46 protein-coding genes, 1 tRNA gene and 1 other RNA gene are annotated in these 41,446 nt (G+C 65.3%); 20 read left to right on the top strand and 28 right to left on the bottom strand.

Annotation, left to right across the window (positions count from 1 at the left end):
- Positions 1 to 507 (bottom strand): L,D-transpeptidase scaffold domain-containing protein (locus V3H18_RS11050; RefSeq protein ID WP_456299376.1); only part of this gene is annotated, 507 nt, incomplete at its 3' end.
- 59 nt (positions 508 to 566) lie between these two features.
- On the opposite strand from V3H18_RS11050, the gene V3H18_RS11045 reads away from it, so the two are divergent.
- Positions 567 to 1,082, top strand: coding sequence for a type II toxin-antitoxin system HicB family antitoxin (locus tag V3H18_RS11045; RefSeq protein WP_332082100.1), 516 nt, complete (start codon positions 567 to 569; stop codon positions 1,080 to 1,082).
- A gap of 1 nt (position 1,083) precedes the next feature.
- On the opposite strand, the gene V3H18_RS11040 is transcribed toward V3H18_RS11045, so the two are convergent.
- The 11 genes from V3H18_RS11040 to V3H18_RS10990 all read right to left on the bottom strand — a co-directional run bounded on the left by V3H18_RS11040 (position 1,084) and on the right by V3H18_RS10990 (position 8,133).
- Entirely contained in the window at positions 1,084 to 1,278 is a 195-nt protein-coding gene (locus tag V3H18_RS11040; protein WP_332082099.1) for a type II toxin-antitoxin system HicA family toxin, read from the bottom strand.
- 332 nt (positions 1,279 to 1,610) lie between these two features.
- On the bottom strand, positions 1,611 to 1,934 hold the full coding sequence (locus tag V3H18_RS11035) for a HigA family addiction module antitoxin (RefSeq protein WP_332082098.1): 324 nt from the start codon (positions 1,932 to 1,934) through the stop codon (positions 1,611 to 1,613).
- Positions 1,906 to 2,184: a type II toxin-antitoxin system RelE/ParE family toxin gene (locus V3H18_RS11030; RefSeq protein ID WP_332082097.1), complete on the bottom strand. Its 279-nt coding sequence runs from the start codon at positions 2,182 to 2,184 to the stop codon at positions 1,906 to 1,908. Before V3H18_RS11030 ends, V3H18_RS11035 begins: the two co-directional genes overlap by 29 nt.
- A gap of 44 nt (positions 2,185 to 2,228) precedes the next feature.
- A complete protein-coding gene (locus tag V3H18_RS11025; RefSeq protein WP_332082096.1) occupies positions 2,229 to 4,580 on the bottom strand; it encodes an ATP-dependent helicase in 2,352 nt (783 codons plus the stop codon).
- Between the two features lie 171 nt (positions 4,581 to 4,751).
- Positions 4,752 to 5,030 (bottom strand): ribbon-helix-helix domain-containing protein, encoded by a 279-nt coding sequence (locus V3H18_RS11020; protein WP_332082095.1) that lies wholly within the window; start codon positions 5,028 to 5,030, stop codon positions 4,752 to 4,754.
- The gene (locus tag V3H18_RS11015; protein ID WP_332082094.1) at positions 5,027 to 5,221 is read right to left on the bottom strand and encodes a DUF4169 family protein; all 195 of its coding nucleotides are present in this window, start codon (positions 5,219 to 5,221) and stop codon (positions 5,027 to 5,029) included. The genes V3H18_RS11020 and V3H18_RS11015 overlap by 4 nt, the downstream gene beginning before the upstream one ends.
- Entirely contained in the window at positions 5,221 to 5,766 is a 546-nt protein-coding gene (locus V3H18_RS11010; RefSeq protein WP_332082093.1) for an SspB family protein, read from the bottom strand. Before V3H18_RS11010 ends, V3H18_RS11015 begins: the two co-directional genes overlap by 1 nt.
- Before the next feature lie 106 nt (positions 5,767 to 5,872).
- Positions 5,873 to 6,232, bottom strand: a transfer-messenger RNA (tmRNA) gene (gene ssrA, locus V3H18_RS11005).
- A 63-nt stretch (positions 6,233 to 6,295) separates the two neighbouring features.
- Positions 6,296 to 6,607: a ComEA family DNA-binding protein gene (locus tag V3H18_RS11000; protein WP_332082092.1), complete on the bottom strand. Its 312-nt coding sequence runs from the start codon at positions 6,605 to 6,607 to the stop codon at positions 6,296 to 6,298.
- Positions 6,608 to 6,736: 129 nt separating this feature from the next.
- Positions 6,737 to 7,342: an aminoacyl-tRNA hydrolase gene (gene pth, locus V3H18_RS10995; RefSeq protein ID WP_332082091.1), complete on the bottom strand. Its 606-nt coding sequence runs from the start codon at positions 7,340 to 7,342 to the stop codon at positions 6,737 to 6,739.
- A 131-nt stretch (positions 7,343 to 7,473) separates the two neighbouring features.
- Positions 7,474 to 8,133, bottom strand: coding sequence for a 50S ribosomal protein L25/general stress protein Ctc (locus V3H18_RS10990; protein ID WP_332082090.1), 660 nt, complete (start codon positions 8,131 to 8,133; stop codon positions 7,474 to 7,476).
- Positions 8,134 to 8,361: 228 nt separating this feature from the next.
- Between V3H18_RS10990 and V3H18_RS10985 the strand changes: the two genes are divergently transcribed.
- Positions 8,362 to 9,825, top strand: coding sequence for a pyruvate kinase (locus V3H18_RS10985; RefSeq protein ID WP_332082089.1), 1,464 nt, complete (start codon positions 8,362 to 8,364; stop codon positions 9,823 to 9,825).
- A 27-nt stretch (positions 9,826 to 9,852) separates the two neighbouring features.
- On the opposite strand, the gene aspS is transcribed toward V3H18_RS10985, so the two are convergent.
- Positions 9,853 to 11,643 (bottom strand): aspartate--tRNA ligase, encoded by a 1,791-nt coding sequence (aspS, locus tag V3H18_RS10980; protein WP_332082088.1) that lies wholly within the window; start codon positions 11,641 to 11,643, stop codon positions 9,853 to 9,855.
- Positions 11,644 to 11,739: 96 nt separating this feature from the next.
- Positions 11,740 to 11,931 (bottom strand): DUF1192 domain-containing protein, encoded by a 192-nt coding sequence (locus V3H18_RS10975; RefSeq protein WP_332082087.1) that lies wholly within the window; start codon positions 11,929 to 11,931, stop codon positions 11,740 to 11,742.
- Positions 11,932 to 12,319: 388 nt separating this feature from the next.
- Between V3H18_RS10975 and ppdK the strand changes: the two genes are divergently transcribed.
- A complete protein-coding gene (gene ppdK, locus V3H18_RS10970; RefSeq protein WP_332082086.1) occupies positions 12,320 to 14,998 on the top strand; it encodes a pyruvate, phosphate dikinase in 2,679 nt (892 codons plus the stop codon).
- Positions 14,999 to 15,003: 5 nt separating this feature from the next.
- Here the strand turns inward: ppdK and V3H18_RS10965 are convergent, their stop codons facing one another.
- Together V3H18_RS10965 and V3H18_RS10960 are read right to left on the bottom strand one after the other, a co-directional pair.
- Positions 15,004 to 15,159 carry a hypothetical protein gene (locus tag V3H18_RS10965; RefSeq protein ID WP_332082085.1) on the bottom strand — a complete coding sequence of 52 codons (156 nt, stop codon included), beginning with the start codon at positions 15,157 to 15,159 and terminating at the stop codon, positions 15,004 to 15,006.
- A gap of 32 nt (positions 15,160 to 15,191) precedes the next feature.
- Positions 15,192 to 15,866 (bottom strand): Crp/Fnr family transcriptional regulator, encoded by a 675-nt coding sequence (locus V3H18_RS10960; protein ID WP_332082084.1) that lies wholly within the window; start codon positions 15,864 to 15,866, stop codon positions 15,192 to 15,194.
- 101 nt (positions 15,867 to 15,967) lie between these two features.
- Here V3H18_RS10960 and V3H18_RS10955 point away from each other — a divergent pair, with 101 nt between their 5' ends.
- Both V3H18_RS10955 and V3H18_RS10950 read left to right on the top strand, forming a co-directional pair.
- On the top strand, positions 15,968 to 16,384 hold the full coding sequence (locus V3H18_RS10955; protein WP_332082083.1) for a secondary thiamine-phosphate synthase enzyme YjbQ: 417 nt from the start codon (positions 15,968 to 15,970) through the stop codon (positions 16,382 to 16,384).
- A 191-nt stretch (positions 16,385 to 16,575) separates the two neighbouring features.
- Positions 16,576 to 17,802, top strand: coding sequence for a cell wall hydrolase (locus V3H18_RS10950; protein ID WP_332082082.1), 1,227 nt, complete (start codon positions 16,576 to 16,578; stop codon positions 17,800 to 17,802).
- Positions 17,803 to 17,850: 48 nt separating this feature from the next.
- On the opposite strand, the gene V3H18_RS10945 is transcribed toward V3H18_RS10950, so the two are convergent.
- The gene (locus tag V3H18_RS10945; RefSeq protein ID WP_332082081.1) at positions 17,851 to 18,531 is read right to left on the bottom strand and encodes an aminotransferase class IV; all 681 of its coding nucleotides are present in this window, start codon (positions 18,529 to 18,531) and stop codon (positions 17,851 to 17,853) included.
- Positions 18,480 to 19,664 (bottom strand): aminodeoxychorismate synthase component I, encoded by a 1,185-nt coding sequence (locus V3H18_RS10940; protein WP_332082080.1) that lies wholly within the window; start codon positions 19,662 to 19,664, stop codon positions 18,480 to 18,482. The genes V3H18_RS10945 and V3H18_RS10940 overlap by 52 nt, the downstream gene beginning before the upstream one ends.
- A 155-nt stretch (positions 19,665 to 19,819) precedes the next feature.
- Here V3H18_RS10940 and V3H18_RS10935 point away from each other — a divergent pair, with 155 nt between their 5' ends.
- Complete coding sequence (locus V3H18_RS10935; RefSeq protein ID WP_408631779.1) at positions 19,820 to 20,644, top strand: TIGR00282 family metallophosphoesterase; 825 nt, start codon at positions 19,820 to 19,822, stop codon at positions 20,642 to 20,644.
- An 89-nt stretch (positions 20,645 to 20,733) separates the two neighbouring features.
- Positions 20,734 to 21,636 carry a KPN_02809 family neutral zinc metallopeptidase gene (ypfJ, locus tag V3H18_RS10930; protein ID WP_332082078.1) on the top strand — a complete coding sequence of 301 codons (903 nt, stop codon included), beginning with the start codon at positions 20,734 to 20,736 and terminating at the stop codon, positions 21,634 to 21,636.
- A 3-nt stretch (positions 21,637 to 21,639) separates the two neighbouring features.
- Here the strand turns inward: ypfJ and V3H18_RS10925 are convergent, their stop codons facing one another.
- Positions 21,640 to 22,170, bottom strand: coding sequence for a transposase (locus V3H18_RS10925; protein ID WP_332082077.1), 531 nt, complete (start codon positions 22,168 to 22,170; stop codon positions 21,640 to 21,642).
- A gap of 109 nt (positions 22,171 to 22,279) precedes the next feature.
- On the opposite strand from V3H18_RS10925, the gene V3H18_RS10920 reads away from it, so the two are divergent.
- From V3H18_RS10920 to V3H18_RS10910, 3 genes are all read left to right on the top strand, one after another.
- Positions 22,280 to 23,821 carry an NAD(P)H-hydrate dehydratase gene (locus tag V3H18_RS10920; protein ID WP_332082076.1) on the top strand — a complete coding sequence of 514 codons (1,542 nt, stop codon included), beginning with the start codon at positions 22,280 to 22,282 and terminating at the stop codon, positions 23,819 to 23,821.
- Positions 23,822 to 24,075: 254 nt separating this feature from the next.
- Complete coding sequence (locus V3H18_RS10915; RefSeq protein WP_332082075.1) at positions 24,076 to 24,720, top strand: carbonic anhydrase; 645 nt, start codon at positions 24,076 to 24,078, stop codon at positions 24,718 to 24,720.
- Between the two features lie 37 nt (positions 24,721 to 24,757).
- The gene (locus V3H18_RS10910) at positions 24,758 to 26,329 is read left to right on the top strand and encodes a SulP family inorganic anion transporter (protein ID WP_332082074.1); all 1,572 of its coding nucleotides are present in this window, start codon (positions 24,758 to 24,760) and stop codon (positions 26,327 to 26,329) included.
- A gap of 15 nt (positions 26,330 to 26,344) precedes the next feature.
- On the opposite strand, the gene V3H18_RS10905 is transcribed toward V3H18_RS10910, so the two are convergent.
- The gene (locus V3H18_RS10905; RefSeq protein WP_332082073.1) at positions 26,345 to 27,052 is read right to left on the bottom strand and encodes a tetratricopeptide repeat protein; all 708 of its coding nucleotides are present in this window, start codon (positions 27,050 to 27,052) and stop codon (positions 26,345 to 26,347) included.
- Positions 27,053 to 27,325: 273 nt separating this feature from the next.
- On the opposite strand from V3H18_RS10905, the gene V3H18_RS10900 reads away from it, so the two are divergent.
- Positions 27,326 to 27,775, top strand: coding sequence for a hypothetical protein (locus tag V3H18_RS10900; RefSeq protein WP_332082072.1), 450 nt, complete (start codon positions 27,326 to 27,328; stop codon positions 27,773 to 27,775).
- A 7-nt stretch (positions 27,776 to 27,782) separates the two neighbouring features.
- On the opposite strand, the gene V3H18_RS10895 is transcribed toward V3H18_RS10900, so the two are convergent.
- Positions 27,783 to 28,538: a glycerophosphodiester phosphodiesterase family protein gene (locus tag V3H18_RS10895; RefSeq protein WP_332082071.1), complete on the bottom strand. Its 756-nt coding sequence runs from the start codon at positions 28,536 to 28,538 to the stop codon at positions 27,783 to 27,785.
- Positions 28,535 to 29,014 (bottom strand): RidA family protein, encoded by a 480-nt coding sequence (locus V3H18_RS10890; RefSeq protein ID WP_332082070.1) that lies wholly within the window; start codon positions 29,012 to 29,014, stop codon positions 28,535 to 28,537. Before V3H18_RS10890 ends, V3H18_RS10895 begins: the two co-directional genes overlap by 4 nt.
- A gap of 121 nt (positions 29,015 to 29,135) precedes the next feature.
- Here V3H18_RS10890 and V3H18_RS10885 point away from each other — a divergent pair, with 121 nt between their 5' ends.
- Complete coding sequence (locus V3H18_RS10885) at positions 29,136 to 29,966, top strand: cell envelope integrity EipB family protein (RefSeq protein ID WP_332082069.1); 831 nt, start codon at positions 29,136 to 29,138, stop codon at positions 29,964 to 29,966.
- 13 nt (positions 29,967 to 29,979) lie between these two features.
- Here V3H18_RS10885 and V3H18_RS10880 read toward each other — a convergent pair whose 3' ends face one another.
- On the bottom strand, positions 29,980 to 31,035 hold the full coding sequence (locus V3H18_RS10880; protein WP_332082068.1) for a hypothetical protein: 1,056 nt from the start codon (positions 31,033 to 31,035) through the stop codon (positions 29,980 to 29,982).
- 206 nt (positions 31,036 to 31,241) lie between these two features.
- Between V3H18_RS10880 and speB the strand changes: the two genes are divergently transcribed.
- From speB to V3H18_RS10865, 3 genes are read left to right on the top strand one after another with little or no spacing between them, the layout of a single operon-like run.
- Positions 31,242 to 32,141, top strand: a complete 900-nt coding sequence (gene speB / locus V3H18_RS10875; protein ID WP_332082067.1) for an agmatinase — start codon at positions 31,242 to 31,244, stop codon at positions 32,139 to 32,141.
- Between the two features lie 38 nt (positions 32,142 to 32,179).
- A complete protein-coding gene (gene ligD / locus V3H18_RS10870; RefSeq protein WP_332082066.1) occupies positions 32,180 to 33,109 on the top strand; it encodes a non-homologous end-joining DNA ligase in 930 nt (309 codons plus the stop codon).
- Positions 33,110 to 33,158: 49 nt separating this feature from the next.
- Positions 33,159 to 33,353 carry a hypothetical protein gene (locus V3H18_RS10865; protein WP_332082065.1) on the top strand — a complete coding sequence of 65 codons (195 nt, stop codon included), beginning with the start codon at positions 33,159 to 33,161 and terminating at the stop codon, positions 33,351 to 33,353.
- A gap of 67 nt (positions 33,354 to 33,420) precedes the next feature.
- Here the strand turns inward: V3H18_RS10865 and V3H18_RS10860 are convergent, their stop codons facing one another.
- From V3H18_RS10860 to V3H18_RS10850, 3 genes are all read right to left on the bottom strand, one after another.
- The gene (locus V3H18_RS10860) at positions 33,421 to 35,403 is read right to left on the bottom strand and encodes a PhoX family protein (protein ID WP_332082064.1); all 1,983 of its coding nucleotides are present in this window, start codon (positions 35,401 to 35,403) and stop codon (positions 33,421 to 33,423) included.
- A gap of 221 nt (positions 35,404 to 35,624) precedes the next feature.
- Positions 35,625 to 36,023 carry a carboxymuconolactone decarboxylase family protein gene (locus V3H18_RS10855; protein WP_332082063.1) on the bottom strand — a complete coding sequence of 133 codons (399 nt, stop codon included), beginning with the start codon at positions 36,021 to 36,023 and terminating at the stop codon, positions 35,625 to 35,627.
- 154 nt (positions 36,024 to 36,177) lie between these two features.
- Positions 36,178 to 36,267 (bottom strand) — tRNA-Ser (locus tag V3H18_RS10850).
- A gap of 49 nt (positions 36,268 to 36,316) precedes the next feature.
- Between V3H18_RS10850 and V3H18_RS10845 the strand changes: the two genes are divergently transcribed.
- The 4 genes from V3H18_RS10845 to V3H18_RS10830 all read left to right on the top strand — a co-directional run bounded on the left by V3H18_RS10845 (position 36,317) and on the right by V3H18_RS10830 (position 38,828).
- Positions 36,317 to 36,763, top strand: a complete 447-nt coding sequence (locus V3H18_RS10845; RefSeq protein WP_332082062.1) for a gamma-glutamylcyclotransferase family protein — start codon at positions 36,317 to 36,319, stop codon at positions 36,761 to 36,763.
- Positions 36,760 to 37,611: a pantoate--beta-alanine ligase gene (panC, locus tag V3H18_RS10840; protein WP_332082061.1), complete on the top strand. Its 852-nt coding sequence runs from the start codon at positions 36,760 to 36,762 to the stop codon at positions 37,609 to 37,611. Before V3H18_RS10845 ends, panC begins: the two co-directional genes overlap by 4 nt.
- On the top strand, positions 37,612 to 37,911 hold the full coding sequence (locus V3H18_RS10835; protein ID WP_332082060.1) for an acylphosphatase: 300 nt from the start codon (positions 37,612 to 37,614) through the stop codon (positions 37,909 to 37,911).
- A gap of 74 nt (positions 37,912 to 37,985) precedes the next feature.
- Entirely contained in the window at positions 37,986 to 38,828 is an 843-nt protein-coding gene (locus tag V3H18_RS10830) for a shikimate dehydrogenase (RefSeq protein ID WP_332082059.1), read from the top strand.
- A gap of 30 nt (positions 38,829 to 38,858) precedes the next feature.
- Here the strand turns inward: V3H18_RS10830 and V3H18_RS10825 are convergent, their stop codons facing one another.
- A complete protein-coding gene (locus tag V3H18_RS10825; RefSeq protein WP_332082058.1) occupies positions 38,859 to 39,329 on the bottom strand; it encodes a phasin family protein in 471 nt (156 codons plus the stop codon).
- A gap of 14 nt (positions 39,330 to 39,343) precedes the next feature.
- Positions 39,344 to 39,700: a phasin gene (locus V3H18_RS10820; protein ID WP_332082057.1), complete on the bottom strand. Its 357-nt coding sequence runs from the start codon at positions 39,698 to 39,700 to the stop codon at positions 39,344 to 39,346.
- A gap of 335 nt (positions 39,701 to 40,035) precedes the next feature.
- On the opposite strand from V3H18_RS10820, the gene V3H18_RS10815 reads away from it, so the two are divergent.
- Positions 40,036 to 41,446: PAS domain-containing protein (locus tag V3H18_RS10815; RefSeq protein WP_332082056.1), on the top strand; the 1,411-nt coding region annotated here is incomplete at its 3' end.

The raw sequence follows: 41,446 nt of genomic DNA, 5'->3' as shown, positions 1-41,446 counted from the left end.
GTCGAGCCCATCGTCGCCCGCGGCGGCGAGACGCGCCAAGGCCGGCGCTGCGGAGGCGCGCCATTCGCCGTTCTCGATCCAGAAAGGCGCGAAGCTCCGGGCGGCGTAGGCGCGCGCCAGCGCGGCGCGCAGGCGGCGGCGCTCCAGCGTGACGCCTCTTTCGCCGGCCCATGAGCCGACAGCGAGCGCAAGCGCCCGATTTTCCTCGGCAAGGAGGCTCCAGGCGAGGTCGAGCGGGTCGGTCTCGCCGGGCGTTGGGCGCACTTCCGCATCCAGAAGGACGGCGGCCGGAACGGCCTCGGCGAAGGTAAAATCCGGATCGCCCTGCGGCGCGCGCAGGGGCGCCAGCTCCAGCCCCGTCAACGCCACGACGGCGGGAGGCGAGAAGATTTCAGCCCGGCGCGGCGCATATTGTTCCGCGAGCGCGGGCGCGGCGAAGAGCCAGACCGCCGTCGTCGTCGCAAGGGCAAGCCCAAGGCTTCGCTTCGTTCCGCGGACAGCAGTCATAGCCGTTCCTCGCGCACACCCCCAGCGGGAGGTTGGCGGCGCATTCCGATGGAAAACATATGGGCGCAAGGCCGTCCCGCGGCAATTCGCCATCGCTCCTCTTCCTATGTAGAGCGCCACTCGCGCCTTGTGAATCGAGGAGAGAAGAGCTTGGCGAAGAATGGTTACGAAAACCGACGACTGTGGCATCGCGGCAACAGCCGCTATGTGGCGCGACGCGCCGATTAGCCGAGGCGGCCGGATTTCGGTATGATGGTGCGACGCAAGCCCGAGACTGCCGGATGAAGCCCTATATCGTCATCGTCCATAAGGATGAGAACAGCGCCTATGGCATGAGCTTTCCCGACGCGCCGGGCTGCTTTTCGGCCGCCGATGAGATTGACGACATTTTCGCGATGGCCAGCGAGGCGTTGACCCTTTGGGCGGAGGGGATGCGCGAGGACGGCCTGCCGATTCCCGAGCCGCGAGATTTTGAGGTCCTGCGGGCCGATCCGAAATGGGCGGAGAGTTTCGCCAACGCGGAAATTGTTATCGCGGTCGAAGCGCCGTGGGCGCAAAAGCAGGCGGCTGAGTAAATTAGTCTCTTGGCCAACCTGCGCTTTCATAAATGCTGAGCACAGTTTTTGGCGGCATGTCTTTCTTCGGGTGCGCCACGGTCAGGCGGCCGGCTTTCGTCGGATGCTTGAACTGGCGATGCGAGCCTTTGGAGCGCACAAGTCGCCAGCCCTCGCGTTCAAGGCGGCGGATGATATCGCGGCTATTGGTGAGCATTTATGTCCTCGCCTCTTCGAGATGCGAGGATTTTACGGCTGTCATGAGCGCGTCAATTGCACAACCAGCTTTGTGGCATGGAAAACTTTGCAAATAGGCCTCATTTTAACAACCTTTAAAAATGCTTTAATTTATTGGGCTTTGACCAAGGCTCTCATTTATTAAATCAATTTTTTGATTTGGAGCAATGCACTTGCTGTTGACAGTGCAATATTGCACTTGAATGTTTCCTGCTTAATTGAGCCAAAGCGTTTTATTGACACATTGACAACAAGCCGGCTTACTTTTCATTTGACCGGGCAGCAGTCGCGAGGGTTTTTGAGCATTACCCTTCACGCGAGGTCGGGTTGCACCTCGGCGACGACTTTTGCGCCGATCTCCGCTTCCGCGATCGCAAGCTCATATGCGGTCTGCAGATTGAGCCAGAAGCGCGGGCCATTGCCGAAATAGCGGCCGAGCCGCAGCGCCGTCTCAGGCGAGATGCCGCGCTTGCCGTTCAATATTTCGACGATCCGGCCGGAGTTGAGGCGTAGCGCGAGCGCGAGGCGGTTGGCCGACATCTCGCGCGCCGTGAGTTCACGTTTGAGAATTCGGCCGGGGTGGACGGCGCGCATGGCGCCGCGCGGCTCAGTGGTAGTCGACGATTTCGACGTCATGTGCGTGTCCGTCCTCGAATTTGAAACATATTCGCCATGGGCCATTGGCTTTGATCGCCCATTGTCCCGAGCGGTCCCCGCTCAGCTTATGCAAGCCTACCGATTTCAACGGACTGAGGTCGCTTAGCCGCTCGGCTGCATCGAGCGCCGCCAACAAGTCCATGGCCAGCTCTTCGTCCAGACCGGAGAATTTGCTCTTCCCGTCCTCGGCGAATCGCCGCGTAGCGCTATTCGCCCAAGACTTGATCATGGCTGAGACTACTATGTTTTACGTTCTACGACAAGCGTAGTATGCTAGCCCGCCTGCACAAAACTCTCCAGCACCATCTTGCGGCCGGCCTTGTCGAAATCGACGGTGAGCTTATTGCCGTCCACCGCCGCCACCGTTCCGGGGCCAAATTTGAGATGAAACACTCTGGCGCCGGCCTTGTGGCGCGCGGCGGCGGATGAGCGCGCGAGGACTTCGCCTTCGATCGTTGTCGGCTGCTTTCCGCGCGAAGGACGCGACTCGCGCATGGGCTCGCCGCGCGCGAAATCGGCGCCCGCCTTGGCCCGCTTCCAGCCCGGCGTCGCATAATCGGAATCGTAAGCGTCGAGATTGGCGAAGCGCGAGACGCCATAGCTTCCATATTGCGAGGCGCTCGGCGCCTCGACCACCTCGACATTGCCGGATGGCAGATTGTCGATGAAGCGCGAGGGCACGGTCGGCTGCCACAGCCCGTGAATGCGGCGATTGCTCGCGAAAAAAATCTTCGCCCGCCGCTTGGCGCGAGTGAGCCCCACATAGGCGAGGCGGCGTTCTTCCTCGAGTCCCGCGCGCCCCTGCTCGTCGAGCGTGCGCTGGCTCGGAAACAGCCCTTCCTCCCAGCCGGGGAGATAGACGGTCTCGAATTCGAGGCCCTTCGCGCCATGCAGCGTCATGATCGACACGCGTTGCTGCTGATCCGTGGCGCTATCCGCCTCCATCACCAGCGACACATGTTCGAGAAAGGCGGCGAGATCGGGAAAGGCCTCCATCGCGCGCACGAGCTCTTTTAAGTTGTCGAGCCGGCCGGCGCTCTCGGGCGTCTTGTCCTGGCGCCACATTTCCGTATAGCCGGATTCGTCGAGCACGAGCTCCGCGAGCTCATGCTGCGGCTTTGCGTCGATCAGCGTGCGCCAGCGGTCGAAATCACCGATCAGGCTTCTCAGCGCGCCGCGCGGCTTGGGTTTTAGCTCTTCGCTCTCGGTCAGAAACCGCGCCGCCTGCATCAGCGGAACGCGTTCGCGCCGCGCATATTCATGCAGCAATTGCAGCGTCGCGTCGCCGAGGCCACGCTTCGGCGTATTGACGATGCGTTCGAAGGCGAGATCGTCGGCGGGCTGCGCGACGCAGCGCAGATAAGCGAGGGCGTCGCGGATTTCGAGTCGCTCATAGAAGCGCGGGCCGCCGATGACGCGATAGGGCAGGCCGATCTCGACGAAGCGCTCCTCGAATTCGCGCATCTGGAACGAGGCGCGCACGAGAATGGCGATCTCTTCGAGCGAATGGCCCTTGCGGCCCAATTGCTCGATGTCCTCGCCGATGGCGCGCGCTTCTTCCTGGCTGTCCCAGACGCCGGTGAGCGTCGGCTTGTCGCCGTCGTCGCCGTCGGTGAAGAGCGTTTTGCCGAGCCGGCCTTCATTATGGGAAATGAGATGCGAGGCGGCGGCGAGAATATGTCCCGTCGAGCGATAATTGCGTTCGAGGCGGATGATTTTCGCGCCGGGAAAATCCTGCTCGAAGCGCAGGATGTTCTCGACCTCGGCGCCGCGCCAGCCATAGACGCTCTGATCGTCGTCGCCGACGCAGCAGACATTGCGCCTTCCCTGCGAGATCAGCCGCAGCCACAGATATTGCGCGACATTGGTGTCCTGATATTCGTCGACGAGAATATATTTGAAGCGCCGCTGATAGTCGGCGAGCACGTCGGGGTTTTCGCGAAAGAGCCGCAGGCTCTCCATCAGCAGATCGCCGAAATCGACGGCGTTCAGAACCTTGAGCCGCTCCTGATAAAGCGCGTAAAGCGCCGCGCCCTTGCCATTGGCGAAGCTCTCCGCTTCCGCGGCTGGAACCTGCGCCGGCGCGAGGCCGCGATTCTTCCAGCCGTCGATGCGCATGGCGAGCGCGCGCGCCGGCCAGCGCTTGTCGTCGATATTCTCCGCCTGCAGCACCTGCTTCAAAAGGCGGATCTGATCGTCGGTGTCGAGGATCGAGAAATTGGGCTTGAGTCCCACGAGTTCGGCGTGGCGGCGCAGAATTTTGGCGCTGATGGCGTGAAAGGTGCCGAGCCATTGCATGGCCTGCGCGCCTTCGCCGACGAGCGCCTCGACGCGCTCGCGCATTTCGCGCGACGCCTTATTGGTGAAGGTGACGGCGAGGATTTCATAGGCGCGCGCTTTGCCGAGCGCGAGAATATGGGCGATGCGAGTGGTGAGCGCCCGCGTCTTGCCGGTGCCGGCGCCAGCGAGCACCAGCACGGGGCCGTCGAGCGTCTCGACCGCGGCGCGCTGCTCGGGATTGAGCGCATCGAGATAGCGGGGGCGCCCGGCGCTCGCCGCCGCGCGCGCGGCGAGGCTGCCGCTTTCCGGCGCGTAATCTTCTATTTCGGGCGGGAGGCTCTTCATGATTCTTCAATCATATAGGAGAACGGAAGGCGAATCACTGTTTCGGGTGTTTATCGCGCGCAATCCCCTGGCCCCTCATCTCACTTCTCCCCGCAAGCGGGGAGAAGGGGCGGCGCCGTCACGCTCTCCGTCGTCCATGGTTGGCGCGGCGCTGATGACCCCTCTCCCCGTTTACGGGGAGAGGTAAGGTGAGGGGCTTGGGGGCGTTTCACGCGCCTCCAGCGCCCGCTCCAGCGCGAACACCCGCAGCGCCGAGGAGAGATTGGCGTCGCCGCGTGCCGCGTCGACGCGCGCGACCAGCGCCGCGAGCGAAACGCCTTCCCTGGCGGCGATGTCCTTCAGCGCCCGCCAGAAGGCATCCTCCAGCGAGACGCTGGTGCGATGGCCGGCGATCACGATCGAATGTTTGACGACGCGCACGGAGGGCGCCGCCGCGGGCGCTTCGCTCACGCTCTATCGTCCGTTTCGCTTTCCACCTTATGCGTGTCGAGCTTCGCCGTCTCTAAACGCGCCTGCGCGGCGGTCAGTTCGCGTTCGGATTTCGGGCGTCCATGCGCGACGCGGTTTTGCTGCGCCTCGTCATCCTTCGCGCGTTTCTCGCGCGCCTTGCGGGCGCGGCGCAGATTGATGATCTCGCCCATCAGGTCTTTTTGCGGAAGGCGTCGATCGAGACGACCTTGGCGTCGCCGGCCTCGGCTTCGACGGGGGCCGTTTTCTTGGCTTTTTCCCCGGCTTCGGCCTTTGCCGGCGCCGGCTTCGCCGCGGGCTTGTCGCTCACCGGGGCGAGGCGCGCGACCTCTTCCGTCTCCTCTTCCTCGCCCGCTTCTTCGCCGCTTTCGAAACGCAGGCCGAATTCGACCGCGGGGTCGAAGAAGCCGGTGACGGCGGAAAAGGGAATGTAGAGATGTTCGGGGATCGAGCGGAAGGACAGGGTGACGCCGAAGCCCACGTCGTCGACTTCGAGATTTGAATATTGATGCTGCAAAATGATCGTCAGCTCTTTGGGCCATTGCTCGGCGAGGCGCCGCGAGATCGCGACGTCCGGCGCGTCGGTGCGAAAGCTGATGGTGAAGTGATGTTCGCCCGGCAGATGGCCGTTCTCGGCGACATCGGCGAGCACTTTGCGCATCACGCCGCGCATCGCGTCCTGCACAAGGAGATCGTAACGGATCAGATCTTTCGCCATCGCCTCACGCCAGAGCGCCTTTGGGAAAGCGCGATCCGACCAGGCGACCGGCTTTCTTAAAATTGTCTCCCGCCGCGCTTTGCGGAGCGCCGGCGCGAATGAATGAAGTGGAGGCTTCTGTTGCCAGGCGCCTCCTGACCCCGCCTAAAGGCGCTAACCCTTAGGACTTGATTCCCAGTTTGGGCGCCGCATTACGCGGCGACGGCCACCGGAGCATAGTTGTCGTTGGCAACTATAAGGTTTGACCCGATAACGGCGGTATCATGCCGAGCGAAAAATCACCCTTTACGCCCTCGTCGATCCTATTTCGCCCCCGCCGAAACCCGCCGTCTCCGACGGGCTTGGGTGGAGGCGCCGGGTACCGCCCCCGGGTCCGAATGGTTTATTGCGGTGTCCGTTTATCGCCATAGCCGTCGCAAGCGGCGGCGTTTCGAATATAGGCGCTTGCGCCGCTTTGGGAAAGGGGCGCGCGCCGCAAACGAAAACGCCCGCCGAGGCGGCGGGCGTTAACTCAAGACGGCGTGGCCGATTATTTCGTGACCGTCAGTCGATCCTTAACCATGGCGAAGACGTCGGCGGGCAGGATATTGGCCGCCGTGAGTTCCTCGACGTTTTTGAACGGACGGCCCTGGACGATCGATTCGGCCTGGGTCTTGCTCAGCCCCTTGACGGACATGAGCTGCTCGACGGTCGCCGTATTGATATCGACGCGCGCCTCGGCTTTTGCGTGATGAATATGCGTCGCCGTCGACGGCGCGTGATGTTTGCCGACCGGCGCGGCCTGCGCCAAGGCGGGCGCGACGGCGAGAAGGGCGGCGGCGAAAATGGCTGTGCGGATCATGGATGGACTCCTGGGCTAGGCCCCCTATCGGGACCGGCTTTCTGGCCAGTCCCGATCAACGCGCCGACTTTCGCATAGCCGCCCTGAATCAGCGCTGAAACCTTTGTTCATCCATGGTTTAGGAGAAATTCACGCCTCGCCGACGCGCTTTACGGCGTCGAAGCCCTTGGCCTGAAGCGCGAGATGCAGTCTGTTTTGCAAGCCGGCGTCGTCGCCCCTGACGAGGAGCGCGGCGTTGTCCGCGAGCGCCTCGCACAGCGCTGAAACCCAGGGCTCCTCGCTCTTGGCGAAATCGCTCAGCACATAGGAATGCACCAGCGCCTTGTCGCCGGGATGGCCGATGCCGAGCCGCACACGCTTATAGTCATTGCCGATATGGGCGGTGATGGAGCGCAGGCCATTATGGCCGGCGACGCCGCCGCCGGTCTTGATGCGGCATTTGGCCGGCGCGAGGTCGAGTTCGTCATGCATGACAACGATCTCGTCGAGGCCGATCTTGTGAAAGCGCGCGGCCTCGCCAACCGAACGGCCGCTCTCGTTCATATAGGTCTGCGGCGCGAGCAGCAGGACGCGCGCGCCGGCGATCGTCCCTTCGCTGAGAAGGCCCTGAAAGCGCGCCCGCGCCTGCGGAAAGCCGTGGCGCTTGGCGATGGCTTCGAGCGCCATGAAGCCGATATTGTGACGGTTCCTGGCGTAGGCGCGTCCGGGATTGCCGAGGCCGACAAGGAGCAGCATGAAAGACCTCAACCCTCTCCCGCCGCCCAGGAGAGGGAGTAGAACCGGCGCTGCGTCGGCGCGTCGCGAGAGCGCCGACCGTTAGCCTTCCCTCTCCCGCGAGCGAAGCGCTGCGGGAGAGGGACAGGGGGCTATTTCTTCTTCTCTTCCTTCGCCGGAGCGGCCTTGGCCGGGGCGGCCTTCGCTGGCGCGGCGGCTGCGGCAGGCGCCTCTTCGGCGCCGGCCCCGGCCGGCGGCGTCAGGCTCGCGACGGTGAAATTCTTCTCGGGGTTCGTCGGCCTGCAGCCTTCCGGCAGCGGGATCGCCGAAATCTGCAGCGAATCGTTGAAGTCGAGGCCCGTCAGATCGGCGGTGACGGCCTCGGGAATATTATCCGCCGGGACCAGCATCTCGATCGTATGAAAGACGATGTTGAGCGAGCCGCCGCGCTTCAGGCCGGGCGAGGCGTCGTGATTAACGAAATGCACTGGCACGTTGACGCGCAGGCGCGAGCCCGGCTTCAGCCGCAGGAAATCGACATGGAGCGGCGTGTCCTTAACGACGTCGAGCTGATAGTCGCGCGGGATGGCGCGCTCCTTCTTGCCCTCGATGTCGAGTTCGAAGATCGTCGTGAGGAAATGGCCAGCGAAGATGAGCTGGGTGACGTTCTTTTTGTCCAGCGAGAGCGGCTGCGGCGCTTCGCCGCCGCCATATAATACTGCTGGAATGCGGCCCTCACGGCGAACGCTGCGGGCGGCCCCCTTGCCTGTCCCGCTGCGCACCGTGGCCGCGAGCTTTTTGGTCTCGGCCATGTCGGTGTCCTTTAGTCAAAAGAAAAAGCGCCGCTTCGCCTCCAGGGGTGTCGGAAACGCAGGCGCCGGCGGGTTTATAGGGAAGGGCGCGGGGCGTGGCAAGGCGGGGGCCTAGCGCGTCCCTAAAAACCTGGCCGCCGGTCCGTTACGCCACGCGCGGGGCGCCTCGTAATAAATCCGTCATCTTGCTCGGCGCAGGTGGCGCTCATGGCAAGATATGCGACAGATATGGACGAGGGCCTGAAAGCCGCCGACGCGACGCTTGAGCTGCGCCAAATTCGAGACGAGGTCGCCGCGCTGCGCGACGCCGTGGCGCGCGAAGGCGAGACGCGCCTTCTGGATTGGGAGGCGACGAGCGCGGGGGCGCGCAATCTCGCCCATTATCTCGCGCTCCGCAGCCATGATTTGACCCTGCTGCAACTGCGCCTTTCCGCTTACGGCCTCTCCTCGCTCGGCCGCAGCGAAGCGGATGTCATGACGGCGCTCGACGCGTTGCTCGCGACCCTGCGCAGACTTTGCGGCGAAGAAGCGGACTATCCGCCGCGCGAAGCGATGCGCGCGGGGGAGGATGCGTTGATCCGCGCCTGCGACCAAATCTTCGGCGACTGCGAGGGCGCGCGCCAGGCGCGCATCATGGCGACGCTGCCGAGCGAAGCCGCGGCCGACGCGAGCCTCGTCGCGGCGCTGATCGACGCCGGCATGGATTGCGCCCGCATCAATTGCGCCCATGACGACGCCGCGGCATGGACGCATATGATCGACAATGTCCGCGCCGCCTCGCGGCGTCTCGGCCGGCCCTGCCGGGTTCTGATGGACATTGCGGGGCCGAAGCTGCGGATAGAGGCCGTGCGGGCGCCGGAGAAATACCGCCTGCATCCGGGAGAGCGCCCGCATCTTGTCGCCCGCCTCGACCGGCGCAGCGGCCCCATCGCCTTTTCACTGAATTTTCCGCAGGTCATTTCGCAGCTGCGCCCGGGCGCGGAGATCTCTTTCGACGACGGCAAGGCCGTGGGCCGGATCGTCGCCGTGAATGACGAGGGCGCGGAGATCGAAATCGTTGCGGCGCGGGCGAAAGGCATGCGGTTCAAGCCGGACAAAGGCGTCAACCTCCCCTCCATCGACCTCGAACTTCCGCCGCTTACGCCCAAGGATCTCGCCGATCTCGACCTGGTCGCGCGCGCGGCGGACATCGTCGGCTTTTCCTTCGTTCAGCGGGTCGACGACATCGTTCTGCTGCAGGCCGAACTCGCCGCGCGGCGCAGCGAAAAGCCTCCGCAAGCGCTTGTCCTGAAGATCGAAACGCCGCTCGCCATCCGCAATCTCCCCCGCCTGATCGTTCAGTCGGCGGCGCGCCATCCGACGGCGGTGATGATCGCGCGCGGCGATCTTGCGGTCGAGGTCGGCTTCGCGCGCCTGTCCGAGATGCAGGAAGAAATCCTGTGGCTCTGCGAGGCCGCGCATGTCCCTGTCATCTGGGCGACGCAGGTTCTCGACCAGCTCGTCCATGAAGGCGTGGCCAGCCGGCCCGAGACCACCGACGCCGCGATGGCGCAACGCGCCGACTGCGTCATGCTCAACAAGGGCGATTATCTGCCGCAAGGCGTGCGTTTCTTGCGCGACGTCATCACGCGGATGGAACGCCACCAGTCGAAGAAATTCGCCCGGCTCGCAAAGCTGCAGGCCTGGAGATAGGCGTCAAATTATCCGGTCGGGATCGTTTTATCCCTTCTCCGGCAGATTCAGCCTGATGTGCAGTTCGCGCAATTGCTTCATCGTCGCTTCCGACGGCGCGCCCATGAGCAAATCCTCGGCGCGCTGATTCATCGGGAAGAGCGTCACTTCGCGCAAATTCTCCTCGCCCGCGAGCAGCATGACGATGCGGTCGACGCCAGGGGCGATGCCGCCATGCGGCGGCGCGCCATATTGGAAGGCGCGATACATGCCGCCGAATTTCTCGATAAGCGTCTCCTCGCCATAGCCGGCGATCTCGAACGCCTTCTTCATAATGTCGGGACGATGGTTGCGGATCGCGCCAGACGACAGCTCCACGCCATTGCAGACGATGTCATATTGATAGGCGAGGATCGTGAGCGGGTCTTGGTTCTCCAGCGCCTCCATGCCCCCTTGCGGCATAGAGAAGGGATTATGCGAGAAGTCGATCTTCTTATCTTCCTCGTTCCACTCATACATCGGGAAATCGACGATCCAGCAAAATTCGAAAACGTCGGTTTTGGAGAGGCCGAGCTCATTGCCGATGCGGATGCGCGCCGCGCCCGCGAGTTTCGCCGCCGCCGTTTCTTCGCCGGCCGAGAAGAAGACCGCGTCGCCCGCTTTCACGCCGGCCTTGGCCCCGATCGCCGCCTGCGCTTCCGCCGGGATGAATTTCGCGATCGGACCTTTGCCGATCAGCGCGCCGCTTTCCTCCTCGAAGATGACATAGCCGAGGCCCGGCGCGCCTTCGCTTCGCGCCCAATCGTTCAATTTGTCGAAAAAGCTGCGCGGCTGCGCGGCGGCGCCCGGCGCCGGGATCGCGCGCACGGTCTTGCCCTTGAACGCCTTGAAGCTGACGTCCTCGCGCGCGAATTCTTCGGTGATGTCGGCGATGATCAGCGGATTGCGCAAATCCGGCTTGTCGGAGCCATATTTCAGCATCGCCTCGCGGAAGGGAATGCGCGAAAATTTTTGCGTCACGGCGCGCCCGCCCGAGAATTCCTCGAAGACGCCGCGCAGCACCGGCTCCATCGCCTCGAACACGTCTTCCTGCGTGACGAAGCTCATCTCGACGTCGAGCTGATAGAATTCGCCGGGCGAGCGGTCGGCGCGCGCGTCCTCGTCGCGAAAGCAGGGCGCGATCTGGAAATAGCGGTCGAAGCCCGCGACCATGAGGAGCTGCTTGAATTGCTGGGGCGCCTGCGGCAGCGCGTAGAATTTGCCCGGATGCAGGCGCGAGGGCACGAGAAAGTCGCGCGCGCCCTCGGGCGAGGAGGCGGTCAGGATCGGCGTCTGGAATTCGAAAAAGCCCGCCTGCTTCATACGCGTGCGGATGCTGTCGATGATGCGCCCGCGCAGCATGATGTTCTGGTGCAGCTTCTCGCGCCTCAGATCGAGGAAGCGATATTTGAGCCGCGTATCCTCGGGATAGAGCTGGTCGCCGAAGACCGGCAGCGGCAGTTCGGCCGCGGCGCCCAAAACCTCGATCTCGGCGACATAGACCTCGACTAGGCCCGTCGGCATGTCGGGGTTCTCCGTGCCGGCCGGGCGCTTCCTCACCTCGCCGTCCAGGCGCACAACCCATTCGGAGCGCAGCTTCTCCGCCTGGGCGAAGGCGGGCGAATCGGGATCGACCACGCATTGCGTGAGGCCGTAATGATCGCGCAGATCGATAAAGAGTACGCCGCCATGGTCGCGGATGCGGTGGCACCAGCCGGAGAGGCGAATTTTTTCGCCCGCGAGCGCCTCGTTCGGTTCTCCGCAATTATGCGAACGGTAGCGGTGGAAGGGCCTGTTCATGGGCGCTTTCAGTCTTCAAAAAAGGAGGATCGGCCCGTGCGGGTCCGTTGTGGCGCGCAGAAAGGGCATGGGGGCTCGCCCCCTGTCAAGACGAGGCTATCTCTTGAAGAAGGCCTCCGCGGCGGCCCCGGCGGCGTCCTTGGCGGCGCGCGCCGCTTCGAGCCGCGCGATCTCGGCACGCAACGCCTCGATCCGCGCCTCTAACTCCGCGACTGACAGCAGGTCGAGGGATTGTCCGATTTCATGCGCGGCCGGTCGGCGGGGGGCGTCGTCGTCTTCCTGCGCCATGTCAGATCTTCTCCGCTTTTGGCCGATATGTGACCTGAGCGCCCGCCGCCGCAATCCCCGCCCGCCGCTCGGGCGGCGCCCCAAAATTAAGCGTCTTGGCGGCGCGCGCTCTTATTCCCGGCCTCGATCTGCTATTCTAGGACGGAAAAGGACGGTTTTCGGCTCGATTTTGCGGAAATGGCGAGGCTGCGACGGTCGGCGCGGCGCAAGATTCATATTCCTGACGGAAGTTTCCGTTTCGAATGTGCGTCTCGCATGAGTTTTGAAAGGATGGGGCGGCATTGACAATTGCGACGGATCGCTCATGCGATTTTCCGTCACGAACGATCCCGCTTCGGCCTTTCCGCCGTCCCGCTCTCGATCCCCGTCCATCCCGGAAAACGACGCAATGACCAAATGGGTATATAGTTTCAGCGCCGGTCGGTCGGAAGGCTCGGCGTCCATGCGGGAGCTTTTGGGCGGCAAGGGCGCCAATCTCGCGGAAATGGCCGCGATTGGCCTGCCGGTCCCGCCGGGCTTCACCATCACGACCGACGTCTGCGCCTATTTTTACGCCAATGGGAAGACCTTTCCTCCCGATCTCGCGGAGCAGGTCGACGCGGCGCTCGCCGAGGTCGGCCGCATCGCCGGACACGCCTATAGCGACGCGCAATGGCCGCTGCTCGTCTCGGTGCGCTCCGGCGCGCGCGCCTCCATGCCGGGCATGATGGACACGGTGCTCAATCTCGGCCTCAACGACGAGACGGTCGAGGCGCTGGCGCGCAATTCCGGCGACGACCGCTTCGCCTGGGACTGCTATCGCCGCTTCATTGAAATGTATTCCTCCGTCGTGCTCGGCGTCGCGCATCATGAGTTCGAGGAGGCGCTCGAACGCCATAAAGAGAGCAGGGGCTTCGCGCTCGACACCCAGCTCACCGCCGACGATTGGCGCAAGGTCGCCGCGGAATATAAGTCGATCGTCGAACAGGCGGCGCTGAGCGGATTTCCGCAGGATCCGCGCGAGCAGCTCTGGGGCGCGATCAAGGCGGTGTTCTCCTCCTGGATGAACCATCGCGCCATCGTCTATCGCGGCCTGCACAATATTCCGGAGAGCTGGGGCACCGCCGTCAATATTCAGGCGATGGTGTTCGGCAATATGGGCGCCGATTCCGCCACTGGCGTCGCCTTCACCCGCAATCCCTCGACCGGCGTGCGCGAACTCTATGGCGAATATCTCGTCAACGCCCAGGGCGAGGACGTCGTCGCCGGCATCCGCACGCCTCAGCCCATAGCCCAGGCCGCGAGCCACGCGGCGGGCGGCGACAAGATTTCGCTCGAAGCGGCGATGCCGAAGATTTTCGCGCAATTCAAGGAATACGCCGAAAAGCTCGAGCGCCATTTCCGCGATATGCAGGACATGGAGTTCACCGTCGAGCGGGGCCGCCTGTGGATGCTGCAGACGCGCGCGGGAAAACGCACCGCCCGCGCCGCGCTCAAACTCGCCGTCGACATGGCGCGCGAGGGCCTCATCGACAAGAAAGAGGCGATCGCCCGCGTCGAGCCGCAGTCGCTCGAACAATTGCTGCATCCGACGATCGACCCGGCGGCGAAGCGCGACATTCTGGCGACGGGCCTGCCGGCCTCGCCCGGCGCGGCCTTCGGCGAAATCGTCTTCGACGCCGAGGAGGCGCAGGCGCTCGCCGCCAATGGCCGCAAGATCATTCTCGTGCGCATCGAGACGAGTCCCGAGGACATCGGCGGCATGCATGCGGCGGAAGGCATTCTCACCGCGCGCGGCGGCATGACCTCGCACGCCGCCGTCGTCGCGCGCGGCATGGGCAAGCCCTGCGTCACCGGCGCGGGCGCGATGCGCGTCGACTACGAGGATCAAAGCTTCACGGTCGCCGGCAGGCGTTTCGGCAAGGGCGAGCGCATCACCATCGACGGCTCGGCCGGCCAGGTCATCGCCGGCGAGGTGAAAATGCAGCGGCCGGAGCTCACTGGCGAATTCGCCGTGCTGATGAATTGGGCCGACGAGACGCGTCGCCTCAAGGTCCGCGCCAACGCCGAGACGCCCGCCGACGCGCGCGCCGCCCGCCGTTTCGGCGCGGAGGGGATCGGCCTCGCGCGCACGGAGCATATGTTCTTCGAGGGCGAGCGCATCGTCGCCGTGCGCGAGATGATCCTCGCCGACGACGCGCAGGGGCGGCGCGCCGCGCTCGCCAAGCTTCTGCCGATGCAGCGCGAGGATTTCAAGCAGCTTTTCGAGATCATGTCGGGGCTCCCCGTCACCATCCGCCTGCTCGATCCGCCGCTGCACGAGTTCCTGCCGCATTCGGAATCGGAGCTGCAGGCGGTTGCGCGCGCCATGGGCGCCGATCCCGCGAAGCTGCGCCGCCGCGCCGCGCAGCTTTCCGAATTCAATCCCATGCTCGGCTTTCGCGGCGTGCGCCTCGCCGTGATCTTTCCCGAGATTGTCGACATGCAGGCGCGCGCGATTTTCGAGGCGGCGATCGAGGCGAGTCTCTCGACCGGCGCGCCGGTCGACATCGAGATCATGGCGCCGCTCGTCTTCGCGCGCGCCGAACTCGATCTCGTCAAGGCGCGGGTCGAGGAGATGGCGAAACTCGTCGAGCGGGAGACCGGAATTGCGCCGCGCTACCATCTCGGCACGATGATCGAACTGCCGCGCGCCGCGCTGCGCGCCGACGAGATCGCGCGTTCGGCGGATTTCTTCTCCTTCGGCACGAACGATCTGACGCAGACGACGCTCGGCATTTCGCGCGACGACGCCGCCTCCTTCCTCAACGCTTATGTCGAGAAGGGCCTGCTGCCGGCCGATCCCTTCGTCACCATCGACCAGGAGGGCGTCGGCGAACTCGTCGCGCTCGGCGTCAAGCGCGCCCGCGCCGGCAATCCCGCGATCACGCTCGGCGTTTGCGGCGAGCATGGCGGCGATCCGGCCTCCGTCGCCTTTTTCGAGAAGATCGGGCTCGACTATGTGTCCTGCTCGCCCTTTCGCGTGCCGATCGCGCGCCTCGCCGCGGCGCAGGCGACGCTAAGCGAAAAAGCCGTCAGCACGGACTGATCGCGCTAAGACGGGGCCGCCATTGCGTCGTCATGGCCGGGCTTGTCCCGGCCATCCACGCCATCGTGCGCGGCGGCCATTTCGTGGATGCCCGGCGCAAGGCCGGGCATGACGGCGGAGAGGTTGCAATCATTGGCGCCGCTGCGCGCAATCTCGCCCATATCGTCGGCTCGCTGCCACGCAGCCCTTTCGCTTACGCGCTCTCGAGCTCCTCGTCCTTATGGTTCATCTCGAAGCGGCGCACGATGAGCCGAACGAGATAAAGGCCGAATTCGGGATTTTGAAAATAGAGCTGCTCGAACTGCTCATAGGTGATGACGAGCAGTCGCGTGTCGCCCGTGCAGCGCGCCGTCGCCGTGCGTTTGCCGGTCTTGGTGAAAAGCGCCATCTCGCCGAAAATATCGCCGGGCGCGAGGACGACGCCGCGTTCGACGATCTCGACGCCCCCTTCGACGACGACAAAGGCCTCGTCCGCCTCCTCATTCTTGCGAAAAACCGTCTCGCCGGCCTTGAGCGCGCGCGGATGCATGAAGGGCTTGAGCCACTCCACGTTAAGGTCGGTTCCGCTCGCTTCGCGCACGCTGGCGATCAGGCGATTCATTTCGCGCATGCGCGCCGCGTTCAGCGGAAAATTCACGCCATGTTTCATGATCGTGGGCGGGCTCATCGACGCGAGCCCGGCGGCGACGCCGAGCATATTGTCCAACATCGCCATGAAGCGCAGCGGAATCATGCGCTTGGCGTAGGTAGCGCCGATCGCCATAAAGGCCTCGGCCCAGGCGAGCGCGAAGGCCGCCTCGCCGACGTAATGTCGGAACGTCTCACTCGATGTTAACGCGGTCGCCGACGCCACCAGATTCTCGAGCATGTTCTTCCTTCCGCTTGTCTGCGCCGCGCTTATCGCCTGCGCGAGCGGCTGACAAGCGGGAATGATCTGGACTTTCTTTGCTAAGGGATCAGATTGCGCCTATGCGTCAGACGAGCCTTGCGTTGCAGGTCGAAACCAAGGGCCGCGGCTTTTACGAGATCACGCGCGGTCTTGCCCAATTCGTGAGCAACGCCGGCATGGCGGAGGGGCTCCTTACCGTCTTCTGCCGCCATACCTCGGCGTCGCTCCTCATTCAGGAGAACGCCGATCCGACCGTGTTGCGCGATCTCGAGGCGGTCTTCTCAAAGCTTGCGCCGGAAGGCGCGCCTTACCTGCATGATACGGAAGGCGCGGACGATATGCCGGCGCACATACGCGCCGCGCTGACTCAGACGCAGCTTTCCATTCCGCTCATCGACGGCGCGCTGGCGCTCGGGACCTGGCAGGGCGTCTTTCTCTTCGAGCACCGCTTTCGCCCGCACGTCCGCCAGATCGCCCTGCATCTCATCGGCGCCTAGAGCAGGATCATTTGAATCTGCCCCATTCTGGCACGCCCGCGCCGGCGCCCCTGCAACGGTTCGGCAAGCCTAATCGTCCATAAACTTTCGGAAAGTTCTTCGCATCCGGCCTACGGCCCGATGCGAGACACGCGCCGTCGTCCTTGGGACTTGTCATGCGTCGTCAGTCGAAACCGCGCCGAGCCAAAAAAATGGTCGCGCCTTGGGTCTTCAGCGTCATGGCCCCCTGGGCGCTCGGCGTCGGCGTTCTTGTCTCCTTCACCGCCGTCGCGGGCCAGGACCCCGTCGGCGACTGGCGCAGGTCGCCGCTCGCGGCGCGCGTCAGCCCCGACGCCGACGCGGGGCTCGGCGAGGCGGCGAGCGGCGGTTTCGGAGGGAAGGCGCTCGTGCATCAGGCGCGGCTGATGGTGGGCGCGCGCGAGGACATCAGCCCCATTCCCGACGAGCGCGAGCCGCATGTCGAACTCAAGCCCGACGTGTCGCATTTTCCCGAAGTCGATCGCACGCATAAGGGCGATCCGGTCGTCGCCATGCGCCCGACTTTCGAGACGCGCCGCCAGACCCCCTCGACGCTCGGGCTCGCCGAACAAACGCGGCTTTCCGTCGACGATCCGGGCAAGGAGATCCCGCTCGCGCCGCGCGCCGCGACGGCGGGCGACGAGGCGCTTGACGCGCCGGAGGCCGCAGCCGTCGTAGCGGAGACGCCGACGACGCAGAAATCCATCGCCGCCGCTTCGCCCGCGCAAGGCGGCTCGGCCGCGACGACGCCGGCGAATGACGCCGCGCGCGATGCGGCGAAGGAAGCTTTGGCGGAACGCGCGCTCCATGGCGCGACGCCGCAAACGCCGCGCGCCGTCGCGCTCGGCTCTTCGACCCCGGCGCAGCCCGACGCCACGCCGATCGAAGTCGCTTCCTTCCCGCGCGCGACGCTGGCGCTTTCGGCGCCCGGCCAGCCCGATCCGGGCGGCGCGGCGCGGCCCGATTACGCCGCGCTGATCGACCAGGAGAAGCTCAGCCGCGAGGCGCGCTGCCTTGCGGAGGCGGTCTATTTCGAGGCCCGCAGCGAGCCCGAGGCCGGGCAGGCGGCGGTCGCGCAAGTTGTGCTCAACCGCGTCGAGAGCGGTCTTTACCCGTTATCCGTCTGCGGCGTCGTCTATCAGAACCGGCATCATTATCATCGCTGCCAGTTCTCCTTCGCCTGCGAAGGCAGATCGCTGCGCATCACCGAGCGCGAGGCCTGGGAACAGGCCGTGCGCGTCGCCAATGAGGTGATGGACGGGCGCACCTATATTTCCGACGTCGGCCGCTCGACGCATTATCACGCCAATTACGTCAAGCCGCGCTGGTCTCGGGCGCTGACCAAAATGGATATGATCGGCCGGCATATCTTCTATCGGCTGAAGCCCGGCCAGACGTGATCTCTCGTTGATTCCCGATCGCGCGCAAAATGCGCGTCGGGAATGACGTCATGCGCGTAGCTCGGAGGCGATGAGATGCGCGCGCACGAGGCCGCGCACCGAATTGCCGAGCATAAATTCGCTGGTCGCGAGATCGTCGAGGCGCAAAATCGTTTCGCGCGCGTCGCCCCTCGCGAGAAGGCGGGCGCGCAGCGTCCCCGGCAGCAGGCCGCAGGAGAGCGCCGGCGTCAGCAGGACGCCGTCTTGAGGGAGAAAGACATTGCAGCGCGAGCTTTCGCAAATCTCGTCGCGCTCATTGAGAAACAGAACGTCGTCGGCGGCGTTGCGCCTGTTGGCTTCCGCGAGCTCGTGGTCATAGAGCGCGCGGCGCGTCGTCTTATGGCGCAGCAGCGGATCGGCGGCGGAAAAGCGCCGCTCTGCGAGCGCGACGCGCCAGACGGTTTCTGGCGAAATCGGCTCGATCGGCGTCACGCTCGTTTCGATCGCGCCGTCGCGCGAAAGCGCGAGCCGCACGCGCAGCCGCGGCGCCTCGGCGGTTGCGACGGCTTCGCCGAGCGCCGCGCCGATGAGCCTTTCGTCATAGGCGAAGCCGAGCGCCGCGCTCGAAGCGGCGAGGCGCGCGAAATGTTCCGGCAGGAGATGAAAGCCGTCTTCGCGCGTCCAGAGCAGCGTTTCGATCAGGCCGAAATCGTCTTCGCGCCCGCCAGGAAGCGCGCCTTGATCAGACATTCCTCATACTCTTCGCGCGCGCGGGAATCGGCGACGATGGCGGAGCCGACGTTGCAGATCAGTTCCCCTTGGGGAAAAAGCGACAGCGTGCGGATCGCGACATTGAAGCGGATGTCGCCGTCGGGGGCGATCAGCCCCAGCGATCCGCAATAGACGCCGCGCGGCGCGCATTCGAGATCGCGGATGATCTCCATGGCGCGAATCTTCGGCGCGCCCGTCACCGAGCCGCAGGGAAAAAGCCCGGCGAAGAGGTCCTTCAGCGTGACGTCCTCGCGCAGCCGCGCTTCGATCCCCGAGGTCATCTGATGCAGCGTCGGATAGGTCTCGACGGTGAAAAGATCGGTGACCTTCACCGTGCCGACCTCGGCGAGGCGCGAGAGATCGTTGCGCAGGAGGTCGACGATCATCAGATTTTCGGCGCGGGATTTTTCGTCCTCCACGAGATATTGCGCGCGCGCCATGTCTTCGGTCGGCATCGCGCCGCGCTGCGCCGTGCCCTTCATCGGCCGGGCGCGGATGGCGCGGCCCTGCGCCTCGAAAAACACTTCCGGCGACAGCGAGACGATCGTTTCGGCGCCGAGCGCCACGACGCCGCCATAGGCGACGGGCTGGCGCCGGCGCAAGCCGCGATAGAGCGCGAGCGCGTCGCCCTCATAGCGCCCGTAGAGCGGGAAGGTGAGATTGATCTGATAGACGTCGCCGGCGAAAATATAGTCCCGGCATTTATTGAAGCGCTCGGTGTATTCCTCCTGCGTCCAGGCTGGCGTCAGCGCGATGAAGGGCGCGGGGCTCTCGCTTCGCGGCGGCGAGAAGGGCCGCGGCGCGCGAAAGGCGCCAAAGAGGAGCAAAGGCGTGCGCGCCTGTGGCGTCCTTTGCGTCGAAAATTTCGGCTCCAGCGCATAGCCGAGCTCATAGCCGGCGTAGCCCGCGAGATAGAGGCCGCGCCGCGCGCAGGCCTCCATGCGCGCGAAAGCCGCCGGAACTTCATGCGGTTCGCGCGCGAGAATGATCTCTTCCGGCTCGTCGAAAAGCAGCGCGCGGCCATTGTCCCGCCCGTCCTCGAAAAGGACGTAAGGGCGCTCCGGCGCGACGTTGCGCGTCAGGATGGCGGGAAGTTCGGCGGCGTCTTGCATGTTTGGCGGGGCTCGCGATGACCGGCGATGTTACAACAGAGCCCTCCAGTTATGAAAGGCCGCCCCTGCGCGCAATGTTTCGCGCGCCCGTAATTCAAGGATTTTGCTCTCGCGCCCGGCGCGGGCTATGACGGCCTATGTCGAATTCCGCCCTGCTGCGCATCCTTTTCATCGGCGACGTCATGGGCCGCTCCGGGCGGGCGGCGCTCACGCGTTTCGTGCCGCGTCTGCGCGAAAAATGGGCGCTCGACTTCATTGTCGTGAACGGCGAGAACGCCGCCGGCGGCTTCGGCGTCACCGAAGCGATCTGCGACGAAATGCTTGGCCTTGGCGTCGATTGCGTCACGCTCGGCAATCACGCCTTCGACCAGCGCGAGGCGCTCGTCTTCATCGAGCGCCAGCCGCGTCTCCTGCGCCCGATCAATTATCCGCCCGGCACGCCGGGACGCGGGGCCAATCTCTTCAAGGCGGCGCGCGGCCAGCAGGTGCTCGTCGTCAATCCGATGGGCCGCGTCTTCATGGATGCGCTCGACGATCCCTTCGCCGCCATCGAGCGCGAGCTCGGCGCCTGTCCGCTCGGCGTCGGCTGCGACGCGATCCTGATCGACATGCACGCCGAAACCTCCTCCGAGAAGATGGCGATGGGCCATTTCGTCGACGGCCGCGCCTCGCTCGTCGTCGGCACGCATACCCATACGCCGACCGCCGACGCGCAAATTTTTCCGGGCGGCACCGCCTATCAGACCGACGCCGGCATGACCGGCGATTATGATTCCATCATCGGCATGGAGAAGGAGGAGCCGCTGCGCCGCTTCCTGCGCAAGACGCCGGGCGCGCGCTATGAGCCCGCGAGCGGCGAGGCGACGCTCTGCGGCGTCGCGGCCGAGATCGGCGCCGACGGGCTCGCGGCCATGATCGCGCCAGTGCGCCTCGGCGGCCGTCTGCGCCAGGAATGGCCGGCGGAATGGGGAGAGCCCTGAGCGCGAAGGCGTCCGCACTACCCGGGATGACAAACCTCCACTAAATAGCGGGTGAGAAAGGGCGTCCCCGGGCGCAGGAGCGAGGCATTATGAAGTGGGAAGACCTGCAGTCGTCGGAAAATATCGAGGATCGTCGGGGCGATGAGGGTCCGATGATCGCGCGGGGCCCGCGGATCGGCGGGGGCGGCATCGGCCTTGGCACAATGCTGATCCTGGGCCTCGTCGGCTGGGCGCTGGGGATCAATCCCGCCATCCTCATCGGCGGCGCGCAGATGATCAACAGCATGCGCGGCGACCGCGAGGTCGTCCTGCCGCAGCAGGAGTCGCCGCAACCACATCAGGGCGCGGTCACGGACCGGATGGGCCGTTTCGTCTCCAAAGTGCTCGGCTCCAATGAAGAAGTCTGGTCGAAGACGCTTCCCGAACAAAAAGGCGTGCGCTTCGAGCCGCCGCGCCTGGTGCTTTTTGACGGCTATACCCAGTCGCGCTGCGGCCCGGCGCAGTCGGCCATGGGACCGTTCTATTGCCCGCTTGACCGGCGCATCTACCTCGACGTCTCCTTCTTCCGCGACATGCAGCGGCGGCTCGGCGGCGGCGGCGATTTCGCCTACGCCTATGTGATTTCCCACGAAATGGGCCATCACATCCAAAATCTGCTCGGCATTCTCCCCAAAGTGCAGCGCGCGCAGCAGATGGCGGGCAGCCGGTCGGAAGCGAACGCGCTTTCCGTGCGCGCTGAACTCATGGCCGACTGTCTCGCGGGCGTGTGGGCGCATAACGGCAATCAGCGCCAGAAATTCCTCGAAGAGGGCGACATCGAACAGGCGGTGGCGTCGGCGCAGGCGATCGGCGACGATCGGGTGCAACGCGCTCAGCGCGGCTATGTCGTGCCCGACAGCTTCACCCACGGATCGTCGGCGCAACGCACGCAGTGGCTGCTCAAGGGCTTGAAGACCGGCAGCATCGACGCCTGCAACACGTTTAATTTATAGGCGTCAAAAAACCCGGCGGGCGCGGCTCGCCAGATCCTCGCTTCGCAGCGCGCGGGCGAGGCGCGAAATATCTTCGTCGCCCGCCTCGGCGAGCGCGGCCTTTTCGGCGATCAGCCCGACGGGCCGCGCAAAGCCCGGCGCAAGCCGCGTGAGAAGCGAATCGGGCGCGAGGCGAAGGGTCCGCGCGCGGGCGTAATCGCCATAGGCGAAGAGGTCATGGACCTCCTCGACGAAGCCGCGCTCGACGGCGAAGCCGGCGACAAGCAGGAGAATATGGTCGCGGCGCGCCATTTGGAGCGCCTGCGCGAGTCCCTCCTTGGCGCGCGCCGTCTCGATGAGCGCGCAGCCGGCCTCGTCGGCGATTTTGTCGAGCCCGCGCGCGGGCGCCCCCACCAGCGCCGCATCCGCGACGAGTCCCTGCACGCAGGCCTCGACGAGCGAGCCGAGACTGCGCGCGATCGTGTCCCTGCGCAGCGGCGGCGCTTCTGGCGCGTCATAGGCGAGGAGCACGGCGGTCAGCATGGCTTGAGACATAGCCGAAACGACGCTGCGGCGGAATGCGGCGCCGGATAAAGAACCGTCCGCGCTGCGCAAAGCAGCGGCGCCCATTGCGCGGGCCGCTGCCTTCGGTCACCATCGCTACATGCCTGCCGTCCTGACCGTCGATCTCCCCCTTGAAGTGCTCACGACCGACCAGATGGCGCGGGCCGATCGGCTGACGATCGAGGGCGGCGTTCCGGCCATGACCCTGATGGAAAACGCCGCCCTGGCGCTCGCCAAGGCGACGAGCCAGATTTTGCAGCGCACGAGCGGTCGGCGGGTCCTCGTGCTTTGCGGGCCGGGCAATAATGGCGGCGACGGTTTCGTCGCGGCGAGCCTGTTGCGTTCGCAACGGTACAAGGTGCGCGTCGCCTCCCTCGCGCGGCTCGAAGAGCTGCGCGGCCCCGCCGCGCGCGCCGCGGCGGCCTGGCCCGGCGCGGTGACATCAGCGCTGGAATGCGAATTCGAGGGCGCCGATCTTGTCGTCGACGCGCTGTTTGGCACCGGTCTCGCGCGCGATCTCGACGCGGACGCCTGCGATCTCGTGCGCCGCCTCAATCGCTGGCGACGCGCAAGCGGCCAGAACGTCGTCAGCGTCGATATTCCCAGCGGCGTCGACGGCACCACCGGCGCCGTGCGCGGCGCGGCGGTCGAGGCCGACGCGACGGTCACCTTCTTTCGGGTGAAGACCGGCCATCTGCTGCTTCCCGGCCGCCTGCATTGCGGCGCGCTCGCCTGCGCCCATATCGGCATCCGCCCTTCGGCGCTGGAGACGCTCCACGTTTCGACCTTCATCAACGCCCCCGCGCTTTGGCGGTCGGACCTGCCGCTGCCGCAGATCGAAGGCCACAAATATTCGCGCGGCCATGCGCTCGTCGTCTCCGGCGGCGCGTCCTTCACCGGCGCCGCGCGGCTGTCGGCGGCGGCGGCGCTGCGCGCCGGCGCGGGCCTCGTCACTCTGGCGAGTCCGTCAGACGCGCTCACCGTCAACGCCAGCGCGCTCACCTCGGTGATGGTGCGGCCGGCGGACGGCGCGCGGGGCCTCGCCGCCGTTTTGACCGATGAGCGCAAGAACGCCGTCGCGCTCGGTCCGGGGCTCGGCGTGAGCGAGGAAAGCTGCGCCAAGGTCGAAACCGCGCTCGCGCCGCAGGCCTATCGCCGCGCCGCGGTTCTCGACGCCGACGCGCTGTCGAGCTTCGCCCATGATCCCGAACGGCTGTGGCGGGCGACGCGCGCCGCGCCGGGGCCCGTGGTGATGACGCCGCATGCGGGAGAATTCGCGCGGCTCTTCGCCTGCTGCGAAAACGACGGCGCCTGCCGCTCGAAGCTCGACAAGGCCCGCGCGGCGGCGCGCGCCAGCGGCGCCGTGGTCGTCTATAAGGGACCCGATACGGTGGTCGCGGCGCCGGACGGGCGGGCCTCGATCCTGCCCTCCGCGACGCCCTGGCTGGCGACCGCGGGCTCCGGCGACGCGCTGACGGGTATCATCGCTGGGCTGCTGGCGCAGCGCATGGAGGGATTTCTCGCCGCCTCCTGCGCGGTCTGGATGCATGCGCGCGCCGCCGAGATTTACGGGCCCGGCCTCATCGCCGACGACATTATCGCTTCGCTGCCGCATGTCTGGCGCGAGTTGTGCGGTCGCTGAAGCGACGAAAAAACAGGCAGCCGATATTTCATCCGGTCGACATTACAAATCATTAAGTCTGGAGCCATGGATTTGCCTCGCCGCGGACTTGTGGCGTCGCTTTAATGTTTCTAGACTGTGTCTGACTTGAGCGAAGGCAAGAAGGGACAAGTTCCTGGCTTGCGGCCGCTTTCAGCGGCCGCTGTCGCTTCTCCGTCACATTGCCGTCGCAGGCAGGGCCTTCTTCAACGGTCGAAAAACGAAACGGGCGCGAGATGCAATCCTTCGAGAAACTATTGCTCGAGAATAAGGCCTGGGCTGGGGAAAAGAAGCTCCACGACCCGGGCTACTTCGAGCGTTTGGCGACCAATCAGAAGCCCGAATTCCTGTGGATCGGATGTTCCGACAGCCGCGTGCCCGCCGATATCATCGTCAACGCCGCGCCCGGCGAGATTTTCGCCCATCGCAATATCGCCAATCAGGTGATCGCCACCGATTTCAACAGTCTCAGCGTCATTCAATATGCGGTTCAGGTGCTCAAGGTGCAGCACATCATCGTCTGCGGCCATTATAATTGCGGCGGCGTGAACGCCGCGCTGGGGCCGCAGCGTCCCGAGCTCGAACTCCTCAACAAATGGCTGCTGCACATCAAGGACGTCTATCGCATGCATCGCGACGAGATCGACGCGCTCAATTCGCAGGCGGAGCGCGCCCATCGTCTCGTCGAGATCAATGTGATCGAGCAAGTGCGACGCCTGTCGCAATTCTCCATTGTCCAGAGCGCCTGGAAAAAGGATCGCCAGCCGGTGCTGCACGGCTGGGTCTTCGCGCTCGACGACGGCGTGCTGCAGCAGCTCATCACGCTCCCGCCGGGCAGCGACGTAGACAGCATCTACCAGGAGTTTGGCGACGACGCCTAGCTAGCTGGCCCGTCGGCCGCGATAAGGAGATTCGCGCGTGTTGAGGAAGCATTTCGACTACTATTTCCGCTATCTCGACCACGATATTCCGGCGGGGATCGTCGTCTTTCTCGTGGCGCTCCCGCTTTGCCTCGGCATCGCCATCGCGTCAGGCGCGCCGCCCTTCTCGGGCGTCATCGCCGGCGTCGTGGGCGGCCTCGTGGTCGCGGTCCTGAGCGGCTCGCAGCTCAGCGTGTCGGGTCCCGCCGCGGGCCTGACCGTGATCGTCGCCGCGGCGACCGAAAAGCTCGGCTTCGACGGCCTCCTGCTCGCCGTCGCCCTGTCGGGCCTCATGCAGCTCGCCATGGGCTATCTGCGCGCCGGCATCATCGGCGCCTTCTTCCCGTCCGCCGTCATCAAAGGCATGCTCGCGGCGATCGGGCTCATTCTCATTATGAAGCAATTGCCGCACGCCATCGGCTATGACGCCGACGCGGACAGCGATCTCTCCTTCCTCGAAGACGACAGCCACACGGCGCTGTCCTTCGTCTGGGAAGCGTTCGGCTCGGTCACCTGGGGCGTCGTCTTCGTCAGCCTCGCCTCCATGGCCATTCTGCTGATATGGGAGACGCCTGCGGTCAAGAAGCGCCGTTTCCTTTCGCTTCTGCCGGGTCCGCTGGTCGCCGCCCTCTTCGGCATCGCCTATAATTTGCTCGCCCAGGCGCTCTTTCCGTCGTTTGCGATCGGTTCGCAGCATCTCGTCAATCTGCCCACGATTTTCGGGCCGGCGGATTTCGCGCGCCAATTCAGCTTTCCCGATCTTGGTCGGCTCACAGACGCCCAAATCTATGTGACCGCCGCGACCTTGGCGCTCATCGGGAGCCTCGAGACTTTGCTCAGCCTCGAGGCGGTCGATAAGCTCGATCCGTTCAAGCGCGTCGCGCCGACCAACCGCGAGCTTAAGGCGCAAGGCGTCGGCAACTTCATCAGCGGCATGCTCGGCGGCCTGCCGATCACCGCGGTGATCGTGCGCAGCTCCGCCAATATCGACGCCGGCGCGCACACCAAGGTCGCCGCCGTGTTGCATGGCGCCTTGTTGCTGCTGAGCGCAATGTTTCTTGCGAGCGTCCTCAATCTCATTCCGCTCGGCTGCCTCGCCGCCGTGCTGCTGCTCACCGGTTACAAGCTCGCGAAGCCAAAACTCTTCATCTCGCAATATGAAAAGGGCTTCAACCAGTTCGCGCCCTTCGCGGTGACGATCGGCGCGATCCTCGCCACCGACCTTCTCAAGGGCATGGCGATCGGCATGGCCGTCGGCCTGTTCTTTGTGCTGCGGGCCAATTATCACTCGGCCTTCTCGCTGACGCGCGACGGCAAGAATTATCTGCTGCGCCTGCAGAAGGACGTGTCCTTCCTCAACAAGGCGCAGCTTCGCAGCTATCTCGAGGATATCGAGGCGCACAGTTATCTGGTGATCGACGGCACGCGCGCCGGCTTTATCGATTACGACATCATGGAGACGCTCCAGGACTTCATCAAGGCGGCGAGCGACGACAATATCGAGGTGGAGCTCAAAGAGGTGCGCGGACTGGATCGACCCAATGGATTGGTCGCGCAGGCGGCGGCGTAAGCGTCGCTTCTTAGGTCAGCGGCGCGCTTCGAGCCTTTGCTTGCGCGCGCGGCGCGCGAAGGCGCAGGCGTCGAAATCAGCGTCGAGCCGGCAGGATTTAAGATAATAGCGTCGCGCGCGCTTGACGTTTTTGCGGACGCCTTCGCCCTCGCTATAAGCCTGTCCGAGCATGGCGCAGCCCCAATTGTCGTTCTTCGCGCAGGCGATCTTGAAGCTTCTGAACTGGCAGCGATCCTTCTCCGGCTGCGACAGCGCCTTAAGCGGATCCCCTTCGTCGGCGCCGTTGCGCATATGGGCGGCGCGATTGGTGCAGCCGGCCGCTTCTCCGAGCGCGCAAGCCATGGAGAACATGCGTTGCGCATAGCGCGGCGCGACGACGTCCTCATTCTCTTGAAAGGCGAGCGCCAGCCGAAAGCAATGTTCGGGGCCGCCCGCGACGCAGGCCCGGTAACATTTTTCAGGGTGTGTGGCGCAATCGGCGCTGCCGGCAGATTCGCCGCTCGGCGGGCGCGCGCGGCGCGCAACGCTCTTGCCGAAGGCGTCGGCCGGACAAAGGCGCGAAGCGGCGAGCAGCGCCTCGTCGCGATCCATCGCCGCGGTCGCGGTGCGGGCGTTTGCCGCATTGAAGGATTCGCGCTTTTCCTCGGCGAGAGCGGAGCCGGCGCTCAGGAGCAGCGCCGCCGTCGCGAGCATCAGCGCATGATGGACGCATCGTTTCAGCATGGACCGGCGATCCTCTATTTTGACCTTCGCGCAAGCCGCGCCTGATGAAAGCGCTAGCCCACTTCGTCGGCGAAACGGTTGCGCGGGCGCACATGTCGGCGCATGCTAGATCACGCTGCATTTGGGCGAATCGCCCAAATGCGGATGACGTGATCGATTCCTAACGTTTAGAGCGCGCTTTACGCGAAAAACCGGGTTCCATTTTTTCGCAGCGCGCCCTATGGGCGCCGCTCGACGGCGTGGATTTTTCATCGACGAATTTTGGAGGAAGGAATGTCTATCAGCGCATCAAAATTCTTGCGCCGGGCGGCGCTTGCGGCGCCGCTCTTGTTCGCCGGCGGCGTTCCCGCTTCAGCGCTTTGCGTGACGAGTCCGATGACGGGCAATTGGATGTCGACCAATCCCGCGACGCGCGGGTTGACCCGCGCCGAGGTCGAGGTCGGCTGTTGCGATCAGGTGCTGAACGGCCAGCTCGTCTGCTCGCCGCCCGACAGCGTGCGTCTCTTCGGGCGCTGCCATCCCACCGATTGCGATTGGGGCGTGCGCGCCGGCGCGTTTCAGACGGGAGGCGGCTTGCGGCTGACTTATAATCAGGGCTTCGCCAGACGCACTGTGCGCATCGATCCGCTCGCCGGCGGCAATTTGCGCGTGCGCGTCTTCACCGATTTCGCCGACCCGCGCCGCAGGGATTACAATATGACGGAGATCATGCGGCCCGAGTAACCCATCTTCATGGCGTAAAGCCCTCGAAGACGATCTGATCCGTCCATTGACGCGCATGCGCGGCCATGTCGGGCGTGCGCACCGTCCAGCTCGTGACAGGCAGGCCGAGCGCGTCGCGCATCAGCAGCGGAATGGCGTGCGGCAGATCGTCGACGCGCCAGGAGAGGAAATCCGGCAGCGTGCGCTGGTAATGCAGAAAATGCGTCAGTTCTTCGCGTCGCGCCGAAGCGAGTTGCAGCCAATCCGCTTCGTCATATCGCGCCTCCGCCACCATCCCGAGCGGAACATGAGCGAGGCCCCGGGCGCGCAGGAAAGCGATCTGGTCGGGATCGAAACTCTCGAGGGCGACGGGGCCGTCATAACGGGCGAGCGCCGCCGCGACGCGCTCGGCCGCCGTCGTATCGCCGTCGAAGGCGCTCTTGATTTCGACGACGAGCGGCGCGCGGCCGTCGATGGCCGCGAGAAATTGCGAAAAGCGCGGAATGGAGTCGTTCGCGCCGCGCAGCGTCAGACGCGACAGCGCCAGCGCCGATTGCGCGGAGACTTTTCCCGCGCCCTCGGTCAGCCGTTCGAGCGTCTCGTCGTGAAAGACGACGACTTCGCCATCAGCCGCAAGCTGTACGTCGCACTCTATGGCATAGCCCGCGGCGATCGCCGCGCGAGCGGCGGAAATAGAATTCTCGACCACGCCTTTCGCCGCGTCATGCAGGCCGCGATGCGCGATCGGCCGCGCCGTCAACCAGGACAAATCGCGCCCGCTCATGCGAGAATCTCGAAAATTCCCTCGACCTCCACGGCCGCGTCGAGCGGCAGTTGCGCGACGCCAACGGCAAAGCGCGCATGTTTGCCGTTCTCGCCCAGAACGGCGGCGACAAGATCGGAGGCGCCGTTCACGACCTGCGGCAGCGAGGCGAAATCCGGCGCGCTGTTGACATAGCCGCCGAGCCGCACGGCGCGCAGTTTCGCAAGGTCGCCGACGGCGGCCTTCGCCTGCGCCAGCACATTGAGCGCCGCCTGCCGCGCCGCTGCTTGTCCGGCTTCGAGCGAGACGCCGGCGCCAAGCTTGCCCTTATGCGCGGGGTCGACGCCATTCGCGCCGACGGGCAGTTGTCCCGAAACAAAAAGCACCGCGCCTGTCTGCATATAGGGGACGTAATTGGCGACGGGCGCGGCGGCGGTCGGCAGGGCGAGCCCGAGCGCGGCGAGCCGCGCCTCCGGCGTCTCTAACGAAGCGGTCATGGGGATTGGCCTCTTTGCTCCAGAAAGTCGTTGCTTGCAACGATGGGCGACCCTAATTTCCTCAATGCCGCGTGGCAAATGTCCAGCCGCAGTCGTCGCGGCGAGGAGAGAGTAAGCCTTGATGAAGCTGTTTCGCGCGGCGGTCGCCGCTTGTGCGCTCGCGCCTTTGCCATTGTCCGCGGCCGCCGAGACCGCCGCCGCGCCGCTCGCGCTCGCTTCGCATCGCGCCGTCTATGATCTCTCATTGCTCAAGGCGACGGGCGCCAAGGCGCCGGCGCAAGCGCGCGGCCGCATCGCTTTCGATTTTTCCGGCTCGGCCTGCGAAGGCTATGTGCAGAATTTCCGGCAGCTCACCGAATTGCAGCCTTCGGAAGGAACGGCGAAGCTCTCCGATATGCGCTCGGCGACGTTCGAGGCCGGCGACGGCGCCGATTTCCGCTTCAGGATCGAGACCAAAATCGACAACGCCAGCGCCGAGGAGATCGACGGCAAGGCGCAGAAGGCCGGCGGCGCCGGCGTATCGGTCGATCTCGCCAAGCCCAAGCGCGCGCGCGTCGAACTCTCCGGCCCGGCGCTGTTCCCGACCGAACATTTGCGCAAAATCGTCGCCGCCGCGGTCGCGGGCGAGCCGCTGCTTGAAGCGCGCGTCTTCGACGGCACCGGTGACGGCGAAAAGGTCTTCGACGCTCTGGCGATCATCGGCAAGGCGACGACCGAGGCGCCGCAGGAGAAGGCGGCGCAAGTCGACGCTTTGAAAGACATGCGACGCTGGCCGGTCGCCATTTCCTATTTCGATCTCGGCAAGAAGGACGGGCAGCCGATTTACGTGCTCTCCTTCGATCTCTATGAGAACGGCGTCTCGCGCGCGCTGAAGCTCGATTACGGCGACTTCGTCCTGCGCGGCGACATGACCGATCTCGTCGTCACGCCGACGCCCGCCTGCAAGAAATAGCGGCGCGCAACATTCAGCGCCAAGAGTAGCGACGCAGGTAAGCGGCGAGTCGCGCCAGGAGCGAGCGCTTCCTCCAGAACATCAGGCCATGAATGTCGAGGGTCTGCGCCGCGAAGGCCGCAGTCGGCGCAACGGCGAGAGGCGTCGCGTCCTCCGCGATCGCCATGAGCGCCGCTTCATCCGCCGGCATGGCGATTTCGACTCCCTCGTCCGTCCAGGGTCTGCGCGTCGCGTAATGCAGCAGCATGAGATGTCTGACGATGTCCTGCATGCGCGAGCGGGCGTTCTTGCGAAAGCTTCGGCTCCCCGCGCGGATGAGATAATGTCCGCTCGCCTCGTCGGAGCGCAGCATCAGCCCGACGAGGCGTCCGCATCCGGGCCAGAAGCTCGCGCTCGGGCGCTTGAGATGAATGAAAAGGCCTTCAAAGACCTTGGAGTCGAGGCGGCGCAATTCGCAGGCGCCCTCGAGGCGCGCCTGCGTCGCCGCGATATAGTCGAAGGGCGGCTCCTCTCCTTCCGCGCGCGGAATGCGCGCGCCCTCAATCGCCTCCAAAGCGACGGCCGCGACGCGCGCTGAGGCTTCGGGCGTGAGATGGTTTTCGTCCTGGAACTGCGCCGCCGTCGGCCCGCCGGGAAAGGCGTCCTCCAGCCAGAGGCAGGGCGTCGCATGCCGCGTCGCGGCTTCCGCATAAAGGCGCCGTATGCGCCGCGCCCTCCTGCGCGCGGCGCGGGCCTGCGACGGTCGCGGCGCGAGGCAGAGGAACATGAGGCGTATGCGCCGCCGCGCGCAGATATTTGCGATCGCCCGCAAGGCGTCGACGACGAGCGGCGGCTTGAGCGCGCCGGCGGCGAAAAGGAGAATGTCGTTGAGGCAATATTCGAAGACGATGGCGTCGGGGACGTCGTCGCCCTCGCGCTCCATCCTGAGCAGGGCCATCAGCCCATAAAGCGAACCGACGGCGCCGAGAAAGCGATTCTCGACCTCGTGACCCACGGCCTGTCGTTGAAACTGAAAGGCCCAGCCTTCACGCGTTCCGGCGTTGGAGCCGCCGAGCAGCAAGATTTTCATGCGTTGCGAATAATTGCGTAAAGTCCCGGGAATGCTCGCCGCTTGTGCGATTCTAACCCGAAGCGCGCCCCGAGGCCATAGGCGGGCGCGCAATGAAAACGCTTGTGGCGCACGGCGCTTCGCGGCCAAATTGAGGCGGGCGCGTCACAAAGGGGAGCGGGCGTCGATGTTTTCATTCCAGCGGGCCGCGAAGTGAGCGCGACAGTATGAGTTCGACGCCGACCTTCGCCGCCGCGCCCGGCTTTCTTGGTCTGGCGCGGCGCGCTGGCGACGCGGCGATCGCGATTGCGGGCGTTCCCTTCGACATTGGGACGACCAATCGCAGCGGCGCGCGCTTCGGGCCTTTCGCGATTCGGCATGCGAGCCGCATGCTGATCGACGGCGATCATCCGGCGCATTGGACCTCGCCTTCCATTCTCCCGCTGGCGGATGTCGGCGATTTCGCCATTGCGCTCGGCGACATCGCCGCAAGTCTGAAGCTCATCGAGGAGCAGGCTTCGGCGTATGCGCATCTTGTTACGCTCGGCGGCGACCACGGAATTACCCTGCCGCTGTTGCGCGCCTGCGCGAAAAGGCATGGGCCTCTGGCGCTGATCCATTTCGACGCGCATGTCGACACATGGCCGGATAATTTCGGCCAGCCCTATGCCCATGGCTCGATGTTCTATCACGCGATCAATGAAGGGATCGTCGATCCCCGCCGCATGATCCAGATCGGCATTCGCTCGCCCGTCGGGCGCGATGTTTACGACTGGACCCTGGGGCAGGGCGTGACCATCGTGCCAGCGCAGGAGGCCCATGAGATTGGACCCGCCGCCGTGGCCGCGAAAATTCGCGAGGTCGCGGGCGAGGGCCCCGTCTATCTTTCTTTCGACGTCGACGCGCTCGATCCGGCCTTCGCGCCCGGCACGGGGACGCCGGAGATCGGCGGCCTCGCCTCCTGGCAGGCGCAGGCGATCCTCAGACGGCTTGAAGGCCTGAACTTTGTCGGCATGGACGTCGTCGAAGTGGCGCCCGCCTATGACATTTCCGAAATCACCGCGCTCGCCGCCGCGACGATGGCGTGGGAATATCTTTCTTTGCTCGCCGCGCGCGAGACGGCGTAGGCTTCGCCGCGCGCGTGCGCGGAGCGCGGGAGGACGCCTTGGCTTCGCCAAATAAGCCCGGATCGAAACAAGAAACGGCGCCTCACAGCGATCCGCCATCCGCGATCACCCATGCCGAGCGCGTCGTCTATCCCGATTGTGGCGTCACCAAGGGCGACGTCGCCCGCTATTACGAAGCGGCGGCGGCGCGCATGGCGCCGCATCTCGAGACGCGCCTCGTCAGTCTCGTGCGCGCGCCGGAGAATATCGAAGCGGAGCTTTTCTACCAGCGCCATCCGATCAAAGGCGCGACAGATGGCGTCATCCCGGTCGAAACGAACGGCGAAACCTATATCGCGCTGCGCGGCGCGGAGGGCCTGCGCACGGCCGCGCAATTCGGCGCGTTAGAAATCCATGGCTGGATGGCGCGCTACGATCGGATCGAAACTCCGGACCGTATGGTCTTCGATCTCGATCCCGCGGAGGATGTCGGCTTTTCTGAAGTGAGGAGCGCCGCCCTTGCGGTCCGCGATCGTCTTCAAGCGATGGGCCTCCGCAGCTTCCCCATGATCACCGGCGGCAAGGGCGTCCATGTGACTCTGCCGCTCGATCGCGCGCTGACATGGAGCGACACGGAAATTTTCGCCGCCGGCTTCGCGCAGAGTCTCGCGCATGAAGAGCCGCAACGCTTCGTCGCGACGATGAGCAAGAAATTGCGCCAGGGGCGCATCTTCGTCGACTGGCTGCGCAACGCCAGGGCGGCGACGGCCATTCTGCCCTGGTCGCTGCGCGCGCGGCGGGGCGCGCCCGTCGCCACGCCGCTGACATGGGAAAGTCTCGCGGCGATGGAAAGCGCCAACGCTTTCACTCTGAAGACCGCGCTCGACGCCCCCGACGCCTGGCCGGATTTCTTTTCGACGCCGCAGACGATCGCCGCCGAGGCGCTCGCCGCCATGCGGCGCGTGAAGCCGGATCGGGCTTTTTCGTGAAGGCGCGCGGCGAAATGAGGCGATGTTTTTTCGCTTTGCCGCCGTCGTCATGACCGATCTCGAGCAGATAGTCCGCGCGCTGGCTTTGGCCGCTTTCATATTTTATCTCGCGGCCGGCGCGACGGCGTTCGGGCTTTCGCCGCGTCTGGCCCGAGGCGCTCGGCTTATCGCCTTCGTCCTGCTGGCGCTCGCGATGGGGATCGCGATCTTGGCGACGTTTGACTGGTTCGTCTTGAGGCGCTGACGCGTGTTGATACGGCAGAATTGAACGAGCGCAAGGCGGCCGGAAAGACCGCCCTGCGCGTCGAGTCTCAACAAGCGATCTTGCCGCGATTCGTCCGCGTGATGACGACGACCGACGGGCGCGGCGGGACGCCCTGTTGGAAATCCGGCCAGCGCGTCGAGGGGGCGTTGAAAGCGCTGCCCTCGCCCGGGTGCTGAACCGCAAGGAACAGCGTCTCGAGATTTGGCGTAAAGCGCGGTCCGCAGAGTTCCGCGTTGATCGGAACATGGAAGAAATGCTTCGCCGTTCCCCGCGCGGGGCCGTCGGTTTCGATCGCCCAGAGGCCGTCGGCGCGGCCCGTGGAGTCCGGCCCCTGACCGTCCGTCGCCACCCACAGCCGACCCTTCGCGTCGATCGCGACATTGTCCGGCATGCCGAACCAGCCGTCCGCCGTCGTCTTGGGATTGAAGCTCGCGCCGACCGACGGGTCGAGGTGATTGCCGCATTTGACGAGGATATTCCACTTGAACGTCGTCGCGGCGTGATCGCCGGAGTCCGGGATCATTTCAATAATGTGGCCGTAGGCGTTTTTCGCGCGCGGATTGGCCGGGTCGATTTGCGCCGCCGTGCGATTGGTGTTGTTCGTCAGGACGACATAGACCTTGCCGGTGGCGGGGTTCGCCTCGACGTCCTCGGGACGATCCATCTTGGTCGCGCCGAGAAGATCCGCCGCGAGACGCGTATTGATCAGCACCTCGGCTTGATTGGCGAAACCTTTCGCGGCGGTCAGCGGCCCCTGCCCATAAACGAGCGGCAGCCATGTTCCCGAGCCGTCGGCGTTGAATCGCGCGACATAGAGCACGCCCTTATCGAGCAAGTCTTTATTCTTCGCGCGATTGGAGGTGTCCACCTTGTCTTGGGTGACGAATTTATAGACATAGTCGAAGCGCTGATCGTCGCCCGAATAGATGACGAGGCGGCCGTCGCGACTGACGATCGATTCGGCGCCCTCATGCTTGAAGCGGCCGAGCGCGGTGCGCTTGACCGGCGTCGAGGAAGGATCGAAAGGGTCGATCTCGACGATCCAGCCGAAACGATTGGCTTCGTTGGCCTCCTTGGCGATATCGAAACGCGGATAGAAATTGCCCCAATCATTGACGGCGCCCGGCACGCCGTAGCGCCGAAAGCCGGCTTCGTTCGGATGGCCCGTCAATGACGACGAAGGATCGATGAAGTAGTTGTTGAAATTCTCCTCGCAAGTAAGCCACGTGCCCCAGGGCGTCACGCCGCCCGCGCAATTGTTGATCGTGCCGAGCACCATGGTTCCGGTCGGGTCCGCGCTGGTTTTCAGCTTGGCGGCGCCTGCGGCGGGGCCCGAAAAGCGCATCGGCGTCGTCGCGGTGATGCGCCGCGCGTAGAAGCTCGGGTCCATCACATTCCATTTGTCGCCGGACTTCCGGATCTCGATGACCGAGCCGCCATGCGCCGCCATCTCGATGTCGACGAGCGCCGTCGTCCTGGGAGAAGAGGTCGGAAACATCAGCAGGGCGTCGGTATATTCGTGGTTCACGACGAGCAGGCCATGGACGCTCTCGTCGGCGCCGCCGCTCCATCCCCCATTCAAGTCGCGCCGAGGCTGGTCGAGCGGGATATAGCCGATGAAATCGTTGTTGTAGCCGAATTGCTTCGCCTGGGCGGCGGCTGATTGATGCTGGACGTCGAACTGCGGCGCGCCGCTGACGACCTTATCGCCCCAGCGGATAAGAATGTCGGCGCGATAGCCGTCGGCGACGTGATGCGTCTGGTCGAAGCCGGCCTTGAGTTCGAGAAAGTCGAAGGACGGCGTCGTGTTCCCGCGGAGTCCGAACCATGGCAGGTTGAGGTTGGGCAGCGCGCGCGCGGGCGTAACCGCCGCGATTGCGGAAACCGCCAGGATCCCCCTCGCCAGATCGCGACGAGAGAGGCGTTCGGCGATCATGTCGCCCATCGTTGGATTGTCGCTGTGATTCGAACTGACGTCGTCTGGGTCTTTGGGCTTATCGATGTGAGAAAAATGTGAATCGCGCGTCATGATCGTTCCCTCTTCCATTTCGGCGCTTGGTCTTATGGACCGAGGGGCGCTTACATGGCGTCGGTGAACGCGACATGACGTTGCGAATTGGTTCAATTAAGATGTGGGAGGCCGCGCGCGCGTCACGCGCGCGTCGTCAAAGCGGCATATTGCTGTAAGGTTTTTCGCGCAAGCGAAACGCTCCGACCGCGGATGTAACGGCGAGCCTTTTTTATTTGGCGTCAGCGAATGTCATAAGCCTCGTCGATGGGCGCGCCGAGCGCCGTCACGAGTCGATTGGTTTCCGCCGCCATCCCGACGATCGCGAGCAATTCTCGATGCTCCGCCTCGGTCATGCCTTTCGCCCTTGCGGCGGCGGTGTGCGAATGGACGCAATAAGAGCAGCCATGCGCGATCGACACGGCGATATAGATCATCTCCTTCACCTTGGGCTCCAATACGCCCTCGCCCATGACCGCCTTGACGCCTTCCCAAGTGCGCTTCAGCGTCGCCGGATCATGCGCCAGCGCGCGCCAGAAATTATTCACGAAGTCGCTCTGGCGCGTTGCGCGGATGTCGGCGAAGACAGCCTGCGCTTCGGGGGAAAGTTCTTCTTCGCTCAGCAGTCGAACGGTGGCCATGTCGATAACCTTTAGGCGATGTGGTTTCTTCGGCGCCGATATAGAGTGGGATCGTTCTCAAGGGAAACGCCGTCCGTTCCATCGAGAATGATGTTGCCGAACGGCCTAAGGCCCCGCCAATCAATCCTGCGAAGGGCGTCAGCGCGAATCAGGATGGCGGAAGGGGTGGGATTCGAACCCACGGTGGAGTCGCCCCCACGCCGGTTTTCAAGACCGGTGCCTTAAACCGCTCGGCCACCCTTCCATTTCGCCGTGATATAGCATGCGGCGTCCGTTTCGCGACCGGGATTTGCATGCCGCTCTACTTCGCCTATGGCTCCAATATGGACGCCGCCGCCATGGAAAAGCGCTGTCCGCGTTCGCGGCTTCTCGGACGGGCGCGGCTCGCGGGCCATCGGCTCGTCGTCATGGCCTCGGGCTTCGTCAGCGTCGCGGCGGACCGGCGCGCAAATGTCCATGGCGTCTTGTGGAGCGTGCCGACGGGCGACGTGATCGCGCTCGACCGCTATGAAGATATCGCGCATGGGCTTTACGCCAAGAAAATCTTTCCCGTGCTGCGCGAGCCCGTCGGCGCCGTCATGGCGCTGACCTATGTCGGCGCCAATCCCAATCTCGGGGCGGCGGGGCGCCTTTATCTCGAAGGCGTCGTCGCGGCGGCGCGCGCGCAGGCGCTGCCCGAGGATTATATCGACTATCTTTCGAGCCTCGTCGCGGCTCGGCAAGGAGGCCGCCGCTCATGAGCAAGGACGTTCCCGTCGTCGCCACGGTCGAGGAGCTGCGCGCCTATGTGCGCGCGCGCCGTTCGCTCGGCGAGCGCATCGGCCTCGTGCCGACGATGGGCGCGCTGCACGCCGGCCATCTTTCGCTCGTCGAGGCCGCGCGCCGCGAGGCGGAGCGGGTCGTCGTCACGATTTTCGTCAATCCCAAGCAGTTTGGCCCGAGCGAGGATTTCGCCCGCTATCCGCGCACGCTCGCCGCCGATCTGGGCAGCCTTGCCGGCGTCGCCGCCGATCTCGCCTTCGCGCCTTCGGTCGAAGAAATCTATCCGCCGGGCTTCGCCACCACGGTGACGCAGCAAGGCCCCGCCACGGCCGGTCTCGACGACCGCTTTCGACCGTCGCATTTTGACGGCGTCGCGACGGTGGTGACGAAACTCCTCAATCAGGCGCAGGCGGATGTCGCTGTCTTCGGCGAGAAGGACTACCAGCAACTTTTGGTCATCAGGCGTCTCGCGCGCGATCTCGACATCGGGACAAAAATCGTCGGCGCGCCGACCTTGCGGGAAGCGGACGGCCTCGCCATGTCGTCGCGCAATGTCTATCTTTCGCAGGACGAGCGCGCCCGCGCCCCGCAGCTCCATGTCGCGCTGAGCGAAGCGGCGCGGCGCATTCTCGCGGGGGATGATATCGGCAAGGTGATGGACGAGGGGCGCGCGGCGCTCGCCGCCGCGGGCTTCGACGTCGACTATTTCGAGGCGCGCCACGCCGAGACGCTCGCGCCCATCGCGCGCCGCGAGGAGGGGCCCATGCGCCTGCTCGCCGCCGCGCGGCTCGGCGCGACGCGGCTCATCGACAATATGGCGGCGTGAATGAGCGAGCGACAGATCGTCCGCCTCATTATCGAAGGCCGCGTGCAGGGCGTGGGCTATCGCGCCTTCTTGATTCGCGAAGCCCTGGCGCTTGAACTCGCCGGCTGGACACGCAACCGGCGCGACGGCTCCGTCGAGGCGGTCGCCGTCGGATCGCGCGCGGCGCTCGACGCGCTTATCGATGCGGCGCGCCGGGGGCCGCGCCTTGCCCGCGTCGAGATTGTGCGCGAGGAGCCGGCGGACGAAGCGGCGCTCGTCCAATTTCGCGGCGCCGGATTCGTCCTGGCGCCGGATGCCTAAATCTTCCGCGTCTTGTGCGGGCGCAGATGGGCGCGTAGCCTCGCCGCGCCCTCGCAGCTCCCGGAGTCGGAGAATTGCCTAATCGCCATCGCTTCATTCTCGCCGGCGTCATGGGCTGGCCGATCGCGCATTCGCGCTCGCCGAAAATCCACAATCACTGGTTCGCGCAATATGGGCTCAACGGCGCCTATGTCCCGCTGGCCGTCGAACCGGGCCGGTTAGAAGCCGCGCTGCGCGCGCTGCCGGCGCTTGGCTTCGCCGGCTGCAATCTCACCATTCCGCATAAGGAGGCGGCGCTGCCTTTCCTCGATCGCGTCGAGGCGGCGGCGACGCGCATCGGCGCCGTCAATTGCGTCATCGTCGGGAAGGACGGGGAGCTGATCGGCCGCAATTACGACGGCTTCGGCTTCATCGCGTCGCTCGAGGAGGCGGCGCCAGGCTGGCGCGCGGAGGCAGGCCCTTGCGTCGTCATCGGCGCGGGCGGCGGCGCGCGCGCCATCGTTCACGGACTTTTGGAAGCGGGCGCGCGCGAGATACGCCTGTTCAACCGCACGCCGGAACGCGCGCGAAAACTCGCCGAAGATTTCGGGCCGCTCATCCAAGCGGGTCCCTGGGAGGAGCGCCATGCGGCGCTCGCCGGCGCCGGCCTTCTCGTCAATACGACGAGCCAGGGGATGGTCGGCCAGCCGCCGCTCGATCTTTCGCTGGAAAAGCTCCCCGAATCGGCGCTTGTCGCCGACATCGTCTATGCGCCGCTGGAGACGCCTCTGCTCGCCGCCGCGCGCGAACTCGGCGCCACGACCGTCGATGGTTTAGGGATGCTGTTGCATCAGGCCCGGCCGGCCTTCCGCGACTGGACCGGCGTCATGCCGGAGGCGACGCCCGCGCTGCGCGCTCTGATCGCCGCGACGCTCTAAAAAAGAGCGTCGCAGGATCGCTTTCGTAAATTACGCCGCGCGCGCGCCGCAGAGCGGCGCGACGGGAAGGCTCGCCAGACGTTGCGCGAGCGTCAGCAGCTCCGTCGACTGACGCGTGACGCTCTCGAGGCGCTCGGTCACGAAGCGCGCATGCAGGTCCGTCACTTCCTCGAGGGTCTTCGCCTTGGCGAGGCGCTCGGCGAAATCGAAGAAGGCGGTCAGGTTCTCCGTCCAAAGGTCGAAGGATTTCTTCTGCCAGAGGGCGGGGTCGAAGGTCTCGCCCGCCGCGTCAGGCGCGACGATTTGCGACGCCACGGTCGTAAGCGCCGTGGTGGGCGCGGCGACAGGGGGCGCCGCCGGAGCCGCGGGAGAGGCTGTAGCCGGCGCCGCGGCGGGGGGGATGACCGGCGCGGGCGCCGTTTCGGTTAAGGTCTCGGCGACGGCGGGCGTCTCGGCCGGGGCGGGTTTCGATTTGGGCGAAGCGTTCGTTGGGGTAGCCATCGCGTCTCTCCCGGTCAGGATTTCGTCGTCGTGCGCTGAAAGACCGCGCCAAGCTCCTTGGCTTGCTCCTGAATCGCCTGAATCTGCTTTTGCACATATTCCGACTGAAGCTTGAAGACTTCCTGCGGATCCTTGGCGTGGACGAGTCTCTGCGCGAGATCGAAGGCGGCGTTGACATTGGCCTCGGCGAAGGAAAGCGCCTTCGCGCTCACGTCCCGCGCGCCGGTCAGGGGGAAGGGAATCTCGCTCGGCGTGTCCAAAGCCTTCTGCGCCGCGCCGGTGAATCCTTCGAAAGCTTTACGCGCCTGCTCCACGCTCTTTTCGGCGAAATCACGGACTTCATTAGGGATCTGATAGATCGGTTCAACCATGGCGCACCTCCGTGCCGAAAAAATGAAAGCGCCGCGACGCTCGAATATCGAGCCCGCTCGCGTCGCGCCCTGCCCGGATGGCGATCCAGCGAGCAGGGCCACCTTGCGCTATATTTTGCTGCAATGCAACATATTTGTGCATTGCAATAGCGTCGAGCGGCGTTTTACATTAAACGGCCGCCGCTTCGACCTTGCAAAAAAAAATGAAAGCCTTGCGACGGCCATAGACCGGACGCGGCGCCGCGACTAATTTGGTTCATTCCGACGCGTCAAGCCGACGGCGACGCCAGAATGCGCGCTCCGGCACATGAAACCTCCCTCGGGCGGTAGGGCATATGGCCGGTTCGCAGCTTGACCTCGAAGAAGGCGCGCGCGCGGCCGCTCGCATCGCGGCGGATCCGGCCTTCGCCGCGCTTGACGCCTCCGGCGCGCCGATCCTGGCGACGCGCGGCGATCCGCTCGCGATCGTCTATCTCAACGACGCCGCCCGCGCCGTTTTCGGCGAGGATGCGGCGACGCTCGCCGACCAGCTCTTTCGCGGCGCGGACCCCGGCGCCAAACGTCTCGCCGAACTCGTCGAATCGGTGCGCCAGGGCGCGGCCCTTCGCCTCGAACGGCTGAGCTTTCCCATCTTGGAGCGCCCGCAGACCGTTACTTTTCTCTGCCGCAGCCTTGGGGACGACCACGGCGACGCCTGTTTCATCCTGGCGGCGCTCGGCGTGCGGCCGCAATCGCGCGCGGAGGCGCCGGTCGTCGCAGCGCGGGCGCCCGAGGAGTCCGCCTCCGAGGCCACTCTCGCCCTGCGCGCGCGTCTCGCCGCGCGCCACGGCGCGCGCGCGCCGCGTTTCCTCTGGAAGACCGATGCGCAGGGGCGCTTTGTCGACGTGACCTATATGCTTGCCGATGTGGTCGGCGATTCGGGCGCCGACATTCTCGGCCGGTCGGTCGAGGAGGTCGCGCAGACATTGTCGCTCGGCCCGGCCCTGGCGCTCGCCGCGGCGTCGCGGCGCTCCTGGAGCGGACTCGAAGTCGGATGGCCGCTCGAAGGCGGCGCGGGGCGCGTGCCGGCGACGCTCGGCGCGCTGCCCATGCTCGACGCCGCGCGCCATTTCACGGGGTTTCAGGGCTATGGCGTGCTGCATCTCGATCGCGCCGTCGCGCGGGAGAGCGGGGCGCCGACCGAAGCGAGAAAGCCGTCCCCGGCGCCCGAGGAGACGGGGGAGAACCGCATCGCCGACAATATCGTGGTGCTGCGGCCGCCGCCCCCCGCCGCGCGCGGGGAGTCAGAAGGCGAGACGGCGTTAAGTTCGATTGAGCTGTCAGCTTTCGACGAGATCGCCCGGACGCTGCGCGAAGGGGGGCCCGTCGGCGCCGAGGCGGAGCCCGCTCGGGAGGAGGCGGCGCCGGCCGCGCCGCTCTATTCGTCGCAGGCGCTGCTGGCGACGCTCGATCATCTGCCTGTCGGCGTGCTGGTGGCGCGCGGCAAGGAGACGCTTTACGTCAATCGCGCCTTGCTCGACGATCTCGGCTACGCGGATCGCGCCGCCTTCGACGCCGATGGCGGTTTCGCGCGCATGTTCTTCGGCCGGACGCCGGGCCAAATTGGAGCCGAAGACGGCGCCGCCCTCGTTTCGGCGGCGGGAGACGGCGGCGCGCTCGACCTCGATGCGCATTTGCAGAGCGTCGAATGGGACGGCGGGCCGGCGACGCTCGTCGTCCTGCGCCGCCATCCGCCGCGGCGGCCGC

It is taken from the genome of Methylocystis borbori, from assembly GCF_036576025.1.
In the GTDB taxonomy this organism is placed as follows: domain Bacteria; phylum Pseudomonadota; class Alphaproteobacteria; order Rhizobiales; family Beijerinckiaceae; genus Methylocystis; species Methylocystis borbori.
Note: the sequence above shows the minus strand (reverse complement) of the source record. Positions and strands in the feature narration are given on the sequence as shown.

What these genes read in the sequence shown, in the direction of transcription:
- V3H18_RS10820 (WP_332082057.1), bottom strand. Translation starts at nt 39,700, where the DNA reads ATGGTTGAACCGATCTATCAGATCCCTAATGAAGTCCGTGATTTCGCC.
- V3H18_RS11040 (WP_332082099.1), bottom strand. Translation starts at nt 1,278, where the DNA reads ATGCTCACCAATAGCCGCGATATCATCCGCCGCCTTGAACGCGAGGGC.
- V3H18_RS10985 (WP_332082089.1), top strand. Translation starts at nt 8,362, where the DNA reads ATGGACGAGGGCCTGAAAGCCGCCGACGCGACGCTTGAGCTGCGCCAA.
- ppdK (WP_332082086.1), top strand. Translation starts at nt 12,320, where the DNA reads ATGACCAAATGGGTATATAGTTTCAGCGCCGGTCGGTCGGAAGGCTCG.
- V3H18_RS10975 (WP_332082087.1), bottom strand. Translation starts at nt 11,931, where the DNA reads ATGGCGCAGGAAGACGACGACGCCCCCCGCCGACCGGCCGCGCATGAA.
- V3H18_RS11015 (WP_332082094.1), bottom strand. Translation starts at nt 5,221, where the DNA reads ATGGGCGAGATCATCAATCTGCGCCGCGCCCGCAAGGCGCGCGAGAAA.
- V3H18_RS10835 (WP_332082060.1), top strand. Translation starts at nt 37,612, where the DNA reads ATGAGCGAGCGACAGATCGTCCGCCTCATTATCGAAGGCCGCGTGCAG.
- V3H18_RS11025 (WP_332082096.1), bottom strand. Translation starts at nt 4,580, where the DNA reads ATGAAGAGCCTCCCGCCCGAAATAGAAGATTACGCGCCGGAAAGCGGC.
- V3H18_RS11010 (WP_332082093.1), bottom strand. Translation starts at nt 5,766, where the DNA reads ATGGCGAAAGATCTGATCCGTTACGATCTCCTTGTGCAGGACGCGATG.
- V3H18_RS10915 (WP_332082075.1), top strand. Translation starts at nt 24,076, where the DNA reads ATGCAATCCTTCGAGAAACTATTGCTCGAGAATAAGGCCTGGGCTGGG.
- speB (WP_332082067.1), top strand. Translation starts at nt 31,242, where the DNA reads ATGAGTTCGACGCCGACCTTCGCCGCCGCGCCCGGCTTTCTTGGTCTG.
- V3H18_RS10845 (WP_332082062.1), top strand. Translation starts at nt 36,317, where the DNA reads ATGCCGCTCTACTTCGCCTATGGCTCCAATATGGACGCCGCCGCCATG.
- V3H18_RS10945 (WP_332082081.1), bottom strand. Translation starts at nt 18,531, where the DNA reads ATGTCTGATCAAGGCGCGCTTCCTGGCGGGCGCGAAGACGATTTCGGC.
- V3H18_RS11045 (WP_332082100.1), top strand. Translation starts at nt 567, where the DNA reads ATGGGCGCAAGGCCGTCCCGCGGCAATTCGCCATCGCTCCTCTTCCTA.
- V3H18_RS10990 (WP_332082090.1), bottom strand. Translation starts at nt 8,133, where the DNA reads ATGGCCGAGACCAAAAAGCTCGCGGCCACGGTGCGCAGCGGGACAGGC.
- V3H18_RS10925 (WP_332082077.1), bottom strand. Translation starts at nt 22,170, where the DNA reads ATGTCTCAAGCCATGCTGACCGCCGTGCTCCTCGCCTATGACGCGCCA.
- V3H18_RS11035 (WP_332082098.1), bottom strand. Translation starts at nt 1,934, where the DNA reads ATGACGTCGAAATCGTCGACTACCACTGAGCCGCGCGGCGCCATGCGC.
- aspS (WP_332082088.1), bottom strand. Translation starts at nt 11,643, where the DNA reads ATGAACAGGCCCTTCCACCGCTACCGTTCGCATAATTGCGGAGAACCG.
- V3H18_RS10880 (WP_332082068.1), bottom strand. Translation starts at nt 31,035, where the DNA reads ATGAAAATCTTGCTGCTCGGCGGCTCCAACGCCGGAACGCGTGAAGGC.
- V3H18_RS10900 (WP_332082072.1), top strand. Translation starts at nt 27,326, where the DNA reads ATGTCTATCAGCGCATCAAAATTCTTGCGCCGGGCGGCGCTTGCGGCG.
- V3H18_RS10965 (WP_332082085.1), bottom strand. Translation starts at nt 15,159, where the DNA reads ATGGGCGAGATTGCGCGCAGCGGCGCCAATGATTGCAACCTCTCCGCC.
- V3H18_RS10855 (WP_332082063.1), bottom strand. Translation starts at nt 36,023, where the DNA reads ATGGCCACCGTTCGACTGCTGAGCGAAGAAGAACTTTCCCCCGAAGCG.
- V3H18_RS10825 (WP_332082058.1), bottom strand. Translation starts at nt 39,329, where the DNA reads ATGGCTACCCCAACGAACGCTTCGCCCAAATCGAAACCCGCCCCGGCC.
- V3H18_RS11000 (WP_332082092.1), bottom strand. Translation starts at nt 6,607, where the DNA reads ATGATCCGCACAGCCATTTTCGCCGCCGCCCTTCTCGCCGTCGCGCCC.
- pth (WP_332082091.1), bottom strand. Translation starts at nt 7,342, where the DNA reads ATGCTGCTCCTTGTCGGCCTCGGCAATCCCGGACGCGCCTACGCCAGG.
- V3H18_RS10865 (WP_332082065.1), top strand. Translation starts at nt 33,159, where the DNA reads ATGACCGATCTCGAGCAGATAGTCCGCGCGCTGGCTTTGGCCGCTTTC.
- V3H18_RS10905 (WP_332082073.1), bottom strand. Translation starts at nt 27,052, where the DNA reads ATGCTGAAACGATGCGTCCATCATGCGCTGATGCTCGCGACGGCGGCG.
- V3H18_RS10890 (WP_332082070.1), bottom strand. Translation starts at nt 29,014, where the DNA reads ATGACCGCTTCGTTAGAGACGCCGGAGGCGCGGCTCGCCGCGCTCGGG.
- V3H18_RS10955 (WP_332082083.1), top strand. Translation starts at nt 15,968, where the DNA reads ATGCGTCAGACGAGCCTTGCGTTGCAGGTCGAAACCAAGGGCCGCGGC.
- V3H18_RS10920 (WP_332082076.1), top strand. Translation starts at nt 22,280, where the DNA reads ATGCCTGCCGTCCTGACCGTCGATCTCCCCCTTGAAGTGCTCACGACC.
- V3H18_RS10960 (WP_332082084.1), bottom strand. Translation starts at nt 15,866, where the DNA reads ATGCTCGAGAATCTGGTGGCGTCGGCGACCGCGTTAACATCGAGTGAG.
- ypfJ (WP_332082078.1), top strand. Translation starts at nt 20,734, where the DNA reads ATGAAGTGGGAAGACCTGCAGTCGTCGGAAAATATCGAGGATCGTCGG.
- V3H18_RS11030 (WP_332082097.1), bottom strand. Translation starts at nt 2,184, where the DNA reads ATGATCAAGTCTTGGGCGAATAGCGCTACGCGGCGATTCGCCGAGGAC.
- panC (WP_332082061.1), top strand. Translation starts at nt 36,760, where the DNA reads ATGAGCAAGGACGTTCCCGTCGTCGCCACGGTCGAGGAGCTGCGCGCC.
- V3H18_RS10860 (WP_332082064.1), bottom strand. Translation starts at nt 35,403, where the DNA reads ATGACGCGCGATTCACATTTTTCTCACATCGATAAGCCCAAAGACCCA.
- V3H18_RS10895 (WP_332082071.1), bottom strand. Translation starts at nt 28,538, where the DNA reads ATGAGCGGGCGCGATTTGTCCTGGTTGACGGCGCGGCCGATCGCGCAT.
- V3H18_RS10885 (WP_332082069.1), top strand. Translation starts at nt 29,136, where the DNA reads ATGAAGCTGTTTCGCGCGGCGGTCGCCGCTTGTGCGCTCGCGCCTTTG.
- V3H18_RS10940 (WP_332082080.1), bottom strand. Translation starts at nt 19,664, where the DNA reads ATGCAAGACGCCGCCGAACTTCCCGCCATCCTGACGCGCAACGTCGCG.
- V3H18_RS10950 (WP_332082082.1), top strand. Translation starts at nt 16,576, where the DNA reads ATGGTCGCGCCTTGGGTCTTCAGCGTCATGGCCCCCTGGGCGCTCGGC.